This window comes from Burkholderia sp. LMU1-1-1.1 (assembly GCF_040675865.1).
GTDB lineage: Bacteria > Pseudomonadota > Gammaproteobacteria > Burkholderiales > Burkholderiaceae_D > Rugamonas.
In genome coordinates this window covers 56,760-112,917 of the sequence record NZ_JBEGHG010000008.1, presented here as the reverse complement: position 1 = coordinate 112,917, position 56,158 = coordinate 56,760, and the positions used below count along the sequence as shown (strand labels likewise).

The following is a 56,158-nucleotide window of genomic DNA, read 5'->3' as shown; positions in this document are numbered from 1 at the left end:
GGTGCGGTTCCAGGTCACCAGCGCGCCCGACGTGCTGCCCGAATACGACCGCGCCTTCCTGCTGCGCGAACTGAACCTGTTCCCCGAGTGGTACATCGGCAAGCACCTGGGCGCGACCCTGACCGACAAGCAGAGCGCCGAGCTGCAGGGCGTGTTCGACGCCATCCTGGCCAACGTGACGGCGCAGCAGCAGGTGTTCGTGCACCGCGACTTCCACTCGCGCAACCTGATGTGGATGGACGCCGGCAACCCGGGCGTGCTCGACTTCCAGGACGCGCTGTACGGCCCGGTCACCTACGACCTGGCCTCGCTGCTGCGCGACGCCTACGTGCAATGGGACGAGGAGCTGGTGCTCGACTGGGCGATCCGCTACTGGCAGCACGCCAAGTCGGCCGGCCTGCCGGTCAACAAGGACATCGACGCCTTTTATAAAGACTTCGAGTACATGGGGCTGCAGCGCCACCTGAAGATCCTCGGCCTGTTCTGCCGGCTGTACCACCGCGACGGCAAGGCCCAGTACCTGGGCGACCTGCCGACCGTGATGGACTACGTGCGCAAGACGGCCAACCGCTACAAGGACCTCAAGCCGCTGGTGCGCCTGCTCGACACGCTCGAGGACAAGCAGCCGCAAGTCGGCTACACGTTCTGATGAAGGCGATGATCTTCGCCGCCGGCCGCGGCGAGCGCATGCGCCCGCTGACCGACGCCTGCCCCAAGCCGCTGCTCAAGGTGCGCGGCCGGCCGCTGATCGTCTGGCACATCGTCAACCTGGTGCGCGCCGGCATCACCGAGATCGTCATCAACACCGCCCACCTGGGCGAGGTCATCGAGCAGACGCTGGGCGACGGGAGCAAGTACGGCGCCAGGCTGCTGTACTCGCGCGAGGCGGCGGCGCTCGAGACGGCCGGCGGCGTCGCCACCGCGCGCCACCTGCTGGGCGAGGAGCCGTTCGTGGCCGTGTCGGGCGACATCTACTGCCCGTACTTCGACTTCGAACAGGTCAAGGACGTGCTCAAGGACGAGGACATGTGGGGCAAGCCCTACCCGGCCGACCAGCGCGACGTCTGCTGGCTGTACCTGGTGCCCAATCCCGACTTCCATCCGGAGGGCGACTTCGGCCTGACGATGTATTCGCTGACGAATGACGGCGCGCCGAAGTGGACCTTCGGCAATATCGGCGTCTACCGGCCGGACATGTTCGACGGCATCGCGCCGGGCCAGCACGCCAAGCTGGGACCGTTGATCCGTTCATTCATCGACAAGAAGCAGGTCGGCGGCGAGGTGTACGAGGGCGAGTGGCACAACCTCGGCACCGTCGAGCAGCTGGAGAAGCTGAACGCGCCGTTGGCGTCGATGGCTCCCGGCGCCCGGGGCGCGCGCTGATGCCGGCCGCCGCGCCGCGCGGGATGGAGGCATACGCCGCGCGCCGCGCGCGCGTGTTGGCGGCGATGCCCGCCGGCGCGGTGGCGGTGCTGGGCACCGCGCCGGAGGTGGCGCGCAACAGCGACAGCGACTACCCGTACCGGCACGACAGCTATTTCTATTACCTGACCGGCTTTGCCGAACCGGAAAGCGTGGTGGTGCTGGTGGCCGCGCGCGGCGACGACGCGCCGGCGCGCGCCATCCTGTTTTGCCGCCAGAAGAACGTCGAACGCGAAATCTGGGAAGGCTTCCGCCACGGCCCGGACGCCGCGCGCGCGGCCTTCGGCTTCGACGCAGCCTATCCGATCGAAGACCTCGACGGCGAAATCACCAAGCTGCTGGCCGACGCGCCGGCGCTGTACTGCGCGCTGGCCAGCAACCCGGTGCTCGACGCCCAGATCAAGCTCTGGCTGGGCAATGTGCGGCGCATGGCGCGCACCGGCGTCACCCCGCCGGCCAGCGCGGTCGACCTGCTGCCGCTGCTCGACGAGATGCGCCTGTTGAAGGACGACAGCGAGCAGGCCACCATGCTGCGCGCGGCCACCATCTCCAGCGCGGCGCACGCGCGGGCGATGCGCGCCTCGCGCCCCGGCATGTTCGAGTACGAGATCGAGGCGGAGCTGCTGTACGAATTCCGCCGCAGCGGCGCCCAGGCGCCGGCCTACAACTCGATCGTCGCCGCCGGCGCCAACGCCTGCGTGCTGCACTACAGCGCCAACAACGCGCAAACCAGGGACGGCGATCTGGTGCTGATCGACGCCGGCTGCGAGCTCGATGGCTACGCCTCCGACATCACGCGCACCTACCCGGTCAACGGCCGTTACTCGGCGCCGCAAAAGCGCTTGTATGAGCTGGTGCTGGCGGCGCAATCGGCCGCGCTCGAGGCCATCGCGCCCGGCCTGCCGTATTCCGGCGCGCACGACGCGGCGCTGCGAGTGCTATCTGAAGGCATGCTCGATCTGGGCCTGCTGAACAAGGACGCCCACGGCGGCGTGGCCGACGTCATCGCCAACAAACACTATATGCGGTTCTACATGCACGGCACCGGCCACTGGCTGGGCATGGACGTGCACGATGTCGGCCTGTATCGCGACGTGAACGCGGCCGGCAAACCTTCGCGCGCGCTGCAGCCGGGCATGGTGCTGACGGTCGAACCGGGCATCTACGTGCGGCCGGCCGACGGCGTGCCGGAGGAATACTGGAACACAGGCATCCGCATCGAGGACGATGTGCTGGTCAACGTCCACGGCCACACCATCCTGAGCGCGGCCGCGCCGAAGACGGTGGCCGATATTGAGGAAGTGATGCAGCAGCGATGAAAGATTTTCAAAGCAATACCGACATCGCCATCTGCGGCGCCGGGCCGGCCGGCATGGCGCTGGCCGCGCTACTGGCCAAACGCGGCGTGCCCGCCGGACGCATCGCGCTGGTCGACGCCAAGTCGCTGGCGCAGGCCAGCAAAGACCCGCGCTCGATCGCACTGTCCTACGGTAGCCGCCAGATACTCGAGGAAATCGGCGCCTGGCCCGTGCCGGCGACGGCGATCCACCAGATCCACGTCTCGCGTCGAGGACAATTCGGCCGCAGCCTGATCGACCGCGATGAACACAAACTGCCGGCTTTAGGCTATGTCACCCGCTACGGCGATCTGGTGACGGCGTTGGGCGGCGTCTGCGAACGGGCCGGCATCTCCATGCTGCGCCCCGCCAGCGTGGAAGCGCTCGACGAACTGTCCGATTCGGTTGTGCTGACCATTACCGACACCACGACGGGGGAGGCGAAGTCGTTGACCGCCTCCATCGTCGTGCAGGCGGAAGGTGGTTTATTCAACGATCAGGAAAGCCGCTCGCAACGGCGTGACTACCGGCAGACGGCGATCATCGCGCAAGTGCGCGGCAGCCGGCCGATCGAGCACCGCGCCTTCGAGCGGTTTACAGCACAAGGCCCGCTGGCGCTGCTGCCGCAAGGTGACGAGTACTCGCTGGTGTGGTGCGTGCGTCCCGAGTTTGCCGCGACGTTGCAGGCGTTGGATGACAAGGCTTTCCTGGCGGCGCTGGGAGAGGCGTTCGGCGAACGCGTCGGCCGCTTCACGCACGCGTCGCCGCGTCTGGCCTTCCCGCTTGGGTTGAACGCCGATCCGCGCGCCACCGCCCGCACTGTCGCCATCGGCAACGCCGCGCAGACCTTGCATCCGGTCGCGGGACAAGGATTGAATCTGGGCCTGCGCGATGTCACCGTGCTGGCGCGCCTGCTGGCGCAAGGGGCTACGCCCGCGATGCTGGCGCAATTCACCGAGCTACGCAGGCAGGACCGGACCACGACGGTGCGCCTGACCGACACGATGGCGCGGGTCTTCGCCAACGACTCGCCGGCGCAGGCGCTGCTGGGGCTGTCGCTGGCCGCGATCGACATGGTCGGCCCGGCGCGCGGCGTGCTGGCCGAGCTGATGATGTACGGCCGCCGCTGAGAGGTGCCCTCCCCCCCACGGCGCCCTGTGGTAAACCCTCTATTTCGACTTCTCTTTTCTTCTATTTTTCCCGCTTTTCCCCTCTTCTCAAAATTAGCGATGAAAAGAGAAAGAAATAGAAGAAAAGAGAGGAGAAAAGCGAAGGTTTACCACAGCATACGCTTTAGGTACGGGTGATGGAGGCGCCGCCGTCGATCAGCGACGCGGTGCCGGTCACGAACGACGAGTCGTCCGACGCCAGGTACAGCACCGAGCGCGCCAACTCCTCCGGCTGCGCGACGCGTTTCAACGCGTGCAGATTGGTGATGAAGGACGTCGCCTCCGGGGTGTCGTTCATGTCGCGGTACATCTGCGTGTCGACCGCGCCGGGCAGCACCGAATTCACCCGCACGCCTTTCGGACCATATTCCGCCGCCAGCGCCTGCGTCAAGCCGATTAACCCCGCCTTGCTGGCCGCGTAAGCCGCCACACCAGGAAACGCGAAGCTGTAGCCGACGAAGGTCGAGGTGAAAATCACCGAACCGCCGCCCTGCTTGATCATCTCTGGAATCTGGTGTTTGGCGCCGAGGAAGGCGCTGGTCAGGTTGGCGGCCAAGGTGTCGTTCCAGCCCTGCTCCGACACGCCGGTGGTGTCGCCCATCTCGCCCAAGGTACCGGCGTTGTTGTAGGCGATATCGAGCCGGCCATACGCCTCGACGGCGGCGGCGACCAGTTGCGCGTTGAACGCCTCCGAAGTGACGTCGCCGGCGAGCGCGATGGCGTGACCGCCGGCGGCTTCGATTTCAGCGACCAGGGTGGCCAGTTCGGCCTCGCGGCGCGCCGCGACGACAACCTTGGCGCCTTCGGCGGCGAACAATTTAGCGGTGGCGCGGCCGATGCCGGAGGAGGCGCCAGTGACGATTGCGACTTTGTTTTGTAAGCGGTTCATTTTGAGACTCCTTGTGGTGGGTTAGTGAAGCCATCATAAGATTCACCAACCCAACCATCAATCGGCCAAACAACAATAGACCATTCACAAAATATGAATTGAAGCCACTACTCGACGGCCTTGACCATATCCTCGATGACCTTCTTGGCGTCGCCAAAGACCATCATCGTATTGGCCTGGTAGAACAGCTCGTTGTCCAGCCCTGCATAGCCGGAGGCCATCGAGCGCTTGTTGACGATGATGCTCTTGGCCTTGTACGCCTCCAGGATAGGCATGCCGGCGATCGGCGACTTGGGGTCCTTGGCGGCCGGGTTGACCACGTCGTTCGCGCCCAAAATCAGCACCACGTCGGTCTGGCCGAATTCGCCGTTGATGTCCTCCATCTCGAACACCTGGTCGTAAGGCACCTCGGCCTCGGCCAGCAGCACGTTCATGTGGCCCGGCATGCGCCCGGCCACCGGATGGATGGCGTACTTCACGCTCACGCCCTTGTGCGTCAGCTTCTCGACCAGCTCCTTGAGCGAGTGCTGCGCGCGCGCCACCGCCAGGCCGTAGCCCGGCACGATGATCACGCTCTCCGCGTTGGCCATGATGAACGACGCGTCGTCGGCCGAACCGGATTTGACCGGCCGCTGCTCCTTGGCCCCGCCGGCGCCCGCCTCCGCCGGGGCGCCGCCGAAGCCACCCAGGATCACGTTGAAGAACGAGCGGTTCATCGCCTTGCACATGATGTACGACAGGATCGCGCCGGACGAGCCGACCAGCGAGCCGGCGATGATCAGCATCGCGTTGTTGAGCGAGAAGCCGATCCCCGCCGCCGCCCAGCCGGAGTAGGAGTTCAGCATCGACACCACCACCGGCATGTCGGCGCCGCCGATCGGGATGATGATCAACACGCCCAGCACGAAGGCGATCGCGGTCATGACCAGGAACGGCGTCCACGCCGGTTCGACGCCGCCGGCGAAGCAGAACACCAGTCCGAGGCCGATCATGACGATGGCCAGGATCAGGTTGAGCAGGTGCTGGCCGGCGAAGCTGACCGGCGCGCCCTGGAACAGGCGGAACTTGTATTTGCCCGACAGCTTGCCGAAGGCGATCACCGATCCGGAGAAGGTGATCGCACCGACGAAGGTGCCGATGAACAGTTCGATGCGGTTACCGAACGGCAGCGGCGTGCCCACCGCCGCGATGCCGAAGGCGTGCGGCTCCGACACCGCCGCCACGGCGATGCACACCGCCGCGAGGCCGATCAGCGAGTGCATCGCCGCCACCAGCTCCGGCATCTTGGTCATCTCGACCTTTTTCGCCAGCACCGCGCCGATGCCGCCGCCGACCACCACGCCGACCAGCACCAGGCCCAGGCCCATGCCGCTCCCCGCTCCAACGCCGGCCGCCACCGCGTCCGCGCGCAGCTTGAGAATCAGCGCGATCGTCGTCACCACGGCGATCGCCATGCCCGACATGCCGAAGGCGTTGCCGGTGCGCGCCGTGCCCGGCGACGACAACCCTTTGAGCGCCTGGATGAAGCACACCGACGCGATCAGATACATCATCGTCACCAGGTTCATGGAGATGAAATTCATGCGTGATCTCCCGGCTTGGCCGCCGCAGGCTTGGCCTTCGGCTCCTTCTTGCGGAACATCTCCAGCATGCGCTGCGTGACCAGGAAGCCGCCGAACACGTTGACGGCGGCCAGCGCCACGGCGACGGTGCCGGCGACCTGCCCGATCACGCCCTCGGTCAGCGACGCGGCCAGCATGGCGCCGACGATGATGATCGCCGAGACGGCGTTGGTCACGGCCATCAGCGGCGTGTGCAGCGCCGGCGTGACGGTCCAGACCACGTGGTAGCCGACGTAGATCGCCAGCACGAAGATGATGAGATTGATGATGGTGTGGCTGACTTCCATGATGTTCTCCGTTGTATTTTCTTCGTTATTTTCTTAAGAGTTCGCCGCCGGCGCACAGCAGGGTCGCCTTGATGATCTCGTCCTCGCGGTCGATCGCCAGCTTGTCTTCCTTGTCGATGATCAGCTTGAGGAAATCGAGCACGTTGCGCGCGTACAGCGCCGACGCGTCGGCCGCCACCAGGGTCGCCAGATCGGGCTCGCCGACGATGTGCACGCCGTGCTTGACCACCGTTTTATTCAGTTCCGACAGCGGGCAGTTTCCGCCCTGCGACACGGCCAGGTCGACGATGACGGAACCCGGCTTCATCGCCTTGACCGTCTCCTCGGAGATCAGCACCGGCGCGGCGCGGCCCGGTATCAGCGCGGTGGTGATGATGATGTCGGCCAGCTTGGCGCGTTCGTGCACCAGCTCCGCCTGGCGGCGCATCCAGTCGGCCGGCATCGGCCGCGCGTAGCCGCCCACGCCCTGCGCGATTTCTTTTTCCTCGTCGGTGATGAAGGGCACGTCGATGAATTTGGCGCCCAGGGATTCGACCTGCTCCTTGACCGGCGGGCGCACGTCGGACGCCTCGATCACGGCGCCGAGCCGCTTGGCCGTGGCGATCGCCTGCAGCCCGGCCACGCCGACGCCCATGATCAGCACCCGTGCCGCCTTGACCGTGCCGGCCGCCGTCATCAGCATCGGCATGAAGCGCTGGTAGATGTTGGCCGCCACCAGCACCGCCTTGTAGCCGGCGATGTTGGCTTGCGACGACAGCACGTCCATCGACTGCGCGCGCGTGATGCGCGGCACCGCCTCGAGCGCGAAGGCTTGCAGGCCGGCGGACGCCATCGCGGCGTTGTTGTCGGCGTCGAAGGGGTTGAGCATGCCGATCACCACGGTGCCTGGTTTGATCTGCGCGCGTTCTTCGGCATTGGGCGCGCGCACCTTGAGCACCACGTCGGCAGAGTAGGCCTCGGCCGCGCCGACGATGCGCGCCCCGGCCGCCACATAGGCCTCGTCGGTGACCGAGGCGGCCAGCCCGGCGCCCGCTTGCACCAGCACCTCGTGTCTGGCCGCCAGCTTCTTGACTGTTTCGGGTGTGGCCGCGACCCGGGTCTCCCCCGGCCTTGTCTCGGCCGGTACGCTTATTCTCATGGTGCCTCCAATGATTAACAAACTGACTAGAATCTAACACGGAATGCCGGGCCTGCGGCTGTCCGGGGAACCATCATACTGAATGTGTATTTATCAATACATATCGGTTTTATCACATCATTTATGACTATTTATCATGAAATACCGTCGAAAATGCTGGATCTGGCGCAAACCACACAGTCAATCACGGTTTATCCGAGCAAACCTTGTTTTTGTTCAACACGAACCCATCTTTTAGCCGTCGCGGTTTCAAACCAAACCTCCGGAACAGGCTAAAATGTCGGCTCTTTCAAGGATGACTCATGCCGCGTATCTGGAAACCCTCTGTTACTGTTGCCGCCATCGTCGAAAAAGATGGCAAATTCCTGCTGATCGAAGAAGAGACCAGCGACGGCATCCGCATCAACCAGCCGGCCGGCCACCTCGACCCGCACGAGTCGCTCGAGCAGGCCGTGATCCGCGAGACGCTGGAGGAGACGGCGTACGACTTCACGCCGACGGCGCTGGTGGGCATGTACATGTCGCGCTATACCTCCAACCGTACCGGCGAGGAGGTGACGTATCTGCGCTTCACGTTCTGCGGCACGCCCGGCGCGCAGCACGACCGTCCGCTCGACGAAGGCATCCTGCGCACGATGTGGCTTACGCGCGACGAGCTGGCCGCCTGCGCCGACCGTCACCGCAGCCCCACCGTGCTGCAATGCGTCGACGAATACCTGGCCGGGCGGCGCGCCCCGCTGGAACTGATACAAACACACGCCTCCGTGTTCAAGGAGGCGGTGAGCACCGCCAATGGATAGGCAGAGATAGGAAGTAGCATGAGCAAGAAAAAAGTCGTGATCGGTATGTCGGGCGGGGTCGATTCCTCGGTCGCGGCCTGGATGCTCAAGGAGCAGGGCTACGACGTGGTCGGACTGTTCATGAAGAACTGGGAAGACGACGACGACTCCGAATACTGCTCGACGCGCCAGGACTGGATCGACGCGGCCAGCGTGGCCGACGTCATCGGCGTCGACATCGAGGCGGTCAACTTCGCCAGCGAATACAAGGACCGCGTGTTCGCCGACTTCCTGCGCGAATACCAGGCCGGCCGCACGCCGAACCCGGACGTGCTGTGCAACGCCGAGATCAAATTCAAGGCCTTCCTCGACCACGCGATGCATCTGGGCGCGGACCTGATCGCCACCGGCCACTACGCGCGCGTGCGCCAGAACGGCGACAAGTTCGAGCTGCTCAAAGCCGTCGACCACACCAAGGACCAGAGCTACTTCCTGCACCGCCTCAACCAGGCGCAGTTGTCGAAGACCCTGTTCCCGCTGGGCGAGATCCCGAAGACCGAGGTGCGCCGGATCGCCGAGCAGCTCAAGCTGCCCAACGCCGCCAAGAAGGATTCGACCGGCATCTGCTTCATCGGCGAGCGCCCGTTCCGCGAGTTCTTGAACCGCTACCTGTCGTACAAGCCGGGACCGATGAAGACCGACGACGGCAAGACCGTCGGCGAGCATGTCGGCCTGTCGTTCTACACGCTGGGCCAGCGCAAGGGCATCGGCGTCGGCGGCATGAAGGCGTACAAGAACCCGGACGGCAGCAGCGACGCCTGGTACGTGGCGCGCAAGGACGTGGCCAACAACACCCTCTACATCGTGCAGGGCCACGAGCATCCGTGGCTGCTGTCGTCGGACCTGCGCGCCGACCAGGCCAGCTGGATCGCCGGCGAGGCGCCGTCGCCGCGCGCGATGGCGGCCAAGACGCGCTACCGCCAGGCCGACGTGGCGTGCGAACTCGCGCCCGAGGGCGACTCGGACTTCGCGTTGAAATTCATGGATGCCCAATGGGCGGTCACGCCGGGCCAGTCGGCCGTGCTGTACGACGGCGACGTGTGCCTCGGCGGCGGCATCATCGACAGCTCGACCTTCGCCGCCTGACACCCCCAAGCCGCAGCCCATGCGTCGCTGGTTGCGGCTTGGGGAAACGCTGATTAATTCGCTGGAGTTCGAGCGCGCAGTGCCAACCAACTAAGGAATTAGATAGGATGCAGACGACTTCATTGGCAAAAACGATAGACGCGGTTCTCCTCGATATGGACGGAACGATTTTAAATTCCATCAAGACTGCTGAGCGCATATGGTCGACCTGGGCGCAGCGACATGGCATCGATGTCGTAGCTTTTATGCCAACCATCCACGGCGTCCAATCCGTTGAAACGATCCGGCGGCTTGCCCTGCCCGGGGTCGATCCGGAAACCGAAGCGGCTGCGATCACCAAGGCGGAAATCGAAGATGTCGATGGAATCGAGGCTATCGCTGGCGCTGCGGCTTTTCTCTCCGCGCTGCCCGCTGCGCAGTGGGCGATCGTCACCTCCGCACCTCGGGCGCTTGCACTGCGCAGGATAGAGGCAGCGGGCCTGCCCGCGCCACCGCTGCTGGTTGCCGCCGAGGACGTGGCCTGCGGCAAGCCGGCCCCGGACTGCTTCCATCTGGCGGCCGAAAAGCTGGGCACGACCGCCAGCCGGTGCCTCGTGCTGGAGGACTCGGTGGCTGGGGTTGCCTCCGCGACATCCTCCGGGGCAACCGTATTGGTGGTGACGGCGACCCACCATGCGGCGATCGATACGATCCATGCCACGATTAAGGATTATCACGATCTTGTATTGGAGCGTTTACCGGACGGCTCCGTGTTGATTGATCACGCTCAGGCCGTGGTTGATCCGGCCGTCGGTATTGCCTGCGTGTTGCAAGCGGCGGTTCAACCGATTCACAGCTCAACAGCTTGACGCGTCAATCTCGCTAAGAAAGCGAATTGATCAGCGCTTCCTCAGGCCTCGCCGCCCTCGCCGGCTGCGGGCGCGGCGTCCTTCCCGGCCATCGCCGCGCGCTGGCGCTTGACCATCGCGATGACCACGTTGCGGATCGTGTTGAGCACCGTGTCGGCCTTGAACGGCTTGACGATGAAGCCGCTCACGCCCATCGCGTGCGCGGCCTGGATGGTGGCGGCGTCGAATTCGCTCGAGACCATGAAGATCAGGGTCTTGGGCCATTTGGTCCTGATTTCCTTCACCACGTCCTCGCCGTTTTCCATCTGCTCGCGGGCGATGCAGACGATGTGCGGATTGAACTTGATCAGCAGCGCCAGCCCGGCGGCGCAGGTGTGGCTCTGGCCAACCACGTCGTAGCCGCCGTCGAGCAGCACCGTGTTGAGCAGGCCGCGCGCGACCGCGCTGGAATCGATAATGACCGCTTTTAACATCTTGCCAACCTTGTTCTGTTGAGTGTGCGCGCCACCGGTTATTGCCGGTCCCAGGCCAGCATATTCCAGGTCACCCCGACCCGCACATCTGTTTTCAATTGCACCAATTGTCTCGAAAGATACAGCATTTCGCGCTCTTTTCGTAGAGTTTCGCCCAGCGTGTCCTTCAGAATGCCGGCCCCGGCCATGATGGCGTCGAGATTGCCGTAAGTACGCAACAGTCGGGCCGCCGTCTTGACGCCCACCTTGGACACGCCGGGGATCGAGTCGGTGACGTCGCCCATCAGCGCCAGCAGGTCCGGCAGTTGCTCGGCCGGCACGCCCCACTTTTGCTCGACCCAGGCGTGGTCGTGCCATTCGCTCTTGAAATGGTCCCACACGCGCGCGCCGTGGGCGATCAGGCCGTGCAGGTCCTTGTCGGTGGTGGCGATGGTGGCCTCGCCGCGACCGTCGGCCAGCCAGCGCAGCACCACGGTGCCGATGACGTCGTCGGCCTCGACCTCGGGCAGCGAGACCACATGCATGCCGAAGCCGGCAAGCTTGTCGTAGAACGCCGGCAGCGCCTCGCGCAGCGGCGCGGGCATCGGTGCCCGGCCCTCGCGGTAGCCGGCGTACAGGTCGTGGCGCCAGGTGCGCCCGCCGAAGTCGAAGGCCGGCAACACATGGGTCGGTTCGTGGTCGTGCAGCAGGGTGCGGAACGACGACAGCGCGTGGCGCAGCGCGATGTCGGCCTTCTCCGCGCTATCGGGTTCGGGGCTGGCTTCGTAGACGCGGCGCACGATATTGAGGCCGTCGATGGCAAGGAGTCGACCCATGTTCAAATTCATCCGGGCTTGATCAAGCCGCCATTTTACCCGACGCGGCCCAACCTTACTTCAGCAACTCATACGGCCCGCCGCGCTCGATCGCGCGCTGGAATGCCGGGCGGGCGTGGATGCGCTTGAGGAAATCGGTCAGCCGGGGGCGGCTGACGTCGAGCCCGCCCCGCGCGGCGGCCGCCTCCAGCGGGAAACTCATCTGGATGTCGGCCGCGCTGAACTCGGCGCCGGCGAACCACGGCGCGGCGGCCAGCTCGTTTTCCAGATACGTCAGCTGCGCCTCGATCTGCGGCAGGATATAGCTGCCTTTGACCTTGCGCGCGATGGCCTTGGCGATCGGCTTGACGAAGAACGGCGCCGGACTGGTCTCGACCCGGTCGAACACCAGCTTCATCAGCAGCGGCGCCATCGCCGAGCCTTCGGCGAAGTGCAGGAAATAGGTCCAGCGGCGGCGCTCGGCGGTGCCGGCCGGCGGCACCAGGCGGCCGTTGCCATAGGTCTCGACCAGGTATTCGACGATCGCGCCCGACTCCGCCACGACCACGCCGTTGTCGGTGATCACCGGCGACTTGCCCAGCGGGTGCACCGCGCGCAACTCAGGCGGCGCCAGCATCGTCTTCGCATCGCGCTGGTAGCGCACGATCTCGTAGTCCAGCCCCAGTTCCTCGAGCAGCCAGAGCACGCGCTGCGAGCGCGAATTGTTGAGGTGGTGGACAACGATCATGGTGGTTTCCCGAAAAAAGAACGGCCGTGCGCCGCGACCGCGCTAGCTTAGCATTATTGGCCGGCGTGCGTCGCTGACCTATCGGTAATGGATTCCTGCAAGAAACAGCAGTACACTGGCCCCATTCGCCGCCGCCATCCGGACCGCCCATGAACCTGTTTTCCCCGCGCTATATCGCCTTCGTCGCCGCCGTCGTCACCCTGCTCGCCTCGCTGGCCCTGGGCGCGCCGTGGTGGATCCCGTTGACCGCCGCCGCGCTCACCGTCGTCGGCGTCACCGACCTGCTGCAAACCAAGCGCGCGCTGCGCCGCAACTACCCGATCCTGGCGCATTTCCGCTTCTTCTTCGAGGCGATCCGCCCCGAGATCCGCCAATACCTGCTGGAGGACGACACGGTGGCCGCGCCGTTCTCGCGCAACCAGCGCAGCATCGTCTACCAGCGCGCCAAGATGGACACCGACAAGCGCCCGTTCGGCACCCAGCTCGACGTCTACGCGCCCGGCTACGAGTGGATCAACCACGCCATCGTGCCGGCCAAGGAGCAGGGCCACGACTTCCGCATCGAGATCGGCAACCACCCGGACTGCCCCCGCGCCCAGCCCTATTCGGCCAGCGTGTTCAACATCTCGGCGATGAGCTTTGGCGCGCTGTCGGCCAACGCCATCCTGGCGCTCAACGGCGGCGCCAAGGCCGGGGGCTTCATGCACGACACCGGCGAGGGCAGCATCAGCCCCTACCACCGCCAGAACGGCGGCGACCTGGTATGGGAGATCGGTTCCGGCTACTTCGGCTGCCGCGACGCCGACGGCCGCTTCTCGGAGGCGAACTTCGTCGCCAACGCCACCTCGCCGCAGGTGAAGATGATCGAACTAAAACTCTCGCAGGGGGCCAAGCCGGGCCACGGCGGCGTGCTGCCGGGCGCCAAGGTGACGATCGAGATCGCCACCACGCGCGGCGTCGCCCTGGGCGTGGACTGCGTCTCGCCGTCGAGCCACTCGGCTTTTAGCACGCCGCTCGAAATGCTGGCGTTTATCGATAAACTGCGCAATCTGTCGGGCGGCAAGCCGACCGGCTTCAAGCTCGCCATCGGCCACCCCTGGGAGTTCTTTGGCATCGTCAAGGCGATGCTGGCGACCGGCATCACGCCCGACTTCATCGTCGTCGACGGCGGCGAGGGCGGCACCGGCGCCGCGCCGCTCGAATTCACCGACCATGTCGGCACGCCGCTGCAGGAGGCGTTGCTGCTGGTGCATAACACGCTGGTCGGCGCCAATTTGCGCGACAAGATCAAGATCGGCGCGTCGGGCAAGATCATCACCGCGTTCGACGTCGCCCGCATCATCGCCATTGGCGCCGACTGGTGCAATTCGGCGCGCGGCTTCATGTTCGCGCTCGGGTGCATCCAGTCGCAAAGCTGCCACACCGACAAATGCCCGACCGGCGTCGCCACGCAGGACCAGAACCGGCAACGGGCGCTGGTGGTGCCCGACAAGATGCTGCGCGTGACCCACTTCCATCAGAACACCATGGCCGCGCTGGCGCAGCTGATCGCGGCCGCCGGGCTAACGCACCCGTCGCAGCTCAAACCGCGCCACCTGGTGCGGCGCATCTCGCCCAACCAGGTCAAGCTGGTGTCGCAGTTGCTGCCGTATCTGGAGGCCGGACAACTGCTCGACCCGGGCCAGCTGGCGCGCCTGCCGCCGGTGTTCGGCTTGTATTGGCCGATGGCGCAGGCGGAGTCGTTCAATCCGTTGTGCTGAACGACACGGGTTCCACGTAGGGCGGATTAGCGCAGCGTAATCCGCCAATGCATGCTCCGTTGGCGGCGCATGGATGGCGGATTACGGCGTTCCGCCTAATCCGCCCTACGTGTTTCCGCGAAATTCGAGGTGTGGTGGGAGCGCCGTCTTGGCCCCTCGCCGCCTGTCAGCGCTGGACGTGCAGCTTGATGACGCGCTTGTGCGGCGTCGAGGAATCCGGGGACGATGAGGTGGACGACGCCGCCGGCGCCGACGAGTCGCAAGACCCGCAGCTGCCGCAGCCGTCGCCGCAGTTGGCCTGCGTCTTGAACAACTTGGCGAGCTTGTTCTGGTCGAACCCGCGCCGCGTCAGGAAATACACGATTTGCTGGCGCCACGCCGCCGGCAGGTACTTGGTGCAAAAGTGCAGCACCGCCGCCGCGACGATCAATCCCACGATAATCTGCTGCCACATATCAGCCCCCTATCAACTTGTCAGCCCATCAGCGCCAGCGAGATACGGTACGTCAGGAACGACGCCACGTAAGCCAGCGCAAACATATAACCCGCCATCAGCAAGGGATAGCGGATGCTGTTGGTCTCGCGGCGCACCACGCTCAAGGTCGACAAGCACTGCGGCGCGAACACGTACCACGCCAGCAGCGACAACGCCGTCGGCAGCGCCCACGACGCCGCGATGATCGGCGTCAGCGACTGCGCCAGGTCGTCACCGCTCTGCGACAACGCGTACACGGTGCCCAGCGCGCCGACCGCCACTTCGCGCGCCGCCATGCCCGGCACCAGCGCAATGCAGATCTGCCAGTTGAAGCCGATGGGCGCGAACACGTACTCCAACGCGCGGCCGATCATACCGGCGATGCTGTAGTAGATAGGCGGATGCGTGGCGCCTTCCGGCGCGCCCGGGAAGGTGCTGAGGAACCAGACCAAAATCATCAACGTCAGAATCACGGTACCGACGCGCGTCAGGAAGATGCGCGCGCGCTCCCACAGGCCCAGCGCCAGGTTGCGCATGTGCGGCCAGTGATAGGCCGGCAGCTCCAGCATCAGCGGCTGCTTGTGCGTCGAGCCCATGGCGCGCTTCATGAAGTACGCCACCGCCATCGCCGAGATGATGCCGGCGAAGTACAGGATGAACAGCACCAGCCCCTGAAGGTTCATGAAGCCGCCCACTTCGCGCTCCGGAATGAAGGCGGCGATCACCAGCGCATACACCGGCAGGCGCGCGGAACACGTCATCAGCGGCGCGATCATGATCGTCACCAGCCGGTCGCGTTTGTTCTGGATCGTGCGCGCGGCCATCACGCCCGGGATCGCGCACGCGAAACTGGACAACAGCGGGATGAAGGCGCGGCCCGACAGGCCCACGCCGCCCATCAGCCGATCCAGCAGGAAGGCCGCGCGCGGCAGGTAGCCGCAGTCCTCCAGCATCAGGATGAAGAAGAACAGGATCAGAATCTGCGGCAGGAACACCAGCACCATGCCGGCGCCGCCCATGATGCCCTCCACCAGCAGGCTGCGCAGCATGCCGTCGGGCAGGAAGTCGCCCAGCACCTTGCCCAGGCTTTCGACGCCGCCGGAGATCATCTCCATCGGCACCGCCGCCCAGCTGAACACCGCCTGGAACACCAGGAACATCAGCAGCGCCAGGATGATCGGGCCGACCACCGGGTGCATCACCACGTTGTCGATTTTTTCGGTCAGGTTGCCGGTGTCGTGGACGTCATTGCTGACGGCGGCCAGGATGCGGCGCACCTCGCGCTGCGTGTCCTCGACCGAGACGGCGTCGATCGCCGACAGCGGATGCGGTTTCGCCGCCGGCAGCGGCAGCATCAGTTCGAGCGCGCGCACCAGCGACTTCTCGCCGCCGGCCTGCACCGCGACCGTCTCCACCACCGGCATGCCCAATTCGTCGGCCAGCAGGTCGGCGTCGATCTCGATGCCGCGCTTCTTGGCCACGTCGACCATGTTCAGCGCCAGCACCATCGGCAGGCCGAGGCGTTTGATCTCCAGCACCAGGCGCAGGTTCAGGCGCAGGTTGGTGGCGTTGACCACGCAGACCACGACATCGGGCGCGGCCTCGCCGGCGCGCAGGCCGGCGACGACGTCGCGCGTGATTTCCTCGTCCGGCGTGTGGGCCGACAAACTATAGGCGCCCGGAAGGTCGAGCACGCGGAAGCCATGGCCGTTGGGCGAGCTGAAAGAGCCTTCCTTGCGCTCGATGGTGACGCCGGCGTAGTTGGCGACCTTCTGGCGCGAGCCGGTCAGACGGTTGAACAAGGCGGTCTTGCCGCAATTCGGATTGCCCAGCAGGGCCACGATGGGCGCCTGGGAGGTCACGGGCGCCTGCGGCACCGCTTTTTCTACTGCACCCATTGTTTATTGGTCCGGTTGAATCGAAATCAGCGCGGCTTCGAAGCGGCGCAACGCAAAAGTGGAGTTGCCGACCTTGATGGCCAGCGGCTCGCCGCCGGGCATGCCGCGCTTGAGCAGGCGCACCTTCTCGCCGGGGACGAAGCCCAGTTCCATCAGGCGCCGCGCCAGGCCGGCGCCGTCGTCGGCGGCGTCGCCGGGGGATACGCGCACCACGGTGGCGGCGGCGCCGGTCGTCAGCGCGTCCAGGGTGATCAGGGGAACAGCAGGCGTCATGGGCTAAGTCCGGTCAGGATGCGCCGCCGGTGGGTGGCGACGCGCCCGGCGGATCGCAAGAGCGCGTTCTCGCCGGAAATAAGATACTAGCATTATAAACGGTAATGCGAATTACTACTATTTACGCTTGCATCGGCCGCCGAGTTGAGGCAGTATACGATTAATGATAATGATTCGCATTAAGTTACTTGCAATCATGTCTTAATTGCTCTTGTCAGGGTTGTACCGAACCCATTTTTTCAGCAGCTAGCCAGAAGGTGCGTAATGATTGTATGTGTCTGCAACAACATATCTGATCGTGAAATCCGTCAAGCCGTGGAGCTGGGCGTTGCCTCGATCGAAGAACTGCGCCGCGACCTGGGCGTGTCGACCTGCTGCGGCCAATGCTTCGACTGCGCCGAACAAATCCTCAACGAGCATCTGGCAACGATCCAGGCCACCGCAGAGATCACAGAAACCGTGCTGAAGCGTCCCGTCTTCACCAACTAATTATGAACACCATGACCTATAGCCGGACGGCGCCGTCGCTGTCCGTGAACCACGCCGGCCTGCGCCAACTGAAGGTGCGCGGACGCCGGTTCGCGCCGCTGGCGGCGATCGTCGTGGGTCATGCGTTGCTGTTTTACGCGATCAATTCGGGGATGATGAGCAAGATCGCCGTCGCCGTCATGCCCAAGGTGGTCACGGTGACCTTCGTCGCCTCGCCAGAGCCGCTCAAGCCGGCCCCGCCGCCACCGAAGACGGTGCCGGTGGTGAAGCTGAGGCCGACCTACATCCCGCCGATGCCGCAGCTGGCCACGCCGCAGGTCGAGCCGACGATCACCGTCGCGCCGCCGACGCCGCGCACCAACCAGCCATCGACGCCGGCCGTCGCCGGTCCGATGGCACCGCCGACGCCAGCGCCTGCGGCGCCCGCGGCGCCGAAAACCATCACAGGGGTGGAATATATCCGCGCGCCGCAGCCGGTGTATCCAAGCATGGCCCGCCGCATGGGCGAGAGCGGCGTCGTGATGCTGCGCGTGCTGATCGGGGAAAAGGGCCAAGCGGAGCAGGTGACGATCCAAAAATCGTCGGGCTCCGAGAAGTTGGATGAAGCCGGCCGCCAGGCCGTGCTGCGCGCGCTGTACAAACCGTATATCGAAGATGGCAAGGCCATTCCGGTCTACGCGCTGGTGCCGATCAATTTCCAGTTGGGTTGAACCATGCGCCGCTAGCGGCGCATGTCCTTCACACCATCACAAATCCAACCGCCCCTCGATCGAATCGTCCAAGGTCTTGCCGATGACGGCGCCGATCAGCATCTTCACGCCCGCCACCGCGCGGCCATGCTTGGTGTCCCAGTAATAACCATACGTCGGCGCGAACTTGATCAGCGTGATGCGCGGATCGTCCTCGCCCTCGGTGAACCAGGTCTTCATCGTAAAGCTCCACAACTCCTTGAGCTTCGCGCGGTCGCGCAACACGGTGGCCACGCCCTCGATGTGCATGAACTCCGAATGGGCCGAGCCCTGGAAGTACAAGGTCGCCGACGGATCGGCCGCCAGCTCCTGGTTCTTCAAACTATCGCTGGCACTGATGAACCAGATATTCCCCAGATCGTCGACCTGCAGCGCAGTCATCGGCCGCGCGTCGCCGGGACCGCCGTCGGCGTCGTTGGTGCAGAAGAAGCAGCCCGACGTGTTGTCGACGAAGTCCTTGATTTTCTTGACGGCGTCCTCGCCGATCAGATCCTGATGGTTTTGTTCCGGCTGGTGGGCATTGATAGAATCCATGGCGCGCTCCTGATAAGTGCTGATAGGTGGAACACCCATGTTAGCCCTGGCGGCGCCAGCATTCGGTGGGTTGCCACACACTGGCGCCACCTGCGTGGTGCGAATGTTAATTGTTTTCATTAACACCAACAATCTCACTCCGGGGATATTGATACGGTTTTACGCCGCCGGACACGATTTACGCCCGTACCACTACGCCTCGCCGGCCCGTTCGTGGCAGAATGCGGGTATTCCACCACCATTTTAGAAAGCCACCCATGAAGGGCGACCCAGAAGTCATCCGTTTGTTGAACGCTCAGCTGACCAACGAACTCACCGCCATCAACCAGTACTTCCTCCACGCGCGCATGTACAAGCACTGGGGTCTGGAAAAGATCGCGAAGAAAGAATACGAAGAATCGATCGGCGAGATGAAGCACGCCGACAAGCTGATCGACCGCATCCTGATGCTCGACGGCCTGCCGAACCTGCAAGCGATGCACAAGATCATGATCGGCGAGCACACCGAGGAAATGATCGGCTGCGACCTGGCGCTGGAAAAAGGCGCGCAGCTGACCGTCAAGGAAGGCATCGCCACCGCCGAGAAGGCCGGCGACTACGTGTCGCGGGACCTGCTGCTGATGATTTTGGAAGACACCGAAGAGCACATCGACTGGCTCGAAACGCAGTTGGACCTGATCGGCAAGATCGGCATCCAAAACTACCTGCAAAGCCAGATCATCGAAGCGTAAAATCCCGGCGCCGTCACGCGGCGCCGGTCGCCTCGTTATCATTGAGCCGCAGGCCCTCCGCCTGCGGCTTTTTCAATTTCACGAACAGCACGGCCACCGCGCCGCACAGCATCAGGCCACCGGCCAGCCGGATCACGTTCTCCGGATTCCCGCCCAGCAGGCTGCGGTAGTACAGCGGCAGCGTGAAGATCTGGATGATCATCGGGATCACGATGAACATATTGAAGATGCCCATATAAACCCCGGTGCGCTCCGGCGGGATACAGCCGGCCAGCATCACATACGGATTGCCCATGATCGAAGCCCAGGCCAGGCCGATGCCGACCATCGGCACGAACAGCAGCGCCGGCGTATGGATCATCGGTATGCTCAGCATCGCGAAACCGGCCAGCATCAGGCAGACGCTGTGCGTCAGTTTCGGCCCGTATTTGCGCGTGAACGGCACCAGCGCCAGCGCGCCGATGAACGCGATGAAGTTATAGAACGCCCCCACCTGCCCGGCCAGCAGCCCCGCGTCGCGGAATCCCTGCGAGGCTTGGTCGGTGGTGCCGTACAAGGTGGTCGACAGCGACAGCATGATGTACTGCCAGTAGCAGAACATCGCATACCACTGGAACAGCTTGACCCACGCTAGCTGCTTCATCGTCGCCGGCATCTCGCGCACGGCGCTGTCGATATCGCGGAAGGTCTGCCGCCAACCGGCGGGCCGCGAGCGGATCTCCGCCAACTCCTGCGCGGTCAGCGGATGCTCGGGCGTCGTCTTCAGGGTCCACAGCACGGAGCTGATCGAGAACACCGCGCCGATCAGGAAGGCGACGATGACGATGTGCGGAATATGGCTGCCGTTGACGGCGTCCTTATTCATGCCCAGCCAGACCAGCAGCGACGGCGTCAGGTAGGCCAGCGTTTGCCCCAGGCCCGTGAAGGCGCTCTGCGTCAGGAAGCCCACCGAATGCTGCTTCGGCGCCAGCTTGTCGCTGACGAAGGCGCGGTACGGCTCCATGGTCACGTTGTTGGCCGCGTCCAGGATCCACAGCAGGCTGGCCGCCATCCACAGCGTGGGGCTGAACGGCATCGCCAGCAGCCCAAGGCTGCACAGGATCGCGCCGATCAGGAAGTACGGCGTGCGCCGTCCCCAGCGCGTGACGGTGCGGTCGCTCATCGCGCCGATCAGCGGCTGCACCAGCAGCCCGGTCATCGGGCCGGCCAGCCACAGATACGGCAGGCTCGCCTCGTCGGCGCCCAGGTATTTGTAGATGGGGCTCATGCTGCTTTGCTGCAGGCCAAAGCTGAACTGGATGCCGAAGAAGCCGATGTTCATATTGACGATCTGCCAGAACGACAGATGCGGCTTCATGCCGCCGACCGCGCCGCCGCTCATACCACCGCCCCGGCTTTCGACGGCAACACGCCGCCGCTGCGCCAGCAAGCGATCCACGGCTGATAGAAGGCGGCATCGGCCGGCACCGCGCCTGAAATGCCGCAGATGGCGCCGGCGAAGGCGTTGGCGCGCGCCAGGGTCAGCGGCAGCGACCAGCCCTGCGCCTGGCCGAACAGGAACACTGCCGAAAAGGCGTCGCCCGCGCCGACCGTGTCGACGATGCGCGCCGGCGCGTGGCATTCCTGGTTGGCGGTGACGGCGCCGTCGGCGCCGAAGTGCAGCGCGCCGCGCTCACCGAGCGTGACGATCAAACCCTTCAGCGAGAAGATGCGCATCAGTGCCTGGCATGCCTCCACCATCTCCGGGCTGTCGATCGCCTTCGTTCCGGGCTTGGTGTGCGTGTACCAGCTGAACAGATCCTTGAGCTCCTCCTCGTTGACCTTGACGATATCGGCCAGATGCAGCGACTCGAAGGCGCAGCGTTCCGTCACCTGTCCATCGCGCACGTTCAGGTCCAGGTAGCGCGTGGCGTCCGAATTGCGCAGCATCTCGCGCACCGTCTTGCGCGAACACTCGTGGCGCTGCGCCATGGTGCCGAAGTAGATGACGCCCGGCTTGGCCTCGGCCAGCGCCGCCAGCGCCGGCCGCGTCTCCACATAATCGTAAGCCTGGTCGGGCAGGATGATGAAGCGATGGCCTTGCTCGTTGCGCTCGACCACCACGCGGCCGGTGGCCTCGTTCGGATCGATTTGCAAGCCGGCCTGGCTCATGCCGAAGCGCTCGAACTCGGCGCGCATCAGCGCACCGTTCTTGTCGTCACCGATGCGCGTGACAATCAGCGTGGCGACGCCGAACGCCGCCAGATTGCGCGCCACGTTGAACGGCGCACCGCCGACAACCTGCTCGGTGATGAAATCGTCTACCAGCGCTTCGCCGAATACGGCTATGGTTTGTTGGTTCATGCATGTCTCCACGCCCTCTCGGACGATTTTATATTATTCGCGTGCCAACCAATGCATCGCGTAGGGCGCCAGGGTGATGGTACCCTCGAGTGTGTCATCGACGCGTCCCGGCGCCGCGCAGTCGCTCCACACGCCTTTCAGCGCGTATTCCTGCCGCTGGCCGGTGAAGTTCATCAACGTCAGGAAGCTGTCGCCGCGCGCCAGCGCCAGCACACCGTCCGGCGCGTCGGCCAACAGCGCGCGCGGCGCGTTCGCGGCCAGCGCGTCCAGCTTGCGGCGCGCGCGTATCAGATCCGCCAGGCCCTGGAACATGATCCCCGGCGCGCTGCTCTTGTCGTAGCGGTGTTTCCAGCGCTGCTCGTCGAAGACGGGCCGCTGCAGCCAGCGGCTGTCCATCGCGTGCTCGGGCCGGTCCAGATAGCTGTAGTCGTTTTCCATCGCCAGTTCGTCGCCCATGTACAGCACCGGCAGCGCGCCAAAGCTCAACGCCAGGCCATGCAGCAACCGCATGCGGCGCAGCGCCAGCGAACGCTCCTCCTCGTTGGTCGCGGTCTGCAAACCGGTCAGCGACGCGGCCATGCCGTTGCTGCCGTGGGCCGCGTTCGGGTCGGTGCTCTGGAAGGCGGCGCCGCTGGCGTAGCCGCCCTCCGCGCCGCTGAAGAAGCGCGCCGCGCCGGCCAATCGCGCCGCGCCGCCTGCGGGCGAACCGACTTCGGCCTCCGCGCGCAGCACGTTCCAGCCGATGTCGTCGTGGCAGCGCACATAACTGAGCCAGGTCGCGGCAGACGGCAGCGCCGGCGTATTGCGGATCACCTCGCGCAGCACGCCGGTGTTTTGTTCGGCCAGCGCGACCCAGCCGGCGGCCATCAGGCTGCTGTGATAGGCGATATGACACTCCGGCGCGGCGGCGCTGCCCAGGTAGGCGGGCAACTCGCGCGTCGGCACGATGGCCTCGGCCTTCAGCAACACGCCCGGCGCGACGATGTCGACGATGGCGCGCAGGGCCTGGAGGATCTGGTGCGCCTCAGGCTGGTTCATGCTGTTGGTGCCTTCGCGCTTCCACAGAAAGGCGGTCGAATCGAGGCGGAATACTTCGATGCCGCGATTGGCGAGGCGCAGCATGGCCGCCGCCATCTCGGCGAAGACGTCCGGATTTGACCAGTTCATGTCCCATTGATACGGGTAGAACGTGGTCCACACCCAGCCGCCCATCGCCTCCACGTAGGTGAAGTTACCCGGCGCGACCTGCGGGAACACCTGGCCCAGCGTGCGCTCGTGGCGGTCCGGCATGTCGCGGTCGGGGAAGACGTGGAACATCGCGCGCGCCTTGGCGTCGCCGGCTTTCGCGGCCAACGCCCATTGGTTGTCGTCGGCCACGTGGTTCAGGATGAAGTCGGAGCACAGGCTGATGCCGGCCGCGCGCAGGCGCGTCGTCAGCGCGTGCAGGTCGGCGTTGGTGCCCAGCGCCGGATCGACTTCGTCGAAGCTGGTGACGGCGAAGCCGCCGTCGTTCTCGCCTTCGCGCGGGCGCAGGAACGGCAGCAAGTGCAGGTAGCTGACGCCCAATTCTTCCAGATACGGGATGCGCTCGGCGACGCCGTTCAGGCTGCCGCCGAAGTTCTGCACGTAGGCGCAGTAGCCCAGCATGCGCTGGTTGAGGAACCACTCGGGTTGCGCGGCGCGCCGGATGTCGAGCGCGCGCAGTTCCGGTGGGCGCTCGGCGTACAGCTTGCCCAGGGATGCCATCAGATCGCCCAGCCAAGCGTCGAAGCCGGCGTGGCCGCCGTACAGGCCGGCCAGCAGGCGGCGCAGCACCGGTTCGGCGGTGTTCAGGCGTTCAGCCGCCTGTGGCCGGAGATCTTCGGGAAGGACCGCGAGCAGGCGGTCCGAGGTTACTTGAGAGGGCATAGTTAAAAGCTTGGTGATTAATTCGTGGACCATGAGCCGTTGATAAGACACGTAGGGCGGATTAGGCGGAACGCCGTAATCGGCCATGCATGAGCCGCCGACGATGCATGCATGGCCGATTACGCTGCGCTAATCCGCCCTACGTGTTTAGAAGGCATACGACAGCGTCACCTTCGCGGCGCGGCCGGTGATCGAGCGCGCTGCATGGCCGTCGCCTTCCACCTCGGTATAGCCGATCTTGTTGAACAGGTTATTGGCGCTCAGCGACACGGTGGCCTTCTCGGTCACGCGATAGTTCACGAAAGCGTTGACCACGGCATACGCCGGCATCTCGATGGTATGCGCATCGTCGCCCCACGACTTGCCGGTGCCGATCACGCTGGCGCCCACCGTGGCGTCGCCGATGGTGTACGTCGGCGCGACCTGGTAAATCCACTTGGCCTGGCGGCGTGGCGAATTACCGATATTCGCCACATCGGCGGCGGCGGTGCCGGTGATCTTGGCGTGCGTGTAGGTCGCGCCGCCGCTGATGCGGAAGTCGCCGATCGAATACGCGCCTTCCAGCTCCACACCCTTGGCGTCATATTTGTTGGAGGTGCTGCGCTGCGTGGTCGCCTCGTAGTTGCTCTCATCGGTCTTGGCCTGGAACAGCGTGACGAAGGTGCTCAAACCGCCGCTGCGCCATTTCACGCCGCCTTCGAGCTGCTTGACGGTGTTGATGTTGATCGGCGCCGACCCATCGAGCGGGGTGCCGAACAGGATGCGGTCCGCATTGAACGCCACGCCATCGCTGACACGCGCGAACGCCGCCAGGTTGTTCGTGATGCGATAGTTACCGCCCACCGAATACGACGTGTGGTTGATCTTGTAGTTGACCATCTGCTCGGTGGCCGGATCGTAGCGCAGGCCGCCGGTGGCGATGTTGGCGGTGCCGTTGGCCTCCTGGCGGTCCTGGCGCACGCTCGCGTCCAGGTTCAGCGGACCGGCCTCGTAGCCGACGTTCAGGTACGGCGACGTCAGTTTGTACTCCATGTCGACCGCGCGCATGCAGCAACCGCCGAAGGCCGGACCGACCAGCCCCGGCGTGGCGCTGGCCGTTTGCAGCAGCGCCGGTTTGTCGCCGCTCAGCTGCATCAGGTACTCGTTGAAGTTCCACGTCAGCGCCAGCTTCTGGTTCGACAGATACAGGCCGGCGGTGGTGGTCAGCTTGGAGCCGTCGGCCAGCTTGAAGGTCTTCGACAGCTTGGTGTCGTTGAGCGTATTGCCGGCGTCGTCGATCGAGGTGTTGAACACCACCGCCGAGAAGGCGAGGCCGTTGTAGGCCTGGCCGCGATTCGGGCCGGTGGCGAAGGTGTAGTTGCCGTTCACGCCATTGTTACCGGCGAAGACGCCGGTGAAGCGGCCGCTGTTGTCGGAGGTACGGAACTTGTTGCTCAGGTTCCAGCCGTCGCCCAGGTCGAACGAGCCTTCCAGGCCGATCGAATCGCTCTTCACATGCAGGCCGTCGTTGACGTCGGTCGACACCGGCGTGTTGTTCTTGCCCAGCGTGACATCGCGCACCCAGTTCGGCGAATAGAAGCTCACCGTGCGCGGATCGATGCCCGGGATTTCGGTGATCTTCCGGTTCACCACGCGCACCGGCACCGGCAGCGCGGTCGGCGTCTTGTCGTCGACGTGCTTGAACGACAGGCGGATGAAACCATTATCCAGGTCATGCGTGATATTGCCGCGAATCTGGCCCCCGCTGGCGGTGCTCATGCCGGTGTCGCGCACGCCTTCGCCGGTGCGGTAGCTGCCGCCGATGAAGAAGCGGGTCTTGTCCGAGATCGGCGAGCCGTAATCGAAGTCGTAGCGGGTCTCGTCGTAACCGAGGCCGCGGCTGATGCCGATATGGCCGCCCTTCTCCTCGCCGGTCTTGGTGATGAAGTTGATGATGCCGCCCGGCGCGTTGGTCGCCAGGGTGGAGGCCGAGCCGCCGCGCACCACCTCCAGGTGGTCGAGCGTGCCGTCGATCTTGACGTAGCTGTCCGGCGTGATGAAGTTGAAATCGCCCGACTGCAGCACCGGCAGGCCGTCTTCCTGGATCTGCACATAGCGCGCGCCGCCGGCCGATACCGGCACGCCGCGCACGGTGATGTTGGCGTTGCCCTCGCCGCCCGACGACTCGGCGCGCACGCCCGGCACGGCGCGCAGCACTTCGGCCGCGCTGAGCGCCGCCGAATTCTTGATGACGTCACCCTCGATGGTACTGATCGATACGCTGGTCTTCATTTTCGACGAACCGGTGGTGGTGCCGGTGACCACCACGCGTTCCATGTTCAAGCCGTCGGCGGGAGCGGCGGCGGTGGCGGGAGCGGCTTCCTGCGCGGCGGCGGCGCCCATGTGCAGGACGGCGGCGGCGACGGCGGCCGTCATGGCGGCCAGTTTGATGGTGCGGTGTTTCATGGTGGTCTCCAGATATTGTCGTTTTGCTCTGCCGTTTTGTTGGGCAGGTACGCCATTATTCCTCGAACACGAATTTAATGCAATCGATTGCATAGATGCGCCGCAATATGATATCTGAGCAATTTATACACTATGAAAAGAAGAAAAATTCAGTGGGAAAGCGCGCGCACCGGAGGATTAATGGTGCGCCGCACCATTAAATTTATGCAAACGGTTGCGAAAATCAGACAGTCGTCAGACGGAGCGGCTGCTCGACCGCACCACCAGCTTGGTCGGCAATTGCTGCGAAGGCGACGGCCGGCCCTCGACCAGCTCCAGCAGCGACGCCACCAGCGCCCGCCCGGCCTCGCGGATCGGCTGCTGCACGGTGGTCAGCGGCGGATGGAAGTAGGTCGACAACTCGATATCGTCGTAGCCGACGACGGCCACCTGCCCCGGCACGAACAATCCATGCTCGCGCATCGTATTAATGGCGGTCATGGCCAGCAGGTCGCTGCCGGCGAAGATGGCGTCGAACGGCACGCCGCGCGCCAGCAGCGTGTCGACCGCCTCGCGCCCGCCCTCGGGCAGGAACGACACCGACACCAGCAACGCCGGATCGACCTCGATGCCGGCCTTGCGCAACGCGCGGCAATAGCCTTCGTAACGCTGCCCGACCTCGGGCAGGTTGATATCGCCGAAGAAGGCGATGCGCTTGCGGCCCTGCTCCAGCAGATGGGTGGCGGCCAGCTCGCCGCCGGTCAGATTGTCGCCGCCGACGGTGCAGTACAACTGCTGCGGCAATTGCGCGCCCCACACCACGATCGGCACGTGGCGCGCCGCCAGCTGGTTCAATTGTTCGTGGTGGCGCCACTGGCCGATCAAGACGATGCCGATCACGCGGCCGGTGTCGAACGGCCCGGCCGCCGCGTCCAGCTCCTCGGCGTTGACGCGCGAGACCAGCATGTCGAAACCCTGTTCGGTGAGCGCGTCGGCCAGGCTGCCCAGCATCCCCAGGAAAAACGGGTCGGACAAATGCTGGCGCGTGGTCGGGTCGTACGGGATCACCACGCCGACGGTGCGGTTCTGCTTCATGCGCAGGTTCTGCGCGCCGATGTTGATGGTGTATTTGAGCGAACGCGCCAGCTCCATGATGCGCACGCGCGTGTCCTCGCTGACCAATTTGCTGCCGGCCAGCGCGCGCGAGACGGTCGACGTGGACACGCCGGCCAGCCGGGCGATATCGGCCATCTGCAACCGCCGCTGCCGGGCGTCGGCGCTGTCCGCGTCGGGCGGCATCGTTTTAGGCATGGCTAACTTCGGGAATCAGGCGGATGGCACGGTGTCTTTGAACGACTGGCGCTCCGACAGCTTGTCGAACAGCTTGGCCAGGTTGGCGTGGTCGTCGCGCCAGGTGATCTCGGGGAAGCGGAACGACAGCCAGCCCAGCGTGCAGCCGACCGCCACGTCGGCCAGCGAATAGTTCTTGCCGGCGCAGTAGGCCTGCTCGCCGAGCTTTTCCGACAGCGCCGCCAGGCCCAGATCGACCTTGCGCATCTGGCGCGCGATCCAGTCCTCGCTCTGCAGTTTGATCGGACGCTGGGTGCGTTCCAGGCGCGCGATGACGGCCGCGTCGATGATGCCGTCGGCCAACGCCTCCCAGCACTTGACGTCGGCGCGGTCGCGGCCGTTGGGCGGCAGCAGCTTGCACACCGGCGTCAGCGTGTCCAGATACTCGACCATGACGCGCGAATCGATCATTACGCTGCCGTCCTCCATGATCAGGGCCGGCACCTTGCCGAGCGGATTGACGGTGCTGATGGTCGTATCGGGCGCCCACACGTTTTCCAGTTCGAACTGGCAATCGAGCTTTTTTTCGGCCAGGACGATGCGGACTTTGCGAACAAAAGGACTAGCGAGGGAACCGATAAGTTTCATGGATGCACAGAGTAGAAGGTTAGCGGACAGTATAACATCGGCGGGGTCGCCCCCGGCCAATGGTAAAATCACGTTTTGCCTTCTTCAACTTCCCCTCCTCGATCATGACCACACCTGCTTACTCCACGTTGTCGGCGCTGTCGCCGCTGGACGGCCGCTACGCCGGCAAAACCGACCTGCTGCGTCCCATCCTGTCCGAATCGGGCTTCATGCACCACCGCGTCAAAGTGGAAATCTCCTGGCTGCAGGCGCTGTCGCTGGCCGGTTTCGCCGAGATCAAGCCGTTTTCGGCCGCCGGCACCGCGCTGCTGGACAAGATCGCCAACGAGTTCAAGGAAAGCGACGCCGCCCGCATCAAGGAGATCGAAGCGGTCACCAACCACGACGTCAAGGCCGTCGAATACTGGCTCAAGGAGCAGGTCAAGGACGTGCCGGAGCTGGTCGCCGCGTCGGAGTTCATCCACTTCGCCTGCACCTCGGAAGACATCAACAACACCTCGCACGGCATGATGCTCAAGGCCGCCCGCGACGGCGTCATGCTGCCGTCGCTGCGCAACGTCATCGCCCGCCTGACCGAGATCGCCATCGCCAACGCCGACGTGCCGATGCTCTCGCGCACCCACGGCCAGACGGCCAGCCCGACCACGCTGGGCAAGGAAATGGCCAACGTCGTCGCCCGCCTGCAGCGCGCCATCAAGCGCATCGAGCAGGTCGAAATCCTCGGCAAGATGAACGGCGCGGTCGGCAACTACAACGCCCACCTGTCCGCGTATCCGTCGTTCGACTGGGCGGCGTTCTCCAAGGACGTCATCGAGCAGCGCCTGGGCCTGGTGTTCAACCCGTACACCATCCAGATCGAACCGCACGACTACATGGCCGAACTGTTCGACGCCTTCGCCCGCGCCAACACCATCCTGCTGGACCTGAACCGCGACATCTGGAGCTACGTGTCGCTGGGCTACTTCAAGCAGAAGACCAAGGCCGGCGAGATCGGCTCGTCGACGATGCCGCACAAGGTCAACCCGATCGACTTCGAAAACTCCGAAGGCAACCTGGGCCTGGCCAACGCCGTGCTCAAGCACCTGTCCGAGAAGCTGCCGGTGTCGCGCATGCAGCGCGACCTGACCGACTCGACCGTACTGCGCAACATCGGCGTCGGCCTCGGCTACACTTTGCTGGCCTACGACAGCTGCCTGCGCGGCCTCAACAAGCTGGAAGTGAACCACGCCCGGCTGGCCGCCGACCTCGACGCCAACTGGGAAGTGCTGGCCGAGCCGGTGCAAACGGTGATGCGCCGCTACGGCATCGAGAACCCGTACGAGCAACTGAAGGAACTGACGCGCGGCAAGGGCATCTCCAAGGACGCGCTGCGCGAGTTCATCACCGGCCTGGCCATTCCGCAGGAAGCCAAGGACCTGCTGTTGGCCATGACGCCGGCCAACTACATCGGCATCGCCCCGGCTCTGGCAAAAGCCATCTAATGTGAATTAGCAAGATGTCATACACTAGCCTCCGCGACGCCAGTCCCGGGGGCTTTTTTCTTGCCTTCCAGCACGCGCCGCGTTTCTTTGGTATATTAGCCCCAACAGTTAGTCCTAACACGTACTATTTTCTGGAGCACCACCCATGCAACGTTATACCAAGACGGCGATGTTGCTGCACTGGCTGATCGCGCTGATGATCGTCTCGGCCTTCTTCCTCGGCCTGACGATGGTCGCGATCCCAGGCTTCACGCCGACCAAGCTCAAATACTTCTCCTGGCACAAATGGCTGGGCGTGACGGTGCTCGCGCTGGCCGCGGTCCGGCTGCTGTGGCGGCTGGCGAACAAGCCGCCGGCGCCGCTGGTCAGCATCCCGCCATGGCAGCACAAGGTCGCCGAGGGCGTGCACTACCTGCTGTACTTCCTGATGTTCGCCGCGCCGATCTCCGGCTACCTGTACGGCAGCGCGGCCGGCGTGCCGGTGGTCTACCTCAAGCTGGTCACATTGCCGGCGCTGATCGGACCGGACCCTGAACTTAAGGCAATTTTAAAAACTGTTCATTATGTTTTGGTCATGACGATGGCGGGCGTCGTGGTCGCCCACGCGCTGGCCGCACTGAAGCACCACTTTATCGACCGCGACATCACGCTCAAGCGCATGCTGCCCTAATCCCCACCCTACCGGAGCCACAATGAAAACCATGAAAAAAATCGCCCTCGTCTCCCTGATGGGTGTCGCGCTGGCCGCCAGCGCCGCCGTGCTCAAGACCGACCCGGCCAAGAGCACGGTCTCGGCCACGTTCAAGCAAATGAACGTGCCGATCGAATCGAAGTTCAAGAAATACACGGTCGCCATCGACTACGACGCCGCCAAGCCGGACGCCTCCAAGGCCACGGTCGAAGTCGAGACGGCCAGCCTGGACATGGGCGACCCGGAGTACAACAAGGAAGTGGCCAAGAAAGAATGGTTCAACTCGGCCCAGTTCCCGAAAGCCACCTTCGTCTCGAGCGCCATCAAAAGCGCCGGCCCCGGCAAGCTCACCGTCACCGGCAAGCTGACGATCAAAGGCAAGGCCACCGACATCACCTTCCCGCTGACGGTCAAGACCGAGGGCGGCAAGCAAGTGTTCGACGGCGCGCTGCCGATCAAACGCCTGACCTACAACATCGGCGAAGGCGAATGGAAGGACACCAGCATGGTGGCCGACGACGTCACGATCAAATTCCACGTAGTAGCCGGCCAATAAGTTCTAATTCCATCCACCCAGGGAGACCCACCGCATGAAACTGCAGATCTTGATCGCCACCTTGCTGGCCGCCTCGGCCACGTCCGCCATCGCCGCCACCTACAACGTCGACCCGACGCACACCTTCCCGAGCTTCGAGGCCGACCACATGGGGCTGTCGGTATGGCGCGGCAAGTTCAACAAGACCAGCGGCACGGTCACCCTGGACCCCAAGGCCAAGACCGGCTCGCTGGACATCGCCATCGACCCGGCCTCGATCAACTTCGGTTTCGACAAGATGGACAGCCACGCGCGCGGCCCGGACATGTTCAACGTCGAGAAATTCCCGACCATCACCTACAAGAGCAAATCGTTCAAGTTCGACGGTGACAAGCTGGTGGGTGTGGACGGCGAACTGACGATGCTGGGCGTCACCAAGCCGGTCGCGCTGAAGGTCGACAAATTCAAGTGCATCATGCACCCGCGCTACAAGAAGGAAGTCTGCGGCGCCGACGCCTCGGCCGAGTTCAAGCGCACCGATTTCGGCCTGAACTACGCGACCCCGGCCTTCGCCCCGGAAGTCAAGCTGGCGATCCAGATCGAAGCCATCAAAGCCGACTAAACCGTCGGGGTCAAGTCTGTCATTCGGACACGAGCTCATGTCCGAATGACAGACTTGACCCCGTTTTGCTATGAATTGAATTTTGGAAGCGCGGCGCTATCGACGAATTTCAAATTAAAGAATTGCACCAACCCCAGAATTTTGTCGTAGTCGGCACTTTCGACAACGAACACACTGATACTGTCTGAAAAATCCATATCCAAAGCGACCAATCGCTTATTCGCATTCAGCTTGAGCAACTGGTTTTCGATAAATTCAGCATAATCAGCCCAATTCCCCCTATCGAAATCAGGCTCGCCGATCTCAATGTCCATGTCGTCAAGAACATCCACGACGGCTTCAAAAATCTCGTCCCCCTTATCGCCGGACACCCCAAAGCCACTGACGGCCCAGGATAATGCGCACGCGAACAAATCTTCAGCTAATTTGGGGTCGGTTAGCGCGCGCTCATACGTCTCGGCCAACCATGCGTAATCGGGAAACGCTGCGATATACGCGCCGGGATCGGTCAACGCCATCAATAGCGTGGGCACCGACTCTTCCACGTCCTCGGGTTCGGCGTAGTGGCAACTCAGCATTTCGATGATGTCGCGGCAATTGTGTTCGACGTGTTCATTCATAGCGGTTCGGACTTTTCTGTTGAGTGCATACAAGCCAGCGGGCTTCGCTACCGGCGCCATAACGAGAATTGATTATAAGGCAACTACGATCGGCTCTGGCACACGGATGAGCTCGTGTCCGAATGACAGACTTGACCCCGCAGTTGCTTTTCAGATCGTCAAAATCTGGTTGACGTATACGGCAATGCTGCGGATACTCTCAGCGCTGTCCCCGTCACCACTTTGGAAACGATATAAATGCATAAGACTCTGATCGCGCTCGCCATCCTGAGCACCGCCGCCCATGCCGACGAAGGCATGTGGATGCCTCAACAGCTGCCACAAGTGGCTAAGGAATTGAAAGCCGCCGGCCTCGAACTCGATCCGGCCAACCTGACCAAGCTGACCGAGTTCCCGGCCGGCGCGATCGTCAGCCTGGGCGGTTGCTCTGCGTCCTTCGTGTCGCCGCAAGGCCTGGTCGCCACCAACCACCATTGCGTCTACGGCAGCGTGGCGCATAATTCGACGCCGGAACGCAATCTGCTGGCCAACGGTTTCCTGGCCAAGAACTTCGGCGAGGAATTGCCGGCCGCCCCGGGCAGCCGCATCTTCGTGACCAAGGCCGTCACCGATGTGACCAAACAGGTGGTCACCCCAGCCGTCGCCAAACTGAGCGGCAAGAAGCGCAGCGACGCGATCGAGAAAAACAGCAAGGCCATCACCGCAGAGTGCGAAAAAGACGCCGGCCACCGCTGCACCGTGTCGTCCTTTTACGGCGGCCTGGAATTTTATCTGAGCAAACAGCTCGAAATCCGCGACGTGCGCCTGGTGCACGCGCCGCCGGAAGGCGTCGGCAAGTTCGGCGGCGATACCGATAACTGGATGTGGCCGCGCCACACCGGCGACTACGGCTTCTACCGCGCCTACGTCAGCAAGGACGGCAAGGCCGCCGACTACAGCAAGGACAATGTCCCCTACGTGCCGCAGCACTATCTGAAGCTGGCCAAGGAAGGCGTCAAGGAAGGCGATTTCATCATGGTGCTGGGCTACCCCGGCCGCACCAACCGCCACCGCCTGCCGTCGGAAGTGGCCTTCACCTTCGACTGGAGCTATCCGGCTTTCGTGAAAACGTCCGCGGAGAACCTGGCCACCATCGCCGCCATGACCAAGGATGACAAGGACACCGCGCTGAAATACGCGTCGCAGGTAGCCAGCATCAACAACTATTACAAGAACCGCCAGGGCATGCTGAACTCGTATGCCAACAGCGATATGCTGGCCCGTAAAACCGCCGAGCACGAGGCGCTGAAGACCTGGATCAACGCCGACGCATCCCGCAAGAAGGAATACGCGTCCGACATCGAGCTGGTCGAGAAGCTGATCGCCCAGCGCGACGCCGAGACCAAGCGCGATTACTTCCTGTCGACCGCCAAGCCGCGCCTGCTGAACACGGCGCGCGTGCTGTATCGCCTGGCCAACGAGAACGCCAAGCCCGACGTCGAGCGCAAGTCCGGCTACCAGGTGCGCGACGTGCCGCGCATCAAGTCCAGCGTCGCCGCGCTGCTGCGCAACTACGACGAGAAGGTCGACAAGGCGCTGGTCATGAATAGCCTGACCAAGTACGCGGCCCAGCCGGCCGCCCAGCGCAGCGCCGCCTTCGACACCGTCGTCGGCATCAAGGACGGCATGGGCCGCGCCGATCTGCAAGCCGCGCTCGACAAGCTGTACGCCGGCAGCAAGCTGGGCGACGCGGCCACCCGCACCGCCTGGCTGGACAAAAAGCCGCAAGACTTCAAGGCCAGCGACGACACCTTCGTCAAGGCCGCCGTGGCGCTGTACGACAACGACCTGAAAGAAGAGGCGGCCGAGGAAGAACTGGGCGGCAAGCTGCAACAAGCCTACGGCAACTACATGAAGGCCAAGATCGCCTACATGAACAGCCAGGGCCGTGCGGTCTATCCTGACGCCAACAGCACCCTGCGCGTCACCTTCGGCAAAATCGCCGGCCGCGATCCGGGCGCCGACGGTTCGACCTGGAAAGCCTTCACCACCGTGGCCGGCGTCGCCGCCAAGGCCACCGGCGAAGGCGAGTTCAATGCGCCGAAGGCGCAGCTGGACGCGATCAAGGCCAAGGACTTCGGCAAGTATGTCGATCCGGTGCTGAAATCGGTGCCGGTCGCCTACCTGGCGACACTGGACATCACCGGCGGCAATTCCGGCTCGGCCGCGCTGAACAGCAAGGGCGAGTGGATCGGCCTGGCCTTCGACGGCACGCTCGATTCGATCATCTCGGATTGGGACTTCAACAAGGCGATGACGCGCGACATCCAGGTCGATCTGCGCTACATCCTGTGGAACATGAAACATGTCGACCACGCCGACAATCTGCTCAAGGAAATGAACGCCGAGTAATTTGCGTCGCGCCGCAACCCCGCACGGCCATACAGGGTCGTACCCCGCTGGGTACGACCCTTAAGTGGTAACGCCGGCGTATCGAGAAAGCACAAGGGTTAAAAACCACGCCCCGGCAACGCGGCGTGGTTTTTTTTACGCCTGCGGTACAGTAGCATTTCCATTCCCCCATTCAAGACCAGGAGAAGTCATGCCCGCCAAAAAAGTTGCCGTAGTGATCGGCAGTCTGCGCAAGGATTCGATCAACCGCAAGTTCGCCCACGAACTGATCGCGCTGGCGCCGCCGTCGCTGGAGTTCAATATCGTCGAGATCGGCGAACTCGCCCTGTACAACCAGGACCTGGAAGAAAACGGCGCCACGGCCCCGCAGGCATGGACCCATTTCCGCCAGCGCATCAAGGAGGCCGACGCCGTGCTGTTCGTCACGCCCGAGTACAACCGCTCGGTGCCGGCGCCGCTGAAGAACGCCATCGATATCGGCTCGCGGCCCTACGGCGACAGCGCCTGGAGCGGCAAGCCGGCCGGCGTGGTCACCGTCTCGCCGGGCGCGGTCGGCGGCTTCGGTTCCAACCATCATCTGCGCCAGTCGCTGGTATTCCTCGACATGCCGGTGCTGCAACAGCCGGAGGCCTACATCGGCAACGCCGGCGGCCTGCTGGGCGACGACGGCAAGATCAACAACGACCGCACCAAAGAGTTCCTGAAGAAATTCACCGACGCCTTCGCGGCCTGGGTGGAAACCAACGCCAAGAAGTAATCAGCGCCGAATCGCCCCGAACGCGAAGCCGGTCGCCGTCAGCGGGGCCGGCTTGGTGGTCGCCGCCGTCGCGCGGGTCAGCGGCAACAACTGCGGCCCGTCGCGCGCCGGCAACAGCGCCAGGTCGACACCCGGCAGGCGCAGCGGCAGGCCGTCGATCTCGTCGGCGGCCGGCGCCTCGCAGCTGACATACAGCCGGTACGATGCCCGGCTCTTGCCCATCTCCAGCACGAACCCCGCCACGTGCGCCGTTCCCGGTTGACCTGGCATGGCCGTCACCCGCAGCCAGGTTTTATCCTTGCTCTTCGCCCTGCCCTTACGCAGATGCAACGCGTCCCAGGTTTGCATCGGATAGTAATGCGGGCCGTCGCCGCCACTGCCGCCGGCGTCCGGCGACGGCATCGGCGACACCGTCGCACCGGCCATCGGCTCCACCAGTATCACCGGCAACCCGCGCAACGCGGCCAGCGGCGCCAGCCCGCCGTAGCGCCCCACGCTGGGCGGCGTCACCAGCACCAGGTCGACCGCCGGCCAGTCGCGCACCGACTCGGCGCTGTAGGCGTCGGCGTCCGCGCCCACGGTCAACAGGCGCAGCCCTTGGAAGCGGATCAGCGCCAGCCCTTTGCCGACCAGTTGCACGCTGCCTTGCGCCGCCCCGACGATCGCGACCTCGGCGGCCGTTTTGACGTCGATCACATAGCGCGGTCCGATTTGCGCCAGCCCCGCCTTGCACACCAGCGCCAGCAGGAAAGCGACCAGCACCGCACCGTGCCCACCCTCGTTCCACATCGCTGGCTCCTGGTTCATGAAGAAGATTCAGTAGACCACCGTACGGATTTGTTTCCTTGAACCAACTCAAGCACCCGGCCCGAGCCCCCTGCCACCGCTCAAAAAGCGGGCACGAATGATACAATCGCGCCCTCGACAGCACGCCTCGACGCTCACAAGGCGTGGCGCGCCATTTCACATTGTTCCTCTGAGATCCAGACTGCCATGCACCCAGATATGCCGACGCCTTATGAAAAAGGCAACCACAATCAAACCACCCTGTGGACCGAATGTATCGCGTTCTACGAGGAGCTGGCCCAGCGCTTCCCGCAGGTGCTGCGGTTTGAACAGATCGGCGTGTCCGACGGCGGCATTCCGGTGCACGCCGGCATCGTCAGCCCGGACGGCGTGTTCGACCGCTCGCAGATCAAGGCCGAGGGCCGCACCGTCTTCTTCAACAACAACGGCATCCACCCCGGCGAACCCGAGGGCGTGGACGCCTGCATGGCCATCGTGCGCGACCTGTGCTTCGAGCCGGCCCGCCTGGCGGCGCTGGGCGACACGGTGCTGCTGTTCGTGCCGCTCTACAACGTCGACGGCGCGCTCAACCGCGCCAACACCTCGCGCGTCAACCAGGACGGCCCCGAACAATTCGGCTTCCGCGGCAACAGCCGCCACCTGGACCTGAACCGCGACTTCATCAAGTGCGACACGCTCAACGCCCGCCTGTTCAACCAGCTGGTAACCAGCTGGGACCCGGACGTCATGGTCGACACCCACACGTCGAACGGCGCCGACTATCCGTACACGATGACGCTGATCCACACGCAGCCGGACAAGCTGGGCTATGGCCTCGGTCCCTTCCTGCGCGAGACCATGCTGCCGCACATCTATGCGCAGATGGAAGCGAAAGGCTGGCCCACCTGCCCGTACGTCAACCCGGTCAAGGACAGCCCGGACGACGGCATCGCCGAATTCCTGGAAGTGCCGCGCTTCTCGACCGGCTTCGCGGCCCTGCACCACGTCATCGGCTTCATGCCGGAGACGCACATGCTCAAGCCTTTCAAGGACCGCTACGAATCGATGCGCGCGCTGCTGGACGTGACGCTGGCCTTCACCGTCGCCCACGGCGAACAAATCCGCGCGCTGCGCGCCGACGCCAAAGAGCGGGCGGCCAACGCCAGCGAATGGACCGTCAACTGGAAGATGGACGAGGCCAATCCGTCGACCTTCCGCTTCAAGGGCTACGCCGCCAAACGCAGCGCCAGCCTGCTGGGGAACTACCAGCGCCTGTCCTACGATCGCAGCGAGCCGTGGGAAAAGGACATCGCCTACTACAACAGCTTCGTGCCGGCGGCCACCGTGCGCGCGCCGAAGGGCTACATCGTGCCGCAAGCCTGGCGCGAAGCCATCGAACGCCTGCAGTGGAACGGCGTCGAGATGGCGGCCTTCGACGAAGCGTCGACCATCGAGGCGCAGTACTATCACATCGCCTCCGTGACCTCGCGCCCGCACGCGTATGAAGGCCATATGTACCACGACGCCGTGGAGCTGGAAGCGCGCACCGGCAGCTTCACCGTGCAGCCGGGCGACTGGTTCATTCCGCTCAAGCAGGCCAACGCCCGCTATGCCGTCGAGACGCTGGAACCGCAAGGCCACGACTCCTTCTTCCGCTGGGGCTTCTTCAACAGCGTGCTGGAAAAGAAGGAGGCGTTCTCCGATTACGTGTTCGAAGACCTGGCGCTGGAGATGCTCGAAGCGGAGCCGGAACTGAAGGCCAGGTTCGAAGCGTGGAAGGCCGCCAATCCGGCGCTGCTGTCGGACCAGGAAAAGGTATTGGGCTTCATCTTCGAAAACGGCAAGCGCCACGCCGAGCCGGAATGGCGCCGCTACCCGGTGCTGTCGGTCTTCTAGCGACGGCCTGACAACTTAGTTAACAACTTATTTCGCGTTCCCCGTGCGCGCGGCGGCGATCCCGCCGCGCGCACATGAGCATCTGAGCACCCGCTGCCCACAAGGTCACAGCCATGCACTACGCACTCAATCTGCGCACTTTCTTCTACAGCCATTATTTTTATCTTGGGCTGCGCTTCGCCGCGGGCCTGGTCGGCGTCACCCTGATCACCTTGCAGTTCTCCGACATGGCCACCGCCATGACGGTCTGCATCGGCGCCCTGTGCACCGCGCTGATGGACATGCCCAGCCCCCTGCGCCACAAGTTCAACGAGATGAGCGCCTCGGTGCTGCTGTGCAGCGCCGTCACATTGCTGATCAGCCTGTGCGCGCCGCTGCATTGGCTGCTGCTGACGATGCTGGTGCTAATCAGCTTCCTCGCCTGCATGATGGTCGTCTACGGCAAAAAGTCGATGCCGCTGCAACTGGCCACGCTGTTCATCATGACCATGTCGATGGAGCACTCGATGACGGTCAAGCAGTCGTTCATCCATACCGGCTTGTTCACCTTGGGCGCGGTGGCCTATCTGGCGTACGCGATGGGCATCTCGTGGATACTGCGCCACCGCATCAAGCAGCAGGTGCTGGCCGAGGCACTGTTCGAACTGGCCGCCTACATCGACATCAAGGCCGACTTCTACGATACCCGCTACAACCTCAATGAGCAGTTCAATAAGCTGGTGCGCCATCAAAGCGTGCTGGCCGACCGCCAGCAAGCCTCGCGCGACCTGATCCTGCGCGCCCACCAGAACAGCAAGGACGCCATCGTCGTGCAGGTCCACGTCTGCATGCTGGACCTGTATGAGCTGATCCTGTCGACCCACACCGACTACGCGCAGTTGCGCATGCACCTGGCCGATTCGCCGGTGCTCACGACGCTGCACGACCTGGCCTACAAGGCGGCGCGCGATATCGAATCGGTGGCCTACGACGTCACCCGCAAGAAGGCCTCGTACGCGGAGATCAGCTACGCGCCGGAGCTGGACGCCATCGAAGCGGAACTGGCGGCGATCCAGCGCCGCATCGACGAGGGCAAGCCGCAACAGGAAGCCTTGGCGGTGCTACGCGCCCAGCGCAACAAGATCCGCGCCATCATCAAGATGATCGGCGAGCTGCATCAGGCCAGCCAGAAGGTCTACGACACCACGCCGTTCTGGGTGGACGCCGACATGGGCCCCTTCCTGTCGCAGCAAAAGTACGAGCTGCGCATGATCCTGTCGCACCTGCGCATGGATTCGCCGATCTTCCGCTTCTCGCTGCGGGTGGCGATGGCGATCTCGGCCGGCCTGGCGGTGGCCGCGTGGCTGCCATACGCGGCGCACAGCTACTGGATCGTGCTGACCATCGTGATCATCCTCAAGCCCAGCTTCAGCATGACCAAGCAGCGGCGCAGCGACCGCATCATTGGCACCGTCATCGGCTGCGTGATCACCGCGCTGGTGATCCGCTTCCTGAACCACCCCGCGTTCATCCTCGGCATCCTGGTGCTGGCGACGGTGGCCACGCCCACCTTCATCTACCTGCGCTACCGCTACGCCGCCATCGCGGTCAGCATCATGATCCTGCTGCAGATGCACCTGATCGCGCCGGGGAACAATGACCTGATCATGGAGCGCCTGGTCGACACCTTCATCGGCGCGGCGGTGGCGACGGCCTTCAGCTTCGTGCTGGCCAACTGGGAATATCAAACCCTGCCGCGCCTCATCCGCGAGGTGCTGGACGTGAACCTGCGCTACATGCAAGCCAGCTTCGATCTGCTGCAAGGTAAAGGCAAGGACGATTTCGCCTACCGCATCGAGCGCAAACGGTTGATGGACAGCCTGGCCTCGCTCAGCTCCGCGCTGGTGCGCATGCTCGACGAGCCATCGAGCAAACAGCGCGCGGTGGAGGACATCAATCTGTTCATCGTGCAGAACTACCTGCTGGTGGCGCACGTGGCGGCCCTGCGCTCGATCCTGCGCCGCCATGTGACGGAGCTGCCGAAGGAGCCGGTCAACGCCATGCTGGAGGAAAGCCACGTCCAGGTGGTCGGCATCCTGTCGCAGGCGCTCGATCCTCACGCGCGCAGGACGCCGGCGCCGTCGCCCGCGCTGGCGGCCACCACGCCGGCTAACAGCGCAGCCGACACCGCCGCCGTGCCGTGGTCCGGCTGGCCTTTGGTGCAGCGCCGCATCCGCCTGTTGCAGGCCGACGCCGCAAAAATCACCGTCCACAGCGAAGCCATCGTCCGCAACGTCGCGTAAGACTGCTAACATGGGTAGATGAGTTCCCCATCCGCCCCATTCAGCACCCGCGACCTCCTGTCCGCCCTGGCCGTGGTCCTGATCTGGGGCACCAACTTCGTCGCGATGAAAATCGGCCTCAAGGACTTGACGCCGTTCCAGCTGGGCGCCGCCCGCTATGTCTTCGCGGTGCTGCCGCTGATCCTCGTCGTGCGTCCGCCCAAGCTGCCCGTCAAATGGATAGTCGCCTATGGCCTGTGCCAGGGCGTCGGCCAGTTCGGACTGCTGTTCCTGTCGCTCAAGGTCGGCATGTCGGCCTCGCTGGCGTCGGTCATCCTGCAAACGCAGGTGTTCTTCACCGCCCTGTTCGGCTTCGTGCTGCTGCGCGAGCGTGCCAGCCGGGCCTTGAAGGGCGGCCTGCTACTGGCGGCGCTCGGGCTGGTCTGCTTCGGCATGAACTATGTGGAACCGGGCCACGCCGGCGGCACCACCGCCGGCGGCTTCGTACTGACCCTGATGGCGGCGGCGATGTGGGCCGCCTCGAATATCGTCGTGCGCCGCGCGCAGCAGGCCACGCCGGAATTCGACGTGGTCAGCTTCATGGTCTGGTGCAGCCTGGTGCCCATCCTGCCGTTCATCGGCCTGTCGCTGGCGTTCGACGATCCGGCCACCCGCTGGCACTGGACCGGCGCGCCGTGGACCACCTGGGCCTCGGTCGCCTACCTGGGCTGGATGGCCACCATCCTCGGCTACGCCATGTGGACCCGGCTCCTCAAGCGCCACCCCGTCAACCGCGTGGCGCCGTTCAGCCTGGGCGTGCCGGTGGTCGGCATCAGCGCCGGCATGCTGCTGCTGGGCGACGTCGTCACCGGCTGGCAATGGGCCGGCATCGCGCTGATCGTGTTGTCGCTGATGTGCACCATGTTCGGCGGCCGCTGGCTCGATCGCCGGAGCTGACCCGCGACCGCGCTAGCCGAAGCAGACGCGGTTGCGGCCCGTCTGCTTGGCGCGGTACAGCAGCGCATCGGCCTTTTGCAGCATGGCCTCCGCCGTCCCCGCCGCCAGGTCCGCATACACGCCCATGCTCATGGTGACCTTCAGATCGGGATGGACCTCGTGCCACGGGAAGTGCTCTATCATGTGGCGCAGCTTGTCGCACAGCGCCGCCGCCTGCGGCAGCTCGGTCTCCGGCAAGGCCAGGACGAATTCCTCGCCGCCGTAGCGCGCCACCAGATCGCTCAGGCGCATGTGGCTGCGCAGGATCTCGCCAACGTGGCGCAGCACGGCGTCGCCGGTGGCGTGCGAGAACTGGTCATTGATCTTTTTGAAGAAGTCGATATCCCCGATCACCATCGTGAATGGCTGCTTGTGACGCACCGCGTGGCTGAACAGCGTGGTCGCCCTTTCGTCGAAATGGCGGCGGTTATGCAGCTTGGTCAGCGCGTCGCGCACGCTCAGCTCACGCATTTGCTCGGCCTGCGCCAGGATGGTCTGGTGCGAGGCCTGCAATTCCTCGTGCGTACGGGCCAGCTTCTCGCTCATGTCGTTGAAGGCGCTGGCCAGCGTCGCCACCTCGTCGCGGCCCTCGACCGGCACGCGCTGCAGCAGCGAGCCCCCATGCATCGCCCGCACCGCGCCGGTCAGATGGCTTAACTTGCGGCTCATGCCGCGACTGAGCAAAACGCCTAGCACCAGCGCCACCGCGGCGGCGCCGGTCACGCCGGCCACCAGCGCCTCGCGCATCGCCTGCAGATACTGGAGTTCCTGTTTGCTCGGCGTGATCACGCCTTCCGGGGAGACGTAGGCGACAACGCGCCCGTCCACCTCGATCGGCCGCGCATCCTTGCGCGCGGCGGGCGGCAACGCCTCGCCATGGCGGTACACGCCGGCCCCCAGCAGAACGCGGAAGTCCTGATCGGCCAGGATGAAGTGGAACGGCGGCTCGCCGTTGGCGCGCGGGGGTGGCGGGCGGCGGCCGACCGGCGGCGCCTGTCCCGGCAACGGCGCTTGCGGCAGGCGCGCGTTGGCGTCCGGCGGACCGTCCGCCTCCGGTTCGCCGCCAGGCTCGGGCCTTGGCCCCTGGTTCGGGCCGTGCCCGCCATCCGGCCCTTGCCCGCCGGGCGGTGGACGCCGATCCCCGCGCAGATCCTGATAGCGCCGCATATAGTTGTCGAAGGGTTCGACGGCGATCGCCGCCTGCCAGCTGCCGTAGGCGTGCAAATATCCGCTCACGGCGGTATAGAAGTGCTCCGCCGCCCGCTCTCGCCGAATGGTGTCGACTTTCTTGGTCATCCCCACATAGGCGAGCCCGCCGACCATCGCCACCGCCGCCAATCCGGTCAACAGCAGTGCCAGCATGAATTTCGTGCGCAGGGACATCCCAACTCCATCCAATTATTGCCAATAGGACAGCAATAATAGCCCAAGGCAGTGTAGCTCCGAAAAAAAACCACAATAAAAAGTTACCGCTCAGAACGAATGTTTCATAGGCAAAACACCTAGTTATACAAAATTCGAATGGCACGTATCATAAATTAAAATTTTTTTTATTTCTGAAAGCGCCGCATACTGCACTGCATCAAACGAACATTTACAGGAGCTCCTCATGAACTCGACCACTTTCAACACTCACACCAACGCCAACTACGCGGGCAATGTCGCCAACGCCGTACGTCAACTGTTCGCCGCGCTGTTTGCACGAAAGCCAGTCGCAGTGACGAGCGAAGCGACTGCGGAACCCGTCGAGGTAGCCAGCTGGTGGATGAGCAGCGCCGCTAAAGACCTGGAAGCCCGCTCGCCTATTCTGGCCGTCGAACTGCGCTACATCGCAGCACGCTTCGGCTGATCGCGGTATCACACAGTTAATTTAAGGGGAATCACATGCTGACCATTATCGAAAACCTGCCTGCCGCTATCGCCGTGTCCGGACTCGTACTGCGCCTCTATCTGGGTGCCCGCCCAGGCAAAGACACCGAATAAGCCGTGCCCGCCGTAGCAAAAAGCCCCGGCCGCTAACGCGGTGCCGGGGCTTTTTAGTTTGGTCGTTGCTCGTGTGCTCCATGCTCGCACATCGCCTCCGTCATTGATCTGACAAATCAAATCGATATCCACTATCAGGATATCGTATATCTTCATCCGTCCCGGCGGCGCGTCGCGGCCACTATTGCCATTCGCACATTCCAATGACCGAATGCGGCTTCCTCATGAAAAAAATCCTCACGGAATTATTGCTACTCAGAACTGATGTTTCATAGGGAAAACATCAAGTTATACCGAAAACTAATGGTGACTATCACAAATCAAAATTTTTTTTATTTCTGAAAACGGCGCATACTGCACTGCATCAAACGAACATTTACAGGAGCTTCTCATGAACTCGACTACTTTCAACACTAACACCAACGCCAACTACGCAGGCAATGTCGCCAACGCCGTACGTCAACTGTTCGCTGCGCTGTTTGCCCGGAAGCCAGCCGCTGTTGCAGAAGCGACCACCGAACGCGCCGATGAAACCATCTGGTGGCTGAGCAGCACCGCTAAAGACGTGGAAGCCCACTCGCCTAACCTGGCCGCCGAACTGCGCTACATCGCAGCCCGTTTCGGTTAATCGCGGTTCACTCAACTAACTACTCACTGGAGAATCACCGTGCTGACCATCATCGAAAACCTGCCTGCCGCTATCGCCCTGTCCGGTCTCGTACTGCGCCTGTACCTGGGCTCGAAGCCAACCAAAGACGCAGAATAAGCCGTGCGCGCGACAGCAAAAAGCCCCGGCCGCTAACGCGGTACCGGGGCTTTTTAGTTGCTGCGAATAATTTTATTTCAGCGCATCAGGTTCTAACTCTGGATAACGCTGATGAATCGGTTTCATGATATCGAGATACATGATCGTCATGAGCTTGCTGACTTCCTCTCGGTAGTTTTCGAACTCGTCTTTGCTGGAACCTTGCTGAACCAGACGAATCGAATCATTCAAACGAGCGGAGAATTCCAGCATTAAGGTATTCACTTCTTTGGCAATTTCTTTCTGCATATCTTCTCCTAAGGGCACCCAGCATCTGCGATGCATTTGTTGATACACCTATAAAAATCCATTCCATCGTTCCCCGGGGGCGTTGGTAATGTCGCATCGCTACAAGCCGCACGACAGTCGGACCTAACCTGCTGGCAGCGCATAGCTTCGCCCATGCTGCTGTCTCCCACACCAGTTGACGGAACCACCGGATCAGGAAGGCTTGGTGGGGGCGTATTGCAAAATATACCAAACATTGAGCAAAGTGTTGCTGGGGGCGATGGCAGCTTAGGCTCGGTCGGAGAGGGCGGGGGCGGCGGAATGATTACGATGCAGCCCGCAGGCGAACAAGTAGTGCTGCCGCCAAAATCGCCACCGCCCCCCATATCCCCACCGCCACCATCGCCGCCTCCACCATCGCCGCCACCGTCATCACCTCCACCGCCGCCTCCGCCCGGATCATTTCCGTCACTGACCTCGCTGTCTGTGTGAACTTCGCTGGCGCCAGGCTTTTTGACAATGGGTTTATTCAGCTTTGCGTTGACATTTTTCTTCAGTCCCAACAAAAGCTTCGATGACGCTAGCCCCAACGACTTGGCAAATTTCTTGGAAAATTCTGCTAGTTCATCTGGTGAGCTTTGTTTTCTAGATCCTAACAATGTCGATATTTTGAGAGCGGAATCTTGATAAGTTAGGTCGTAATTTTGATATTCACGGCCATAAGTTATAGGATGGCAGAGTACAACGCCTACGTCCGCCAAAATACAAAGATTAGTGCCAGTATCGGTTGCCACAAGCCAACTCGGCTTTGTTACCGAAATAAAATTACCACCTATAAATTTCTCAACAATGCCAACATTTTTTGGCATCTCGGCGTCTTGGCAATGCGACTTTCCAAGGCTATCCACCGCGCAATACGTGACTGTTCTATCGCCCTTCCAAGCGAGATGAATGAACGACTGAGCAGTGCTATGGGTTGTGATTTCCTTTGCCTGGGGAATATCTAAACAACCAAGAAAAAATACAATAAAAAACAGGAAATTAACTCTATTTTTCACAATGGCGTCCTTAGTATTTCTGTGCAGCGAATGAAATCCGCAAATTAAAATATTGAGGTCAAAAATCTACTCACCGGGTTGTTGCAGGCCTCACTAATGTACAACATTGAAAATTTCAGAATACTATCGAATTGTCATTATTACCGAACGGTAATGTTCGACCCAGTTGTTATCGAATGGCTGAATGAGAGAGAGGAAGCATATCGACGTATTTGAGAACGCCATGCATGTCCGATTTAGAACGGGAGGCTGAGCGATGCACAAGGGGCAGACGGCTTTCGAACCGCTCAACGGCCTAATCTTTCAGCGTTTTGTCGGACCGTGCACCGTAATCGCCTTCGCGATCGCTCACGATTTCGACGCTCGGGAGCGCCTGATTAGGTCAACACTAGCGACAGCATATTTGATTTGGTCGAACGCCGATTGACCAGGCATGGGGAGCTGGCACGCATGCCCTCCATGATCGATGCGAGAATCTTAGAAATGCCGAACAGTCGATCAAAGAAGAGAAAGAGGTCGCTACCGAACAGGCAGCGCCGGTCTATTGGGCGACGGAGAAGCGACCCAGTTGGATGTTGAAAGGTGCTAGCCGAGGAACAGGGGGCGAGTCCTATTCCCTACAAATCGTGGCCAGCACCGAGAAGTGCTATGAGGTATGCGCTATACGTGATTCAAACGGGAATTGCGCATCCCATACAGGAAGTACGTCACAACCGCAGCCGACATCCAGATCGCGAAAATCGTGTAAGTCGTCAGCGACAGACCGAACATCAGATACAGACAGGCGCTGATACTCAGGCCCGGCACCACATACGGACCGAACGGCACGCGGAAGCCCTTTACGCCCTTGCCGTTTTCCTTCTTGCGCATCACCGGCACCGCCAGCGACACCACGATGAAGGCCGTCAGCGTACCCATGCTGACCATGTCCCACAGGAAGGTCGCATCAACAAAACCCGCCACCAGACCGACGACGATGCAGACGATCAAAGTGTTCTGCACCGGCGACGCCGTCTTCGCATTCACTTTCTGGAACGATTTCGAAATCAGGCCGTCCTTGGAGATCGCGTACAGAATCCGCGTCTGGCCGTAAATCGTCACCAGGGTCACGCTGAACACCGAAATCACCGCGCCCGCCGCCAGCACCAGCGCCGGCCAGGTCTTGCCGGTGACGTTTTGCAGGATCACCGCGAGGCCGGCTTCCTGGCCGGCGAACTTCGACGCGGGCTGCGCGCCCATGGCCGCCACCGCCACCAGCATATAAAACACCGTCACGATCGCCAGCGCCGACAGTATGCCGATCGGCACGTTGCGCTTGGGGTTGCGCACCTCTTCGCCGGCCGTGGCGACGGTGTCGAGGCCGATGAACGAAAAGAACACCGTGGCCGCCGCCGCCGTCACCCCGGCCATGCCGGTGTAATGCACGCCGCTGTCGGGGCTGAAGAACGGATGGAAGTTGTTGATGTCAAACCCGGAAAACGCGATGACGATGAAGAAGATCAGGATCGCCAGCTTGATCAGCACCATGATGGCGTTGGTCGTGGCCGATTCCTTGGTGCCGCGTATCAGCAACAGGCCGCACAACACGACCAGCATGATAGGCGGCAGGTTGACATGGCCGCCGCGTATCTCGATGCCGTGCGCGGTCGAGACGATCATCGGCGAGCGCAACATCTCGGGGATGTGCCAGCCGAACGCGTTGTTGAGGAAGTTGTTCAGGTAATCGGACCAGCCGATGGCGGTGGCGCTCGCCGCCAGCCCGTATTCGAGCAGCAGGCAGGCGGCCATGATGAAGGCGGCGAATTCGCCGACGGTCGCGTAGGCGAACGAGTACGACGAGCCCGACGCCGGAATCCGGAACGACAACTCGGCGTAGCACAACGCCGTCAGCCCGGCGGTGATGGCGGCGATCAGGAAGGACAGGATGACCGAGGGGCCGGCCTTGGGCACGGCTTCGACCATCGTGAAGAAGATGCCGGTGCCGATGGTGGCGCCGACGCCGATCATCGTCAGCGGGAACAGGCCGATCGAGCGGTGCAGGCCATTGCTGGTTGGGGCGTGCTCAGCTGGTGAGTGTTCAACTGTAGTATCGACCGGCTTGGTACGGGTCAGTTTCTGGACCAGCGATTGGTTCACAGGCTATCCTTGTGGGAGATGTGTGGGCGAAAATGGGGGCAAAAAAACTAAGCGATTATAGGGCCTTCCAGCCTCATCGCCACAAAGTAATTTGTGCCACAAATACAACTTTATTCGCACTCGCCACCAAGGCTTGGTTACAGTTGCTTACTTTTGATACAGGCCGACGTATAGATTGGAAACTGGTCGCACGCTAATCTTGAGTCAACATTACAGTCTGACAAGAAGGAGCATCCATGCCGGTTCAAAAAATCCCCACAGTCTCCCGCCGTTTTCATCCTGCCATCGGCGCGGCGGTCGCCGTGATCGGCGTCGCCGCGACGATCCTGGCGGTGCTCATCGTCCGTAATTAAAGGTTGTACGAGCCGCTGACGGCGCATACATGGCGGATTACGCTTCGCTAATCCGCCCTACGTGATATGTCGGTTTGCTCCCCGTCGCTGGTCATCAGGCGATTTCGTTGATGTTGCCGCCGATTTTGCTGGGGTCCGAGGCGCTCTCCGATGGATGCGAGATACTGTAAACCAGCTCCTCCTGCTGCGACACGGTGCCATCTTCATTCGTGTCGGCCGCCTCGTAGGTCTTGGCCGCGCTGCTTGCGGCGCTGGCCCCGCCACCGCCGCCCGCCCCCTGCGGCTTGCCGCCCCCTTGCGCTGCCGGCGCGCCGCCTTCGGCGGGCCGTGGCGGCGCGAAGTCGCCGCTTTTGATCGCCGTCTCCAGATCCGTCTTGGTGATCGAGCCGGCCTTCTGCTTGTCGATCGCGTCGAACTGCTTGGCCGCGTCGTCGGCCGACACGCCTTTCGACTCCAGCCCGGAAACGAATTCCTCCTTCTTTACCTTGCCATCCTTGTCGGCGTCCATGTCGCCAAAGACCTTGTTGGCAAGACGCGCCGCGCCCTTCGCGGGGTCGAACGAAATGGCGCCGGCGCCGCCTGATACACCGCTGATTGCTGTCGTCATAGTGCTTACTCCATAGTTAAGGACAATGCTGTACCTGTTAACGTACTTAATCGTCGAACTATGAGTGCGCGGAATGTAAAGGGAGGTAAAGCGGTGTTAAGACGAGAGGGTCAGCCGGCCCGCACCACCATCAGGCCCGCCCGCAGGCCGACCCGGACGTCGGGGTTGGGGAACACCACCAGCTCCTCCGGATGCTGGACGGTGTAGACGGTGTCGCCGTCGCGGGCGATCTCCTCGCCCTGCTTCAGCGCAGTAAAGTTGTGCGTATCCTTCCCGAACGCCATCTGGAACTTGTCGCTCAACTTGATGATCTGGCGCGCCGTGTTGAAGACGTGCGGCGCCTGTTTCGCCTCGCGCCTGGGCGCGCCGCGCAGCAGGTCGTCCAGCGCCAGCGAGGCGTCGGCGAATTGCGCTAGATCGTTCTGCCCCAGGGTGCCGATACGCCCCAGCTCCACCGTGGTGCCGGCGGCGCCATGATGCTCCGCCGAGTAGTAGCTGTACGTGCCGACCGAGGCCGGATTCATGATCACCGCGCCGATGCCGGCGAGGCCCAGCCATTCGATCAGCGCGCGCCGCGTATGCTCGGCGATGATCTCGGGGACGATGGCGAAGGTCGGATACACCGACGGCCGGATGGCCGTGTGCAGATCCAGATGCCAGCGCACCGGCCCCGCGTCGCTGAAGAAGGCCGTGGTGGCGGCGATCATCACGTCGGCACGCGCCGCTTCGGCGGTGCCGGCCAGGGTACCGCGTTCGGCGCGGAACATGCGGTTCAAGTCCGCGTCGATGAAGCGCTTGCCGGCGCGGATGGCGCCGATGTTGCCGACGCAGAGCATCAGATTGACCGCCAGCGCTTGCGGTTGCCGCGACAATGCATCGAGCAGATAGGCGACCATTTCGATCGGCCCCGTCTCGTCGCCATGCACGCCGACCGAAATCAGCATCGCCGGGCGGTCTCCCGTCCCCTTGATGGTGATGATGCCGTCGGCCGGCTGCGTGACCGCGAAGCCGGCCGCCGAGAAGCGTTGCGCGACGGCGCTGAAATCGGCTTCGGCGAGCGCGCGCACCGCCTCCGGTAAAGCTGTCGGCAAAGTGTCGATACGCTCGCTCATACGCTTACACCGCCAAGGTGGTGTTGCCCGAGTTGGTCGCCTCGGACAGCGCCCACACGTCCAGCATCGCCTGTTCCAGATCGGTCGGCACCGCGTAGCCGGTCAGGCCCAGCGTGTTGGCGACCACCTCGACCGCCTCCACGCCCGTGTGGCCGCCGGTGGCATGCTGCAGCACCTGCGACAACAGGCGTTGCTGCGTGCGGCGCAGCGCGTTCTGCGCGTAGCTGCGCAGCTGTTCCTGCGAACGGCTGGTGGCGGGCAGCTTCAGACCGCGTTCCAGCGTGTCGATGCCGACTTGCGCGCGCAGCGCCAGGCCGACTTGCAGGAAGGCCGGCAAATCCATACCTGCCGGACGCGTGACCGACAGCGCCGCGAACACAAACGCCGCCACCGATTCGATCGCCTCGACAGCCTTCCAGGCGGCGACGAACTCCGGACGCAGGCCGGCGGTGAGTTCGGCGTCGGACTGGCCGTCGCCGGAACTCAGGTGGGCCAGCGTCTCCGGCTTGGCGAACAGGCGGGTCAACTCGGCCACGCCATCCTTCAGCTGGTCGGCGGGCACGGTCAGCGCACCTTCGATAACGGCTTTTTGCAGCACGCGGGTGCGGCCATCGACCTTGATCGAGACGGCGCGCGGCACTTTCAGCGCGTCGGCGTCCAGGGTCGAGAAGATCGGCGCCAGGTTCAGCGCGGACCATGCCTGGCCCCACGCCAGAATCACGTCCGCCTCGTCGACACCGTGTTCGCCGGCCAGTTGGCGCAGCATCAGCGGACCGCAACGGTTGACCGATTCGTTGGCCAGCACCGTCGCCAGGATGGCGTTGGCCAGCGGGTGCGCCAGCGCGGGACGGGTCGCCACCAGCAGGTCCGGGAAGTACGGCTTGAGCACCGACTCGGCCCAGCTGTTTTCCGTCAGCGGCAGCGCAGACAGGATGCGCTTGTAGCGGTTCTTGACGTTGGCGATGACGACCGCCAGTTCCGGCGTCGTCAGGCCACGCCCGTCGGCCTTGCGGCGCGCCAGTTCGGCCACCGACGGCAGCTGCTCCAGATCGCGCGACAACGCGCCCTCTTCTTCCAGGAAGGCGATCAGCGAGGCGTAACCGTCTTGCACGGCGGCGTCGGTCTGCGCCTGCGCCTCGCGCACCAGCAGCTGCGTTTGCAGCGTGTTGTCGCGCAGGACCAGACGTTCGATGTCGGCGGTCATTTCGTTCAGGGTGCGGTTGCGGTCCGCTTCGGTCAGCAAGCCGGCGTTCATTTCCACGTCCAGCCACATCTTCGCGTTCACTTCATGATCGGAGCAGTCCACGCCGGCCGAGTTGTCGATCGCATCGGTGAAGATGCGGCCGCCGGCCAGCGCGAACTCGATACGGCCCGCTTGCGTGGCGCCCAGGTTGCCGCCCTCGGCGACGACCTTGCAGCGCAGCTGGTTGCCGTCGACGCGGATGTTGTCGTTGGCGCGGTCCTTGACCTGCGCGTGCGATTCGGTCGACGCCTTGATGTAGGTGCCGATACCGCCGTTGTAGAACAGGTCAACAGGCGCCATCAGGATGCGGTGCATCAGCTCTTCCGGTGGCAGCGAGGTTTCCTCGATGTCCAGCGCGGCGCGGATCTGCGGCGACAGCTCGATCGTGCGCGCGGTGCGCGGATACACGCCGCCACCGGCCGAGATCAATTCCTTATTGTAGTCGTCCCACGAGGAGCGCGGCAGCGCGAACATGCGCTCGCGTTCGACGAAGGATTTTTCCATGTCCGGCGTCGGATCGAGGAAGATGTGGCGGTGGTCGAACGCGGCGATGATCTGCAGTTTGCGCGACAGCAGCGCGCCGTTGCCGAACACGTCGCCCGACATGTCGCCCACGCCGACCATCGTCACCGGGGTGGCGTGGATGTCGTGGTCCATTTCGTAGAAGTGGCGCTTGACGGCTTCGAACGCGCCCTTGGCGGTGATGCCCATCTTCTTGTGGTCGTAGCCGTTCGAGCCGCCCGACGCGAAGGCATCGCCCAGCCAGAAGCCGCGCTGCACGGCGATGCCGTTGGCGATGTCGGAGAAAGTCGCGGTGCCCTTGTCGGCGGCCACCACCAGGTACGGATCGGCGCCGTCGTAGCAGACGGTATCCGCCGGCGGCACGATCTTGCCGAGCACGCGGTTGTCGGTCATTTCCAGCAGGCTGGCGATGAACAGGCGGTAGACCGCTTCGCCTTCGGCCGCGATGGTTTCACGCACGGCGTCCTTCGGCATCTGCTTGCACACGAAACCGCCCTTGGCGCCGGCCGGCACGATGACGGCGTTCTTCACCATCTGCGCCTTCACCAGTCCAAGGACCTCGGTGCGGTAGTCTTCCATGCGGTCGGACCAGCGCAAGCCGCCACGGGCGACCGGACCGCCGCGCAGGTGCACGCCTTCGAAGCGGCGCGAGAACACGAAGATCTCGCGGAACGGACGCGGTTCCGGCACCAGCGACAGATTGCTGGTGTCGAACTTGAAGATGATCTTGTCGCCCTTCTGATTATTCTGGAAGTAGTTGGTGCGCAGGGTCGCGGTCATCAGATCGGTCAGGGCGCCCAGCACTTCTTCGCTGTCGGCGTGGTTGATCGACGGCAGGCGGCCCTTGATGGCGGCCAGCGACTCCAGCGCGGCGTTGCGGGTGGCTTCGTCCAGCGCGGGATTGAAGCGCTGCAGGAAGGCGTCCACCAGCTGCTTGACGATGGCCGGCTGCTTGCGCAGCGTTTCGGCGATGTAGCGCACCGAGAACTGGCTGCCGGTCTGGCGCCAGTAGCTCATGTAGGCGCGCACCAGTTGCACCTGGCGCAGGCTCAAGCCGCCTTCGATGACCAGGCCATTCAGGCGGCCGTCTTCGGCTTCGTTGTTGAACAGCGACGCGAACAGCTCCTGCGCGACCGGAATCACTTCCGGCTTGGCTAGGCTGGCGGCGCTGGCTTCATCGACCGACAGGCTGGTGACGAAGTGGCGCTTGCCGTCCATGCGGATCGAGTGCGCCTGTTCGCGGTCGATGGCCACGCCGGCGTTGTGCAGCGCCGGCAGGATGGTCGACAGCGACGGCACGCGGTCCACCGAATACAGGCGGATGGTGGTGGCGTCGGCCGCCGCGTCCACGCGCACGTCGACGCGCGACGGATCGTTGTTCTGCAAAATGGTTTGCAGGTCGTAGAAGGCGGCGACGGGCGGAGTCGAGGCGACGTAATCGGTCGGCAGGGTCGCGCACATCTTGCGCAGGTGGGCGCGCATCGGCACGTTCGAGACGGCGTCGGCCAGCTTCGAGAAGCTGTCATGCCAGCCGTCAAGGACCGACAACAACGGCTGCTGGATATCGGTTTCCAGATCCAGCGGATAACGCGCGCCGTGGGCGATCAGATACACGCGGGCCAGCGGCCCGTCGGCCACCAGCGTCTGCGAGCTGACGTGGTGGGCGCCGGAGCTGGCTTGCAGCGCCTTCGCCAACGCGGAGGCGACGCTTGCGCTGTAACGCTCGCGCGGCAGGTACACCAGCACATTCAGGTGGCGCGCGTAGACGTCGCGGCGGGCGAACACCTTGGTGCGCGGCTGCTTGTACAGCGAAACGACGGCGCCGCAGACTTCGGCCAGCCATTCCGGCTCGGCTTCCAGCGCTTCGGTGCGCGGCAGCGATTCGAGGATCTCGATGAATTTCTCGGCGCGGAAGCCTTCCTGGCGCACGCCGGCGATGCTCAGCACCTTGGCGATGCGGCCGCGCGCGAACGGCAGGCGGTTCAGCGGCGTTGCCGTGGCGGCGCGGGTGAACAGGCCGACGAAGCAGTATTCGCCGAGGATGGCGCCTTGCGGATCGGTGTGGCGCACGCCGATGAAGTCCAGCGCCTGGTCGCGGTGCAGCGTGCCTTCGACGTCGGCCTTGACGATCGACAGCGTGTGCGCGCGTTTCGACAGCGTGTCGAAGTCGCCGGGGATGTTGGCCAGGCAGGTGCCGTAGACCGGATGCGAGGTATCCTGCAGCACGCCGATGCGGCTCGGGATGTCGCGTTCCAGCTCGCGTACGCCCGGTTTGACCTGGTAGTAGGCGTAGCCGAACGGCTCGAAGCCTTCGGTGCGTGCCCATTCCAGGAAGGCGGCGACTTCCTTGCCCTCTTCGCCGTTGGCGGCGGCTTCGGCGCCGATGCGGCTGAAGTGCTCCAGCATGGCGGCCTTGTCGCGGCGGACCACGGCGGCGTCGCGCGAGACCATCTCGATGCGGTCGACCAGCATGCCCAGCTCCGACTCCGACAGGTCGTCGGCCAGCAGGCACAGGACGTAGGATTCGAGTTTGTCGCCACTCTGTCCGACGGCGGTGACCACGCCTTCGGCGTTGCGGGCGACCGGCAGCACGGAGTTCAACACGCCGTTGGCGAGGATGCGCAGTTTGCGCATGGCCATGACGATCGAATCGACCAGGTAAGGCATGTCGTCGTTGAGGATCAGCAGCGCGGTGGCCATGCCGCCGCGGCCGTCTTCGTAGCGCAGCTTGGCGATTTGCGCGCCGCCGCCGGCGCGCTTGGAGGCTTGCGTGAAACCGTCCCACAAAACCGGCGCCAGACTACCGGGCACGGTGCCGGTCAGGTCTTCGTCATCCAGTGAACCGAGCCAGGCGCTGATCAGCGCCGGGACCTGGCTGGCTGCGCTGGCGGGCTTGCTGGCGTTGATCAAATCCAGCGTCTGAGCGCGCAGGTCTTGTGGCATTTGTTTCATCGTTGCTTCTCCAATACGTTATGAGTATTTTATGTTGCAGGACGCCGCGCCGGCTTGTGGCTACGCGGCGTAGGGTCGGGCGATACGGACGCCATTAAACCAGTTTTCAAGTAACAGCGCCAATTCCGAACGACAGATGGGGACGAAGTCCGGGATTACAAATCGTACAGGTTGGGCAGGCCCAGGATGCGGCTCAAATCCTCCAGCGCGGTGTGCACCTCGATCGCCAGCGCCGGATCGGCCAGGTCGGACGGATCGAGCCGGTCGCGGTAATGCTTCTCCACCCAAGCCACCAGCGTGTGATACAGCGCCTCGGTCATCACCACGCCTTGATGCATGGCGGCCGCTTCGGCATCGGTCAGCGCCACGCGCAGGCGCAGGCACGCCGGCCCGCCGCCGTTACGCATCGACTGGCGCAGATCGAAATGAATCAGCTCGTCGACCGCGTTGCCGCTGGCGACCAGTCCTTGCAGATACGCGGCGACGGCGGCGTTCTCCTCGCACTCCTGCGGGATCACCAGCGCCATCTTGCCGTTGTCCTTGGACAGCAGCTGGCTGTTAAACAGATAGCTGGCCACCGCATCGGCCACCGACACCGCGCCGGTGTCGACGCGAATCGCGTTCAACTCCGCGCCAACGCCGTCCATCGCGCGGCGCAGCCGATCAAGGCTGCCCGCTTCGTCGGCGAACGCCTGGTCGTGATAGAACAGCACATTGCCGTTACCCACCGCGATCACGTCGTTGTGGAACACGCCCTGGTCGATCACGTCCGGGTTCTGCTGAATGTAGACGGTGCGCTCGGCCGACAGGCCGTGCAAGCGCGCGACCGCCTGCGAAGCTTCCAGCGTTTGCCGCGCCGGATACTTCTTAGGCGCCGACGCCGACGCGTCGAACTCGGTGCGGCCATACACAAACATCTCGACCGCCGCGCTGCCGTGGTCCTTGCACAGGCGGGTGTGATTGGCCGCGCCCTCGTCGCCGAAAGCCGGCGTGCCGGGCAGCGCATCGTGCACCGCGAAGTGGTCGATATTGTGGAAGATCGCGCGCAGGCTGCGCGCCGACTGCGCGTGCTCGAAGGCGCGATGCAGCTTGTTGTTCAAATTGGCGGCGGTGAAATGCGTGCGGCCGTCGGCGCTGTCGGCGGACGGGCTGACCGTCGCCGCGTTGGCGGTCCACATCGGCGAGGCCGAATACGCGCACGCCAGGATCACCGGCGCCTCCTTGGCCGCTTTCGCCAGCACGTCCGCATCGCTGCCGGTGAAGCCGATGCTGCGCAGCAACCGGAAGTTGGGCCGGTCCTGTGGCGGCAGCAGCGCCTGGCCGAAACCACGCGCGGCCAACGCCCGCATCTTGGCCAGCCCCTGCAACGCCGCCAGCTTCGGGTTGGACGCGCTCTTGACGTTGCTGAACGAAGCCACATTGCCGAACGACAGACCGGCGTAGTTATGCGATGGACCTACCAAGCCGTCGAAGTTGAATTCGCGTGCGCGCATTTCAGATCCTTAGAAGTGCATGCCCGGCGAAAGCTTCGCAGGCATTTCAAGTACATTGTTTTCGATCGACGCCACCGGATAGGCGCAGTAGTCGGCCGCGTAATAGGCGCTCGGACGATGGTTGCCCGACTGGCCAATGCCGCCGAACGGCGCGGTGCTGGCGGCGCCCGTGGTCGGACGGTTCCAGTTGACGATACCGGCACGCGCGCGCACCTGGAAAATCTTCCACAGGTTTTCGTCGTTCGAGATCAGTGCCGACGCCAGGCCGAAGGCGGTGGCGTTGGCGGCGTTGATGGCGCTGTCGAAATCGGCCACGCGTATCACCTGCAGCAATGGGCCGAACCATTCCTCGTCCGGAATGCCCTGGGCGTCGGTGACATCGACGATGCCGGCCGAGACGAAGCCGCTGGCGGCGTCCAGATGGCGCATCTCCAGCAGCAGCTTGCCGCCCTTGGA

The 56,158-nt window shown here is 63.6% G+C and carries 51 protein-coding genes (2 of these 51 only partly in view); 22 read left to right on the top strand and 29 right to left on the bottom strand.

The window, feature by feature from the left end; all coding sequences use genetic code 11:
* The 4 genes in view from MRBLMU1_RS09240 to MRBLMU1_RS09225 are tightly spaced (at most 23 nt apart) and all read left to right on the top strand, a layout consistent with a single transcriptional unit that may run on beyond the window.
* On the top strand, positions 1–649 hold the 3' portion of the coding sequence (locus MRBLMU1_RS09240; RefSeq protein WP_363499976.1) for an aminoglycoside phosphotransferase family protein. Its footprint begins 434 nt before the window's first position; 649 of the gene's 1,083 nt are visible here — the last part of the coding sequence; its start codon lies off the left edge, out of view; the stop codon is at positions 647–649.
* The gene (gene murU, locus MRBLMU1_RS09235; RefSeq protein WP_363499974.1) at positions 649–1,383 is read left to right on the top strand and encodes an N-acetylmuramate alpha-1-phosphate uridylyltransferase MurU; all 735 of its coding nucleotides are present in this window, start codon (positions 649–651) and stop codon (positions 1,381–1,383) included. The genes MRBLMU1_RS09240 and murU overlap by 1 nt, the downstream gene beginning before the upstream one ends.
* Before the next feature lie 23 nt (positions 1,384–1,406).
* The gene (locus MRBLMU1_RS09230; protein WP_363500151.1) at positions 1,407–2,741 is read left to right on the top strand and encodes an aminopeptidase P N-terminal domain-containing protein; all 1,335 of its coding nucleotides are present in this window, start codon (positions 1,407–1,409) and stop codon (positions 2,739–2,741) included.
* Positions 2,738–3,889, top strand: coding sequence for a UbiH/UbiF/VisC/COQ6 family ubiquinone biosynthesis hydroxylase (locus MRBLMU1_RS09225; RefSeq protein ID WP_363499972.1), 1,152 nt, complete (start codon positions 2,738–2,740; stop codon positions 3,887–3,889). The genes MRBLMU1_RS09230 and MRBLMU1_RS09225 overlap by 4 nt, the downstream gene beginning before the upstream one ends.
* A 163-nt stretch (positions 3,890–4,052) precedes the next feature.
* On the opposite strand, the gene MRBLMU1_RS09220 is transcribed toward MRBLMU1_RS09225, so the two are convergent.
* The 4 genes from MRBLMU1_RS09220 to MRBLMU1_RS09205 form a co-directional block, all read right to left on the bottom strand.
* A complete protein-coding gene (locus MRBLMU1_RS09220; RefSeq protein ID WP_363499970.1) occupies positions 4,053–4,817 on the bottom strand; it encodes an SDR family oxidoreductase in 765 nt (254 codons plus the stop codon).
* Between the two features lie 107 nt (positions 4,818–4,924).
* Entirely contained in the window at positions 4,925–6,400 is a 1,476-nt protein-coding gene (locus MRBLMU1_RS09215; RefSeq protein ID WP_363499968.1) for an NAD(P)(+) transhydrogenase (Re/Si-specific) subunit beta, read from the bottom strand.
* The gene (locus MRBLMU1_RS09210) at positions 6,397–6,726 is read right to left on the bottom strand and encodes a proton-translocating transhydrogenase family protein (protein WP_315220118.1); all 330 of its coding nucleotides are present in this window, start codon (positions 6,724–6,726) and stop codon (positions 6,397–6,399) included. Before MRBLMU1_RS09210 ends, MRBLMU1_RS09215 begins: the two co-directional genes overlap by 4 nt.
* 25 nt (positions 6,727–6,751) lie before the next feature.
* On the bottom strand, positions 6,752–7,864 hold the full coding sequence (locus MRBLMU1_RS09205) for a Re/Si-specific NAD(P)(+) transhydrogenase subunit alpha (RefSeq protein WP_363499965.1): 1,113 nt from the start codon (positions 7,862–7,864) through the stop codon (positions 6,752–6,754).
* Positions 7,865–8,166: 302 nt separating this feature from the next.
* Between MRBLMU1_RS09205 and MRBLMU1_RS09200 the strand changes: the two genes are divergently transcribed.
* The 3 genes from MRBLMU1_RS09200 to MRBLMU1_RS09190 all read left to right on the top strand — a co-directional run bounded on the left by MRBLMU1_RS09200 (position 8,167) and on the right by MRBLMU1_RS09190 (position 10,637).
* The gene (locus MRBLMU1_RS09200; protein ID WP_090325030.1) at positions 8,167–8,664 is read left to right on the top strand and encodes an NUDIX hydrolase; all 498 of its coding nucleotides are present in this window, start codon (positions 8,167–8,169) and stop codon (positions 8,662–8,664) included.
* A gap of 18 nt (positions 8,665–8,682) precedes the next feature.
* Positions 8,683–9,789, top strand: a complete 1,107-nt coding sequence (gene mnmA, locus MRBLMU1_RS09195; protein ID WP_363499962.1) for a tRNA 2-thiouridine(34) synthase MnmA — start codon at positions 8,683–8,685, stop codon at positions 9,787–9,789.
* 107 nt (positions 9,790–9,896) lie between these two features.
* Positions 9,897–10,637 carry an HAD-IA family hydrolase gene (locus MRBLMU1_RS09190; RefSeq protein WP_363499960.1) on the top strand — a complete coding sequence of 247 codons (741 nt, stop codon included), beginning with the start codon at positions 9,897–9,899 and terminating at the stop codon, positions 10,635–10,637.
* Positions 10,638–10,678: 41 nt separating this feature from the next.
* Here the strand turns inward: MRBLMU1_RS09190 and MRBLMU1_RS09185 are convergent, their stop codons facing one another.
* The 3 genes from MRBLMU1_RS09185 to MRBLMU1_RS09175 are packed head-to-tail and all read right to left on the bottom strand — an operon-like array spanning position 10,679 to position 12,652.
* The gene (locus MRBLMU1_RS09185) at positions 10,679–11,110 is read right to left on the bottom strand and encodes a response regulator (protein WP_363499958.1); all 432 of its coding nucleotides are present in this window, start codon (positions 11,108–11,110) and stop codon (positions 10,679–10,681) included.
* 38 nt (positions 11,111–11,148) lie between these two features.
* Positions 11,149–11,925, bottom strand: coding sequence for a 5'-3' exonuclease (locus MRBLMU1_RS09180; protein ID WP_363499956.1), 777 nt, complete (start codon positions 11,923–11,925; stop codon positions 11,149–11,151).
* Positions 11,926–11,980: 55 nt separating this feature from the next.
* On the bottom strand, positions 11,981–12,652 hold the full coding sequence (locus MRBLMU1_RS09175; RefSeq protein ID WP_363499954.1) for a glutathione S-transferase family protein: 672 nt from the start codon (positions 12,650–12,652) through the stop codon (positions 11,981–11,983).
* 149 nt (positions 12,653–12,801) lie between these two features.
* Here MRBLMU1_RS09175 and MRBLMU1_RS09170 point away from each other — a divergent pair, with 149 nt between their 5' ends.
* Positions 12,802–14,412, top strand: a complete 1,611-nt coding sequence (locus MRBLMU1_RS09170; RefSeq protein WP_363499952.1) for an FMN-binding glutamate synthase family protein — start codon at positions 12,802–12,804, stop codon at positions 14,410–14,412.
* Positions 14,413–14,578: 166 nt separating this feature from the next.
* Here MRBLMU1_RS09170 and MRBLMU1_RS09165 read toward each other — a convergent pair whose 3' ends face one another.
* Genes MRBLMU1_RS09165 through MRBLMU1_RS09155 form a run of 3 tightly spaced genes read right to left on the bottom strand, consistent with a single transcriptional unit; the run spans position 14,579 to position 17,058 of the window.
* On the bottom strand, positions 14,579–14,866 hold the full coding sequence (locus tag MRBLMU1_RS09165; protein WP_363499950.1) for a DUF6587 family protein: 288 nt from the start codon (positions 14,864–14,866) through the stop codon (positions 14,579–14,581).
* A gap of 20 nt (positions 14,867–14,886) precedes the next feature.
* Complete coding sequence (gene feoB / locus MRBLMU1_RS09160; protein WP_363499948.1) at positions 14,887–16,785, bottom strand: ferrous iron transporter B; 1,899 nt, start codon at positions 16,783–16,785, stop codon at positions 14,887–14,889.
* Between the two features lie 3 nt (positions 16,786–16,788).
* On the bottom strand, positions 16,789–17,058 hold the full coding sequence (locus MRBLMU1_RS09155; RefSeq protein ID WP_315220102.1) for a FeoA family protein: 270 nt from the start codon (positions 17,056–17,058) through the stop codon (positions 16,789–16,791).
* A 264-nt stretch (positions 17,059–17,322) separates the two neighbouring features.
* Between MRBLMU1_RS09155 and MRBLMU1_RS09150 the strand changes: the two genes are divergently transcribed.
* Together MRBLMU1_RS09150 and MRBLMU1_RS09145 are read left to right on the top strand one after the other, a co-directional pair.
* Positions 17,323–17,547 (top strand): (2Fe-2S)-binding protein, encoded by a 225-nt coding sequence (locus MRBLMU1_RS09150; RefSeq protein WP_363499945.1) that lies wholly within the window; start codon positions 17,323–17,325, stop codon positions 17,545–17,547.
* An 11-nt stretch (positions 17,548–17,558) separates the two neighbouring features.
* Positions 17,559–18,257 carry an energy transducer TonB gene (locus tag MRBLMU1_RS09145; RefSeq protein ID WP_363499943.1) on the top strand — a complete coding sequence of 233 codons (699 nt, stop codon included), beginning with the start codon at positions 17,559–17,561 and terminating at the stop codon, positions 18,255–18,257.
* Between the two features lie 36 nt (positions 18,258–18,293).
* On the opposite strand, the gene MRBLMU1_RS09140 is transcribed toward MRBLMU1_RS09145, so the two are convergent.
* Positions 18,294–18,830, bottom strand: a complete 537-nt coding sequence (locus MRBLMU1_RS09140; RefSeq protein WP_363499941.1) for a pyridoxamine 5'-phosphate oxidase family protein — start codon at positions 18,828–18,830, stop codon at positions 18,294–18,296.
* A gap of 257 nt (positions 18,831–19,087) precedes the next feature.
* On the opposite strand from MRBLMU1_RS09140, the gene bfr reads away from it, so the two are divergent.
* Entirely contained in the window at positions 19,088–19,561 is a 474-nt protein-coding gene (gene bfr / locus MRBLMU1_RS09135) for a bacterioferritin (RefSeq protein WP_363499939.1), read from the top strand.
* Between the two features lie 13 nt (positions 19,562–19,574).
* On the opposite strand, the gene MRBLMU1_RS09130 is transcribed toward bfr, so the two are convergent.
* The 6 genes from MRBLMU1_RS09130 to MRBLMU1_RS09105 all read right to left on the bottom strand — a co-directional run bounded on the left by MRBLMU1_RS09130 (position 19,575) and on the right by MRBLMU1_RS09105 (position 28,174).
* Positions 19,575–20,942: an MFS transporter gene (locus MRBLMU1_RS09130; protein WP_363499937.1), complete on the bottom strand. Its 1,368-nt coding sequence runs from the start codon at positions 20,940–20,942 to the stop codon at positions 19,575–19,577.
* A complete protein-coding gene (locus MRBLMU1_RS09125) occupies positions 20,939–21,904 on the bottom strand; it encodes a PfkB family carbohydrate kinase (protein ID WP_363499935.1) in 966 nt (321 codons plus the stop codon). The genes MRBLMU1_RS09130 and MRBLMU1_RS09125 overlap by 4 nt, the downstream gene beginning before the upstream one ends.
* A gap of 33 nt (positions 21,905–21,937) precedes the next feature.
* Positions 21,938–23,812 carry an alpha-amylase family protein gene (locus MRBLMU1_RS09120; RefSeq protein WP_363499933.1) on the bottom strand — a complete coding sequence of 625 codons (1,875 nt, stop codon included), beginning with the start codon at positions 23,810–23,812 and terminating at the stop codon, positions 21,938–21,940.
* A 147-nt stretch (positions 23,813–23,959) separates the two neighbouring features.
* Positions 23,960–26,257, bottom strand: a complete 2,298-nt coding sequence (locus MRBLMU1_RS09115; protein WP_363499931.1) for a TonB-dependent receptor — start codon at positions 26,255–26,257, stop codon at positions 23,960–23,962.
* Between the two features lie 234 nt (positions 26,258–26,491).
* Positions 26,492–27,547: a LacI family DNA-binding transcriptional regulator gene (locus MRBLMU1_RS09110; RefSeq protein ID WP_363499929.1), complete on the bottom strand. Its 1,056-nt coding sequence runs from the start codon at positions 27,545–27,547 to the stop codon at positions 26,492–26,494.
* Between the two features lie 15 nt (positions 27,548–27,562).
* Positions 27,563–28,174 carry a glutathione S-transferase N-terminal domain-containing protein gene (locus MRBLMU1_RS09105; protein WP_363499927.1) on the bottom strand — a complete coding sequence of 204 codons (612 nt, stop codon included), beginning with the start codon at positions 28,172–28,174 and terminating at the stop codon, positions 27,563–27,565.
* A gap of 104 nt (positions 28,175–28,278) precedes the next feature.
* On the opposite strand from MRBLMU1_RS09105, the gene purB reads away from it, so the two are divergent.
* The 4 genes from purB to MRBLMU1_RS09085 all read left to right on the top strand — a co-directional run bounded on the left by purB (position 28,279) and on the right by MRBLMU1_RS09085 (position 31,503).
* The gene (gene purB, locus MRBLMU1_RS09100) at positions 28,279–29,655 is read left to right on the top strand and encodes an adenylosuccinate lyase (RefSeq protein WP_363499925.1); all 1,377 of its coding nucleotides are present in this window, start codon (positions 28,279–28,281) and stop codon (positions 29,653–29,655) included.
* A 145-nt stretch (positions 29,656–29,800) separates the two neighbouring features.
* On the top strand, positions 29,801–30,325 hold the full coding sequence (locus MRBLMU1_RS09095) for a cytochrome b (RefSeq protein WP_363499923.1): 525 nt from the start codon (positions 29,801–29,803) through the stop codon (positions 30,323–30,325).
* 22 nt (positions 30,326–30,347) lie between these two features.
* Positions 30,348–30,902, top strand: a complete 555-nt coding sequence (locus MRBLMU1_RS09090) for a YceI family protein (protein WP_363499921.1) — start codon at positions 30,348–30,350, stop codon at positions 30,900–30,902.
* A gap of 34 nt (positions 30,903–30,936) precedes the next feature.
* The gene (locus tag MRBLMU1_RS09085; protein WP_363499919.1) at positions 30,937–31,503 is read left to right on the top strand and encodes a YceI family protein; all 567 of its coding nucleotides are present in this window, start codon (positions 30,937–30,939) and stop codon (positions 31,501–31,503) included.
* Positions 31,504–31,571: 68 nt separating this feature from the next.
* On the opposite strand, the gene MRBLMU1_RS09080 is transcribed toward MRBLMU1_RS09085, so the two are convergent.
* Positions 31,572–32,123: a hypothetical protein gene (locus tag MRBLMU1_RS09080; protein WP_363499917.1), complete on the bottom strand. Its 552-nt coding sequence runs from the start codon at positions 32,121–32,123 to the stop codon at positions 31,572–31,574.
* A gap of 237 nt (positions 32,124–32,360) precedes the next feature.
* Between MRBLMU1_RS09080 and MRBLMU1_RS09075 the strand changes: the two genes are divergently transcribed.
* A complete protein-coding gene (locus MRBLMU1_RS09075) occupies positions 32,361–34,514 on the top strand; it encodes a S46 family peptidase (RefSeq protein WP_363499915.1) in 2,154 nt (717 codons plus the stop codon).
* A gap of 190 nt (positions 34,515–34,704) precedes the next feature.
* Positions 34,705–35,271: an NADPH-dependent FMN reductase gene (locus MRBLMU1_RS09070; RefSeq protein WP_363499913.1), complete on the top strand. Its 567-nt coding sequence runs from the start codon at positions 34,705–34,707 to the stop codon at positions 35,269–35,271.
* On the opposite strand, the gene MRBLMU1_RS09065 is transcribed toward MRBLMU1_RS09070, so the two are convergent.
* Complete coding sequence (locus MRBLMU1_RS09065; RefSeq protein WP_363499911.1) at positions 35,272–36,078, bottom strand: hypothetical protein; 807 nt, start codon at positions 36,076–36,078, stop codon at positions 35,272–35,274.
* A gap of 198 nt (positions 36,079–36,276) precedes the next feature.
* Here MRBLMU1_RS09065 and MRBLMU1_RS09060 point away from each other — a divergent pair, with 198 nt between their 5' ends.
* The 3 genes from MRBLMU1_RS09060 to MRBLMU1_RS09050 all read left to right on the top strand — a co-directional run bounded on the left by MRBLMU1_RS09060 (position 36,277) and on the right by MRBLMU1_RS09050 (position 41,171).
* Positions 36,277–37,953, top strand: coding sequence for a M14 family zinc carboxypeptidase (locus MRBLMU1_RS09060; protein WP_414646050.1), 1,677 nt, complete (start codon positions 36,277–36,279; stop codon positions 37,951–37,953).
* A 113-nt stretch (positions 37,954–38,066) separates the two neighbouring features.
* Positions 38,067–40,235 carry an FUSC family protein gene (locus MRBLMU1_RS09055; protein ID WP_363499907.1) on the top strand — a complete coding sequence of 723 codons (2,169 nt, stop codon included), beginning with the start codon at positions 38,067–38,069 and terminating at the stop codon, positions 40,233–40,235.
* An 18-nt stretch (positions 40,236–40,253) separates the two neighbouring features.
* Positions 40,254–41,171 (top strand): EamA family transporter, encoded by a 918-nt coding sequence (locus MRBLMU1_RS09050; RefSeq protein WP_363499905.1) that lies wholly within the window; start codon positions 40,254–40,256, stop codon positions 41,169–41,171.
* Between the two features lie 12 nt (positions 41,172–41,183).
* Here the strand turns inward: MRBLMU1_RS09050 and MRBLMU1_RS09045 are convergent, their stop codons facing one another.
* A complete protein-coding gene (locus MRBLMU1_RS09045; protein ID WP_363499903.1) occupies positions 41,184–42,593 on the bottom strand; it encodes a GGDEF domain-containing protein in 1,410 nt (469 codons plus the stop codon).
* A gap of 226 nt (positions 42,594–42,819) precedes the next feature.
* On the opposite strand from MRBLMU1_RS09045, the gene MRBLMU1_RS09040 reads away from it, so the two are divergent.
* Positions 42,820–43,059 (top strand): hypothetical protein, encoded by a 240-nt coding sequence (locus MRBLMU1_RS09040; protein WP_363499901.1) that lies wholly within the window; start codon positions 42,820–42,822, stop codon positions 43,057–43,059.
* Between the two features lie 8 nt (positions 43,060–43,067).
* Here MRBLMU1_RS09040 and MRBLMU1_RS09035 read toward each other — a convergent pair whose 3' ends face one another.
* Positions 43,068–43,349, bottom strand: a complete 282-nt coding sequence (locus MRBLMU1_RS09035; RefSeq protein WP_363499899.1) for a hypothetical protein — start codon at positions 43,347–43,349, stop codon at positions 43,068–43,070.
* A 235-nt stretch (positions 43,350–43,584) separates the two neighbouring features.
* Between MRBLMU1_RS09035 and MRBLMU1_RS09030 the strand changes: the two genes are divergently transcribed.
* Positions 43,585–43,821, top strand: a complete 237-nt coding sequence (locus MRBLMU1_RS09030) for a hypothetical protein (RefSeq protein WP_363499897.1) — start codon at positions 43,585–43,587, stop codon at positions 43,819–43,821.
* A gap of 210 nt (positions 43,822–44,031) precedes the next feature.
* On the opposite strand, the gene MRBLMU1_RS09025 is transcribed toward MRBLMU1_RS09030, so the two are convergent.
* The 8 genes from MRBLMU1_RS09025 to astD all read right to left on the bottom strand — a co-directional run.
* Positions 44,032–44,247 carry a hypothetical protein gene (locus tag MRBLMU1_RS09025; RefSeq protein ID WP_315220060.1) on the bottom strand — a complete coding sequence of 72 codons (216 nt, stop codon included), beginning with the start codon at positions 44,245–44,247 and terminating at the stop codon, positions 44,032–44,034.
* Between the two features lie 8 nt (positions 44,248–44,255).
* Positions 44,256–45,284 (bottom strand): hypothetical protein, encoded by a 1,029-nt coding sequence (locus tag MRBLMU1_RS09020; RefSeq protein WP_363499894.1) that lies wholly within the window; start codon positions 45,282–45,284, stop codon positions 44,256–44,258.
* A gap of 660 nt (positions 45,285–45,944) precedes the next feature.
* Complete coding sequence (locus MRBLMU1_RS09015; RefSeq protein WP_363499892.1) at positions 45,945–47,420, bottom strand: APC family permease; 1,476 nt, start codon at positions 47,418–47,420, stop codon at positions 45,945–45,947.
* Positions 47,421–47,867: 447 nt separating this feature from the next.
* The gene (locus MRBLMU1_RS09010) at positions 47,868–48,380 is read right to left on the bottom strand and encodes an EF-hand domain-containing protein (protein ID WP_363499890.1); all 513 of its coding nucleotides are present in this window, start codon (positions 48,378–48,380) and stop codon (positions 47,868–47,870) included.
* Between the two features lie 110 nt (positions 48,381–48,490).
* Positions 48,491–49,492: a succinylglutamate desuccinylase gene (locus tag MRBLMU1_RS09005; RefSeq protein ID WP_363499888.1), complete on the bottom strand. Its 1,002-nt coding sequence runs from the start codon at positions 49,490–49,492 to the stop codon at positions 48,491–48,493.
* Positions 49,493–49,496: 4 nt separating this feature from the next.
* Complete coding sequence (locus MRBLMU1_RS09000) at positions 49,497–54,209, bottom strand: NAD-glutamate dehydrogenase domain-containing protein (RefSeq protein WP_363499886.1); 4,713 nt, start codon at positions 54,207–54,209, stop codon at positions 49,497–49,499.
* 155 nt (positions 54,210–54,364) lie between these two features.
* Positions 54,365–55,702: an N-succinylarginine dihydrolase gene (gene astB / locus MRBLMU1_RS08995; RefSeq protein ID WP_363499884.1), complete on the bottom strand. Its 1,338-nt coding sequence runs from the start codon at positions 55,700–55,702 to the stop codon at positions 54,365–54,367.
* Positions 55,703–55,711: 9 nt separating this feature from the next.
* Positions 55,712–56,158, bottom strand: the 3' end of a protein-coding gene (gene astD / locus MRBLMU1_RS08990; protein ID WP_363499882.1) for a succinylglutamate-semialdehyde dehydrogenase. It continues 1,050 nt past the right edge of the window; only the last 447 of its 1,497 coding nucleotides appear in the window; its start codon lies off the right edge, out of view; its stop codon occupies positions 55,712–55,714.

What these genes read in the sequence shown, in the direction of transcription:
- murU (WP_363499974.1), top strand. Translation starts at nt 649, where the DNA reads ATGAAGGCGATGATCTTCGCCGCCGGCCGCGGCGAGCGCATGCGCCCG.
- MRBLMU1_RS09230 (WP_363500151.1), top strand. Translation starts at nt 1,407, where the DNA reads ATGGAGGCATACGCCGCGCGCCGCGCGCGCGTGTTGGCGGCGATGCCC.
- MRBLMU1_RS09225 (WP_363499972.1), top strand. Translation starts at nt 2,738, where the DNA reads ATGAAAGATTTTCAAAGCAATACCGACATCGCCATCTGCGGCGCCGGG.
- MRBLMU1_RS09220 (WP_363499970.1), bottom strand. Translation starts at nt 4,817, where the DNA reads ATGAACCGCTTACAAAACAAAGTCGCAATCGTCACTGGCGCCTCCTCC.
- MRBLMU1_RS09215 (WP_363499968.1), bottom strand. Translation starts at nt 6,400, where the DNA reads ATGAATTTCATCTCCATGAACCTGGTGACGATGATGTATCTGATCGCG.
- MRBLMU1_RS09210 (WP_315220118.1), bottom strand. Translation starts at nt 6,726, where the DNA reads ATGGAAGTCAGCCACACCATCATCAATCTCATCATCTTCGTGCTGGCG.
- MRBLMU1_RS09205 (WP_363499965.1), bottom strand. Translation starts at nt 7,864, where the DNA reads ATGAGAATAAGCGTACCGGCCGAGACAAGGCCGGGGGAGACCCGGGTC.
- MRBLMU1_RS09200 (WP_090325030.1), top strand. Translation starts at nt 8,167, where the DNA reads ATGCCGCGTATCTGGAAACCCTCTGTTACTGTTGCCGCCATCGTCGAA.
- mnmA (WP_363499962.1), top strand. Translation starts at nt 8,683, where the DNA reads ATGAGCAAGAAAAAAGTCGTGATCGGTATGTCGGGCGGGGTCGATTCC.
- MRBLMU1_RS09190 (WP_363499960.1), top strand. Translation starts at nt 9,897, where the DNA reads ATGCAGACGACTTCATTGGCAAAAACGATAGACGCGGTTCTCCTCGAT.
- MRBLMU1_RS09185 (WP_363499958.1), bottom strand. Translation starts at nt 11,110, where the DNA reads ATGTTAAAAGCGGTCATTATCGATTCCAGCGCGGTCGCGCGCGGCCTG.
- MRBLMU1_RS09180 (WP_363499956.1), bottom strand. Translation starts at nt 11,925, where the DNA reads ATGGGTCGACTCCTTGCCATCGACGGCCTCAATATCGTGCGCCGCGTC.
- MRBLMU1_RS09175 (WP_363499954.1), bottom strand. Translation starts at nt 12,652, where the DNA reads ATGATCGTTGTCCACCACCTCAACAATTCGCGCTCGCAGCGCGTGCTC.
- MRBLMU1_RS09170 (WP_363499952.1), top strand. Translation starts at nt 12,802, where the DNA reads ATGAACCTGTTTTCCCCGCGCTATATCGCCTTCGTCGCCGCCGTCGTC.
- MRBLMU1_RS09165 (WP_363499950.1), bottom strand. Translation starts at nt 14,866, where the DNA reads ATGTGGCAGCAGATTATCGTGGGATTGATCGTCGCGGCGGCGGTGCTG.
- feoB (WP_363499948.1), bottom strand. Translation starts at nt 16,785, where the DNA reads ATGGGTGCAGTAGAAAAAGCGGTGCCGCAGGCGCCCGTGACCTCCCAG.
- MRBLMU1_RS09155 (WP_315220102.1), bottom strand. Translation starts at nt 17,058, where the DNA reads ATGACGCCTGCTGTTCCCCTGATCACCCTGGACGCGCTGACGACCGGC.
- MRBLMU1_RS09150 (WP_363499945.1), top strand. Translation starts at nt 17,323, where the DNA reads ATGATTGTATGTGTCTGCAACAACATATCTGATCGTGAAATCCGTCAA.
- MRBLMU1_RS09145 (WP_363499943.1), top strand. Translation starts at nt 17,559, where the DNA reads ATGACCTATAGCCGGACGGCGCCGTCGCTGTCCGTGAACCACGCCGGC.
- MRBLMU1_RS09140 (WP_363499941.1), bottom strand. Translation starts at nt 18,830, where the DNA reads ATGGATTCTATCAATGCCCACCAGCCGGAACAAAACCATCAGGATCTG.
- bfr (WP_363499939.1), top strand. Translation starts at nt 19,088, where the DNA reads ATGAAGGGCGACCCAGAAGTCATCCGTTTGTTGAACGCTCAGCTGACC.
- MRBLMU1_RS09130 (WP_363499937.1), bottom strand. Translation starts at nt 20,942, where the DNA reads ATGAGCGGCGGCGCGGTCGGCGGCATGAAGCCGCATCTGTCGTTCTGG.
- MRBLMU1_RS09125 (WP_363499935.1), bottom strand. Translation starts at nt 21,904, where the DNA reads ATGAACCAACAAACCATAGCCGTATTCGGCGAAGCGCTGGTAGACGAT.
- MRBLMU1_RS09120 (WP_363499933.1), bottom strand. Translation starts at nt 23,812, where the DNA reads ATGCCCTCTCAAGTAACCTCGGACCGCCTGCTCGCGGTCCTTCCCGAA.
- MRBLMU1_RS09115 (WP_363499931.1), bottom strand. Translation starts at nt 26,257, where the DNA reads ATGAAACACCGCACCATCAAACTGGCCGCCATGACGGCCGCCGTCGCC.
- MRBLMU1_RS09110 (WP_363499929.1), bottom strand. Translation starts at nt 27,547, where the DNA reads ATGCCTAAAACGATGCCGCCCGACGCGGACAGCGCCGACGCCCGGCAG.
- MRBLMU1_RS09105 (WP_363499927.1), bottom strand. Translation starts at nt 28,174, where the DNA reads ATGAAACTTATCGGTTCCCTCGCTAGTCCTTTTGTTCGCAAAGTCCGC.
- purB (WP_363499925.1), top strand. Translation starts at nt 28,279, where the DNA reads ATGACCACACCTGCTTACTCCACGTTGTCGGCGCTGTCGCCGCTGGAC.
- MRBLMU1_RS09095 (WP_363499923.1), top strand. Translation starts at nt 29,801, where the DNA reads ATGCAACGTTATACCAAGACGGCGATGTTGCTGCACTGGCTGATCGCG.
- MRBLMU1_RS09090 (WP_363499921.1), top strand. Translation starts at nt 30,348, where the DNA reads ATGAAAACCATGAAAAAAATCGCCCTCGTCTCCCTGATGGGTGTCGCG.
- MRBLMU1_RS09085 (WP_363499919.1), top strand. Translation starts at nt 30,937, where the DNA reads ATGAAACTGCAGATCTTGATCGCCACCTTGCTGGCCGCCTCGGCCACG.
- MRBLMU1_RS09080 (WP_363499917.1), bottom strand. Translation starts at nt 32,123, where the DNA reads ATGAATGAACACGTCGAACACAATTGCCGCGACATCATCGAAATGCTG.
- MRBLMU1_RS09075 (WP_363499915.1), top strand. Translation starts at nt 32,361, where the DNA reads ATGCATAAGACTCTGATCGCGCTCGCCATCCTGAGCACCGCCGCCCAT.
- MRBLMU1_RS09070 (WP_363499913.1), top strand. Translation starts at nt 34,705, where the DNA reads ATGCCCGCCAAAAAAGTTGCCGTAGTGATCGGCAGTCTGCGCAAGGAT.
- MRBLMU1_RS09065 (WP_363499911.1), bottom strand. Translation starts at nt 36,078, where the DNA reads ATGAACCAGGAGCCAGCGATGTGGAACGAGGGTGGGCACGGTGCGGTG.
- MRBLMU1_RS09060 (WP_414646050.1), top strand. Translation starts at nt 36,277, where the DNA reads ATGCCGACGCCTTATGAAAAAGGCAACCACAATCAAACCACCCTGTGG.
- MRBLMU1_RS09055 (WP_363499907.1), top strand. Translation starts at nt 38,067, where the DNA reads ATGCACTACGCACTCAATCTGCGCACTTTCTTCTACAGCCATTATTTT.
- MRBLMU1_RS09050 (WP_363499905.1), top strand. Translation starts at nt 40,254, where the DNA reads ATGAGTTCCCCATCCGCCCCATTCAGCACCCGCGACCTCCTGTCCGCC.
- MRBLMU1_RS09045 (WP_363499903.1), bottom strand. Translation starts at nt 42,593, where the DNA reads ATGTCCCTGCGCACGAAATTCATGCTGGCACTGCTGTTGACCGGATTG.
- MRBLMU1_RS09040 (WP_363499901.1), top strand. Translation starts at nt 42,820, where the DNA reads ATGAACTCGACCACTTTCAACACTCACACCAACGCCAACTACGCGGGC.
- MRBLMU1_RS09035 (WP_363499899.1), bottom strand. Translation starts at nt 43,349, where the DNA reads ATGAAGATATACGATATCCTGATAGTGGATATCGATTTGATTTGTCAG.
- MRBLMU1_RS09030 (WP_363499897.1), top strand. Translation starts at nt 43,585, where the DNA reads ATGAACTCGACTACTTTCAACACTAACACCAACGCCAACTACGCAGGC.
- MRBLMU1_RS09025 (WP_315220060.1), bottom strand. Translation starts at nt 44,247, where the DNA reads ATGCAGAAAGAAATTGCCAAAGAAGTGAATACCTTAATGCTGGAATTC.
- MRBLMU1_RS09010 (WP_363499890.1), bottom strand. Translation starts at nt 48,380, where the DNA reads ATGACGACAGCAATCAGCGGTGTATCAGGCGGCGCCGGCGCCATTTCG.
- MRBLMU1_RS09005 (WP_363499888.1), bottom strand. Translation starts at nt 49,492, where the DNA reads ATGAGCGAGCGTATCGACACTTTGCCGACAGCTTTACCGGAGGCGGTG.
- MRBLMU1_RS09000 (WP_363499886.1), bottom strand. Translation starts at nt 54,209, where the DNA reads ATGAAACAAATGCCACAAGACCTGCGCGCTCAGACGCTGGATTTGATC.
- astB (WP_363499884.1), bottom strand. Translation starts at nt 55,702, where the DNA reads ATGCGCGCACGCGAATTCAACTTCGACGGCTTGGTAGGTCCATCGCAT.